At 70.7% G+C, this 48,683-nt stretch carries 48 protein-coding genes, 3 tRNA genes and 2 pseudogenes (1 of these 53 running past the window's edge); 23 read left to right on the plus strand and 30 right to left on the minus strand.

Going from position 1 to position 48,683, the window contains the following annotated elements; genetic code table 11:
- A protein-coding gene (locus tag AC2W7E_RS10205; protein ID WP_485989033.1) for a DUF2332 family protein crosses the window boundary here: on the minus strand, window positions 1-447 show its 5' end (the start). It extends 546 nt beyond the left edge of the window; the window shows 447 of its 993 coding nt (coding positions 1-447); it begins with the start codon at window positions 445-447; its stop codon lies off the left edge, out of view.
- A gap of 72 nt (window positions 448-519) precedes the next feature.
- Here AC2W7E_RS10205 and msrB point away from each other — a divergent pair, with 72 nt between their 5' ends.
- Together msrB and AC2W7E_RS10215 are read left to right on the plus strand one after the other, a co-directional pair.
- Window positions 520-924, plus strand: a complete 405-nt coding sequence (msrB, locus tag AC2W7E_RS10210) for a peptide-methionine (R)-S-oxide reductase MsrB (protein ID WP_025105523.1) — start codon at window positions 520-522, stop codon at window positions 922-924.
- Window positions 921-1,523: pseudogene (locus AC2W7E_RS10215) on the plus strand (nitroreductase family protein); the annotation flags it as partial. The gene msrB and the pseudogene AC2W7E_RS10215, both read left to right, overlap by 4 nt.
- A 77-nt stretch (window positions 1,524-1,600) precedes the next feature.
- Here AC2W7E_RS10215 and AC2W7E_RS10220 read toward each other — a convergent pair.
- A complete protein-coding gene (locus AC2W7E_RS10220; protein ID WP_036293476.1) occupies window positions 1,601-2,515 on the minus strand; it encodes a DMT family transporter in 915 nt (304 codons plus the stop codon).
- 164 nt (window positions 2,516-2,679) lie between these two features.
- Here AC2W7E_RS10220 and AC2W7E_RS10225 point away from each other — a divergent pair, with 164 nt between their 5' ends.
- From AC2W7E_RS10225 to AC2W7E_RS10240, 4 genes are read left to right on the plus strand one after another with little or no spacing between them, the layout of a single operon-like run.
- The gene (locus AC2W7E_RS10225) at window positions 2,680-3,591 is read left to right on the plus strand and encodes an ABC transporter ATP-binding protein (RefSeq protein ID WP_025105520.1); all 912 of its coding nucleotides are present in this window, start codon (window positions 2,680-2,682) and stop codon (window positions 3,589-3,591) included.
- Complete coding sequence (locus AC2W7E_RS10230; RefSeq protein ID WP_025105519.1) at window positions 3,588-4,412, plus strand: ABC transporter permease; 825 nt, start codon at window positions 3,588-3,590, stop codon at window positions 4,410-4,412. Before AC2W7E_RS10225 ends, AC2W7E_RS10230 begins: the two co-directional genes overlap by 4 nt.
- A gap of 8 nt (window positions 4,413-4,420) precedes the next feature.
- Entirely contained in the window at window positions 4,421-5,659 is a 1,239-nt protein-coding gene (locus AC2W7E_RS10235) for a sensor histidine kinase (protein ID WP_485989034.1), read from the plus strand.
- Window positions 5,656-6,324, plus strand: coding sequence for a response regulator (locus AC2W7E_RS10240; protein WP_025105517.1), 669 nt, complete (start codon window positions 5,656-5,658; stop codon window positions 6,322-6,324). The genes AC2W7E_RS10235 and AC2W7E_RS10240 overlap by 4 nt, the downstream gene beginning before the upstream one ends.
- Window positions 6,325-6,331: 7 nt before the next feature.
- Here AC2W7E_RS10240 and AC2W7E_RS10245 read toward each other — a convergent pair whose 3' ends face one another.
- The 3 genes from AC2W7E_RS10245 to AC2W7E_RS10255 form a co-directional block, all read right to left on the minus strand.
- The gene (locus AC2W7E_RS10245) at window positions 6,332-7,285 is read right to left on the minus strand and encodes an aldo/keto reductase (RefSeq protein ID WP_485989049.1); all 954 of its coding nucleotides are present in this window, start codon (window positions 7,283-7,285) and stop codon (window positions 6,332-6,334) included.
- Between the two features lie 193 nt (window positions 7,286-7,478).
- Window positions 7,479-7,551: transfer RNA gene (locus AC2W7E_RS10250), tRNA-Thr, on the minus strand.
- A 42-nt stretch (window positions 7,552-7,593) separates the two neighbouring features.
- Entirely contained in the window at window positions 7,594-8,544 is a 951-nt protein-coding gene (locus AC2W7E_RS10255; RefSeq protein ID WP_025104315.1) for a DsbA family protein, read from the minus strand.
- A 227-nt stretch (window positions 8,545-8,771) separates the two neighbouring features.
- On the opposite strand from AC2W7E_RS10255, the gene AC2W7E_RS10260 reads away from it, so the two are divergent.
- Together AC2W7E_RS10260 and AC2W7E_RS10265 are read left to right on the plus strand one after the other, a co-directional pair.
- Window positions 8,772-9,875: an ABC transporter ATP-binding protein gene (locus AC2W7E_RS10260; protein WP_025104314.1), complete on the plus strand. Its 1,104-nt coding sequence runs from the start codon at window positions 8,772-8,774 to the stop codon at window positions 9,873-9,875.
- A gap of 77 nt (window positions 9,876-9,952) precedes the next feature.
- A complete protein-coding gene (locus tag AC2W7E_RS10265; RefSeq protein ID WP_025104313.1) occupies window positions 9,953-11,254 on the plus strand; it encodes a DUF4032 domain-containing protein in 1,302 nt (433 codons plus the stop codon).
- A 36-nt stretch (window positions 11,255-11,290) separates the two neighbouring features.
- On the opposite strand, the gene AC2W7E_RS10270 is transcribed toward AC2W7E_RS10265, so the two are convergent.
- The 5 genes from AC2W7E_RS10270 to AC2W7E_RS10290 form a co-directional block, all read right to left on the minus strand.
- The gene (locus tag AC2W7E_RS10270) at window positions 11,291-11,932 is read right to left on the minus strand and encodes an NAD(P)-dependent oxidoreductase (RefSeq protein ID WP_060921926.1); all 642 of its coding nucleotides are present in this window, start codon (window positions 11,930-11,932) and stop codon (window positions 11,291-11,293) included.
- A gap of 15 nt (window positions 11,933-11,947) precedes the next feature.
- Window positions 11,948-12,952, minus strand: a complete 1,005-nt coding sequence (rlmB, locus tag AC2W7E_RS10275) for a 23S rRNA (guanosine(2251)-2'-O)-methyltransferase RlmB (RefSeq protein ID WP_025104311.1) — start codon at window positions 12,950-12,952, stop codon at window positions 11,948-11,950.
- Window positions 12,945-14,351 carry a cysteine--tRNA ligase gene (gene cysS, locus AC2W7E_RS10280; protein WP_485989035.1) on the minus strand — a complete coding sequence of 469 codons (1,407 nt, stop codon included), beginning with the start codon at window positions 14,349-14,351 and terminating at the stop codon, window positions 12,945-12,947. Before cysS ends, rlmB begins: the two co-directional genes overlap by 8 nt.
- 9 nt (window positions 14,352-14,360) lie before the next feature.
- Window positions 14,361-15,608 carry a 2-C-methyl-D-erythritol 4-phosphate cytidylyltransferase gene (gene ispD / locus AC2W7E_RS10285; protein WP_485989036.1) on the minus strand — a complete coding sequence of 416 codons (1,248 nt, stop codon included), beginning with the start codon at window positions 15,606-15,608 and terminating at the stop codon, window positions 14,361-14,363.
- A 68-nt stretch (window positions 15,609-15,676) separates the two neighbouring features.
- Window positions 15,677-16,159 (minus strand): CarD family transcriptional regulator, encoded by a 483-nt coding sequence (locus tag AC2W7E_RS10290; RefSeq protein WP_025104308.1) that lies wholly within the window; start codon window positions 16,157-16,159, stop codon window positions 15,677-15,679.
- A 134-nt stretch (window positions 16,160-16,293) separates the two neighbouring features.
- Here AC2W7E_RS10290 and AC2W7E_RS10295 point away from each other — a divergent pair, with 134 nt between their 5' ends.
- On the plus strand, window positions 16,294-16,764 hold the full coding sequence (locus AC2W7E_RS10295) for a DNA modification methylase (RefSeq protein ID WP_378872455.1): 471 nt from the start codon (window positions 16,294-16,296) through the stop codon (window positions 16,762-16,764).
- Between the two features lie 58 nt (window positions 16,765-16,822).
- On the opposite strand, the gene AC2W7E_RS10300 is transcribed toward AC2W7E_RS10295, so the two are convergent.
- Together AC2W7E_RS10300 and AC2W7E_RS10305 are read right to left on the minus strand one after the other, a co-directional pair.
- Entirely contained in the window at window positions 16,823-17,506 is a 684-nt protein-coding gene (locus AC2W7E_RS10300; RefSeq protein WP_025104306.1) for a response regulator transcription factor, read from the minus strand.
- On the minus strand, window positions 17,503-18,726 hold the full coding sequence (locus AC2W7E_RS10305) for a sensor histidine kinase (RefSeq protein WP_485989037.1): 1,224 nt from the start codon (window positions 18,724-18,726) through the stop codon (window positions 17,503-17,505). Before AC2W7E_RS10305 ends, AC2W7E_RS10300 begins: the two co-directional genes overlap by 4 nt.
- A gap of 214 nt (window positions 18,727-18,940) precedes the next feature.
- On the opposite strand from AC2W7E_RS10305, the gene phoU reads away from it, so the two are divergent.
- The gene (gene phoU / locus AC2W7E_RS10310; RefSeq protein ID WP_025104304.1) at window positions 18,941-19,639 is read left to right on the plus strand and encodes a phosphate signaling complex protein PhoU; all 699 of its coding nucleotides are present in this window, start codon (window positions 18,941-18,943) and stop codon (window positions 19,637-19,639) included.
- A 79-nt stretch (window positions 19,640-19,718) separates the two neighbouring features.
- Here phoU and AC2W7E_RS10315 read toward each other — a convergent pair whose 3' ends face one another.
- Window positions 19,719-20,468, minus strand: a complete 750-nt coding sequence (locus AC2W7E_RS10315; protein WP_315105071.1) for a phosphoglyceromutase — start codon at window positions 20,466-20,468, stop codon at window positions 19,719-19,721.
- Between the two features lie 59 nt (window positions 20,469-20,527).
- On the opposite strand from AC2W7E_RS10315, the gene AC2W7E_RS10320 reads away from it, so the two are divergent.
- Window positions 20,528-21,349 (plus strand): class I SAM-dependent methyltransferase, encoded by an 822-nt coding sequence (locus tag AC2W7E_RS10320; protein ID WP_485989038.1) that lies wholly within the window; start codon window positions 20,528-20,530, stop codon window positions 21,347-21,349.
- A gap of 15 nt (window positions 21,350-21,364) precedes the next feature.
- Here AC2W7E_RS10320 and ygfZ read toward each other — a convergent pair whose 3' ends face one another.
- From ygfZ to AC2W7E_RS10335, 3 genes are all read right to left on the minus strand, one after another.
- Window positions 21,365-22,480: a CAF17-like 4Fe-4S cluster assembly/insertion protein YgfZ gene (ygfZ, locus tag AC2W7E_RS10325; RefSeq protein ID WP_485989039.1), complete on the minus strand. Its 1,116-nt coding sequence runs from the start codon at window positions 22,478-22,480 to the stop codon at window positions 21,365-21,367.
- 12 nt (window positions 22,481-22,492) lie between these two features.
- Window positions 22,493-23,095, minus strand: coding sequence for a nitrobindin family protein (locus AC2W7E_RS10330; protein ID WP_485989040.1), 603 nt, complete (start codon window positions 23,093-23,095; stop codon window positions 22,493-22,495).
- Between the two features lie 147 nt (window positions 23,096-23,242).
- Window positions 23,243-23,533: a hypothetical protein gene (locus tag AC2W7E_RS10335; RefSeq protein WP_168428992.1), complete on the minus strand. Its 291-nt coding sequence runs from the start codon at window positions 23,531-23,533 to the stop codon at window positions 23,243-23,245.
- 74 nt (window positions 23,534-23,607) lie between these two features.
- Between AC2W7E_RS10335 and AC2W7E_RS10340 the strand changes: the two genes are divergently transcribed.
- The 8 genes from AC2W7E_RS10340 to AC2W7E_RS10375 all read left to right on the plus strand — a co-directional run bounded on the left by AC2W7E_RS10340 (window position 23,608) and on the right by AC2W7E_RS10375 (window position 32,866).
- Window positions 23,608-24,291 carry a winged helix-turn-helix transcriptional regulator gene (locus AC2W7E_RS10340; protein WP_025104297.1) on the plus strand — a complete coding sequence of 228 codons (684 nt, stop codon included), beginning with the start codon at window positions 23,608-23,610 and terminating at the stop codon, window positions 24,289-24,291.
- A 45-nt stretch (window positions 24,292-24,336) separates the two neighbouring features.
- Window positions 24,337-26,505 (plus strand): RNA degradosome polyphosphate kinase, encoded by a 2,169-nt coding sequence (locus tag AC2W7E_RS10345; protein WP_025104296.1) that lies wholly within the window; start codon window positions 24,337-24,339, stop codon window positions 26,503-26,505.
- Window positions 26,502-27,488 (plus strand): NUDIX hydrolase, encoded by a 987-nt coding sequence (locus AC2W7E_RS10350; protein ID WP_315105080.1) that lies wholly within the window; start codon window positions 26,502-26,504, stop codon window positions 27,486-27,488. Before AC2W7E_RS10345 ends, AC2W7E_RS10350 begins: the two co-directional genes overlap by 4 nt.
- A 225-nt stretch (window positions 27,489-27,713) precedes the next feature.
- Window positions 27,714-28,817 (plus strand): phosphate ABC transporter substrate-binding protein PstS, encoded by a 1,104-nt coding sequence (locus AC2W7E_RS10355; RefSeq protein ID WP_062636284.1) that lies wholly within the window; start codon window positions 27,714-27,716, stop codon window positions 28,815-28,817.
- Between the two features lie 106 nt (window positions 28,818-28,923).
- The gene (gene pstC / locus AC2W7E_RS10360) at window positions 28,924-29,907 is read left to right on the plus strand and encodes a phosphate ABC transporter permease subunit PstC (protein WP_060923075.1); all 984 of its coding nucleotides are present in this window, start codon (window positions 28,924-28,926) and stop codon (window positions 29,905-29,907) included.
- Window position 29,908: 1 nt separating this feature from the next.
- Window positions 29,909-31,006, plus strand: coding sequence for a phosphate ABC transporter permease PstA (gene pstA, locus AC2W7E_RS10365; protein ID WP_485989041.1), 1,098 nt, complete (start codon window positions 29,909-29,911; stop codon window positions 31,004-31,006).
- A 29-nt stretch (window positions 31,007-31,035) separates the two neighbouring features.
- On the plus strand, window positions 31,036-31,815 hold the full coding sequence (gene pstB, locus AC2W7E_RS10370) for a phosphate ABC transporter ATP-binding protein PstB (protein WP_062636281.1): 780 nt from the start codon (window positions 31,036-31,038) through the stop codon (window positions 31,813-31,815).
- Between the two features lie 238 nt (window positions 31,816-32,053).
- Window positions 32,054-32,866, plus strand: coding sequence for an endonuclease domain-containing protein (locus AC2W7E_RS10375; RefSeq protein ID WP_485989042.1), 813 nt, complete (start codon window positions 32,054-32,056; stop codon window positions 32,864-32,866).
- Between the two features lie 114 nt (window positions 32,867-32,980).
- Here the strand turns inward: AC2W7E_RS10375 and AC2W7E_RS10380 are convergent, their stop codons facing one another.
- From AC2W7E_RS10380 to AC2W7E_RS10400, 5 genes are all read right to left on the minus strand, one after another.
- Complete coding sequence (locus AC2W7E_RS10380; RefSeq protein WP_485989043.1) at window positions 32,981-33,865, minus strand: aminotransferase class IV; 885 nt, start codon at window positions 33,863-33,865, stop codon at window positions 32,981-32,983.
- A gap of 171 nt (window positions 33,866-34,036) precedes the next feature.
- Window positions 34,037-34,666, minus strand: a complete 630-nt coding sequence (locus AC2W7E_RS10385; RefSeq protein ID WP_060923078.1) for a hypothetical protein — start codon at window positions 34,664-34,666, stop codon at window positions 34,037-34,039.
- Window positions 34,667-34,695: 29 nt separating this feature from the next.
- Entirely contained in the window at window positions 34,696-35,475 is a 780-nt protein-coding gene (locus AC2W7E_RS10390) for an anti-sigma factor (RefSeq protein ID WP_126893378.1), read from the minus strand.
- A complete protein-coding gene (gene sigK / locus AC2W7E_RS10395; protein WP_249520902.1) occupies window positions 35,472-36,074 on the minus strand; it encodes an ECF RNA polymerase sigma factor SigK in 603 nt (200 codons plus the stop codon). The genes AC2W7E_RS10390 and sigK overlap by 4 nt, the downstream gene beginning before the upstream one ends.
- Before the next feature lie 31 nt (window positions 36,075-36,105).
- Window positions 36,106-37,818 carry a cytochrome c biogenesis protein DipZ gene (locus AC2W7E_RS10400; protein ID WP_126893379.1) on the minus strand — a complete coding sequence of 571 codons (1,713 nt, stop codon included), beginning with the start codon at window positions 37,816-37,818 and terminating at the stop codon, window positions 36,106-36,108.
- A gap of 167 nt (window positions 37,819-37,985) precedes the next feature.
- On the opposite strand from AC2W7E_RS10400, the gene AC2W7E_RS10405 reads away from it, so the two are divergent.
- Window positions 37,986-38,645: a fasciclin domain-containing protein gene (locus AC2W7E_RS10405; protein WP_062636269.1), complete on the plus strand. Its 660-nt coding sequence runs from the start codon at window positions 37,986-37,988 to the stop codon at window positions 38,643-38,645.
- Between the two features lie 135 nt (window positions 38,646-38,780).
- Window positions 38,781-38,853, plus strand: a tRNA-Lys gene (locus AC2W7E_RS10410).
- Window positions 38,854-38,861: 8 nt separating this feature from the next.
- Here the strand turns inward: AC2W7E_RS10410 and AC2W7E_RS10415 are convergent.
- Window positions 38,862-39,326: a hypothetical protein gene (locus AC2W7E_RS10415; RefSeq protein WP_485989044.1), complete on the minus strand. Its 465-nt coding sequence runs from the start codon at window positions 39,324-39,326 to the stop codon at window positions 38,862-38,864.
- A gap of 158 nt (window positions 39,327-39,484) precedes the next feature.
- Here AC2W7E_RS10415 and AC2W7E_RS10420 point away from each other — a divergent pair, with 158 nt between their 5' ends.
- The gene (locus AC2W7E_RS10420) at window positions 39,485-40,030 is read left to right on the plus strand and encodes a type 1 glutamine amidotransferase domain-containing protein (RefSeq protein WP_025104283.1); all 546 of its coding nucleotides are present in this window, start codon (window positions 39,485-39,487) and stop codon (window positions 40,028-40,030) included.
- 3 nt (window positions 40,031-40,033) lie between these two features.
- Here AC2W7E_RS10420 and AC2W7E_RS10425 read toward each other — a convergent pair whose 3' ends face one another.
- A complete protein-coding gene (locus AC2W7E_RS10425) occupies window positions 40,034-40,552 on the minus strand; it encodes a CGNR zinc finger domain-containing protein (protein WP_062636267.1) in 519 nt (172 codons plus the stop codon).
- A 25-nt stretch (window positions 40,553-40,577) separates the two neighbouring features.
- Here AC2W7E_RS10425 and AC2W7E_RS10430 point away from each other — a divergent pair, with 25 nt between their 5' ends.
- Window positions 40,578-40,796, plus strand: coding sequence for a hypothetical protein (locus AC2W7E_RS10430; protein WP_485989045.1), 219 nt, complete (start codon window positions 40,578-40,580; stop codon window positions 40,794-40,796).
- On the opposite strand, the gene AC2W7E_RS10435 is transcribed toward AC2W7E_RS10430, so the two are convergent.
- The 7 genes and pseudogenes from AC2W7E_RS10435 to topA all read right to left on the minus strand — a co-directional run bounded on the left by AC2W7E_RS10435 (window position 40,777) and on the right by topA (window position 48,405).
- Entirely contained in the window at window positions 40,777-41,310 is a 534-nt protein-coding gene (locus tag AC2W7E_RS10435) for a DUF1697 domain-containing protein (protein WP_366215336.1), read from the minus strand. The genes AC2W7E_RS10430 and AC2W7E_RS10435 overlap by 20 nt on opposite strands.
- Window positions 41,307-41,888 (minus strand): isochorismatase family protein, encoded by a 582-nt coding sequence (locus AC2W7E_RS10440; RefSeq protein WP_315109836.1) that lies wholly within the window; start codon window positions 41,886-41,888, stop codon window positions 41,307-41,309. The genes AC2W7E_RS10435 and AC2W7E_RS10440 overlap by 4 nt, the downstream gene beginning before the upstream one ends.
- Before the next feature lie 78 nt (window positions 41,889-41,966).
- Window positions 41,967-42,039 (minus strand) — tRNA-Thr (locus tag AC2W7E_RS10445).
- Window positions 42,040-42,108: 69 nt separating this feature from the next.
- Window positions 42,109-43,661, minus strand: a pseudogene (locus tag AC2W7E_RS10450) (alpha/beta hydrolase).
- On the minus strand, window positions 43,658-44,815 hold the full coding sequence (locus AC2W7E_RS10455; RefSeq protein ID WP_025104277.1) for a DNA polymerase III subunit delta': 1,158 nt from the start codon (window positions 44,813-44,815) through the stop codon (window positions 43,658-43,660). The pseudogene AC2W7E_RS10450 and the gene AC2W7E_RS10455 overlap by 4 nt, the downstream one beginning before the upstream one ends.
- Window positions 44,816-44,902: 87 nt before the next feature.
- Window positions 44,903-45,532: a dTMP kinase gene (tmk, locus tag AC2W7E_RS10460; protein ID WP_485989046.1), complete on the minus strand. Its 630-nt coding sequence runs from the start codon at window positions 45,530-45,532 to the stop codon at window positions 44,903-44,905.
- Window positions 45,529-48,405, minus strand: coding sequence for a type I DNA topoisomerase (gene topA, locus AC2W7E_RS10465; protein ID WP_485989047.1), 2,877 nt, complete (start codon window positions 48,403-48,405; stop codon window positions 45,529-45,531). Before topA ends, tmk begins: the two co-directional genes overlap by 4 nt.
- Window positions 48,406-48,683 lie beyond the last annotated feature (278 nt).

Below are 48,683 nucleotides of genomic sequence, written 5' to 3' on the forward strand. Positions count from 1 at the left end.
GAGCGGATCGAGGGCGCGGCGTACGCGTCCGTCTCCGTCGGTGAAGCGGAACGAGTAGCGATCGGGGTAGAGGCACAGGCCCGCCGCGGCGCCGATCTCCAGCAGTGCGATCGGCCCGTCGATCTCGGAGAGCACGGGCAGCAGAGCGGCGGTCCGCAGAGGTTCGTTGGTCTGCAGGGCGCGCCGGGTGCACTCGGCGACGAGCCGGTCGGCCTGCGCGAGGACGAACTCACGCCACTCCCGGTACGGTCCGTGACCGGCGCCGAGCAGGCGGGACACGGCGAAGACGACGGGCGGCTGGCGTCGGGTCGGCGGGATCCGTCGCAGAAGCTCCCTGATCTCCGGGTCGGCGGCGACCCCGGCCGCCCACTCCGCGTACAGCGCGCTGCGCCCAGGAGCCTCCGTCGCCGCGAATCGGGCATAGCGCTCCTGCACGGCGTCGGTCATGCGTCCATTCTGACGCGAAGCGCCACCGACGCCCTCGCACGAGGGAGAATGGAGAGGACTCAGGAGGACACGATGCCCTACAGCGTGAACAAGACCGAAGACGAGTGGCGCGACGAGCTCGGCGAAGAGCAGTACGCCGTGCTGCGCCAGGCGGCGACCGAGCGCGCCTGGACGGGTGAGCTGCTCGATGAGGAGCGCGCCGGCCTCTACACCTGCGGCGCCTGCGGTGCGGAGCTCTTCAAGAGCGGCACCAAGTTCGACTCGGGCTGCGGCTGGCCGAGCTTCTACGAGTCGGTCCGGCCGGATGCGGTCGAGCTGCTCGAGGACGACAGTCTCGGCATGGTGCGCACGGAGGTCCGCTGCGCGACCTGCGGTTCGCACCTCGGCCACGTCTTCCCGGACGGCTTCGGCACCCCCACCGGTGACCGCTACTGCATGAACTCGATCGCGCTGAACTTCACGCCCGACGAGTCGTGAGCGCCCTCGACGCCGTCCGCGCACGGCAGTCCTGGTCGAAGGTCGGCGACACCGCCCCGGGGCGCGAGGAGCTGGTGACGCTCGTCGGCGCCGCCGGCCGCGTCGCCGACCATTCCTCGCTGCGCCCCTGGCGTCTGATCGAGCTGCGCGGCGCGGACCGCGAGGCGCTCGGTGCCGCGATCGCCGAGGCTCAGGGAGACGCGGAGCCGTCGACGAAGCCGCTGCGGGCTCCGCTCCTCATCGCGGTGGTCGCGAGCTACCGTCCGAGCGAGAAAGTGCCGCGCTGGGAGCAGGAGGCGGTGGCCTCCGGCGTCGCGCATGTGCTGAGCCTGCTGCTCGATGAGGCGGGGTGGGGCGTCATCTGGCGCACCGGACACTACACGCGCTCAGAGCCCGTGGCGCGCATGCACGGACTGGGCCCCGACGAGGAGCTCCTCGGCTGGCTCTACATCGGCGCGAAGCCCGAGGGCAAGAGCCCCGGCAGGCGCAAGACGGTCGACGCCCGCGCGCTTCTCACCCGGCCGCCGAAGCTCTCTCCGGAGGAGCGGGCGGCAGCCGAGGCGGCGGCGCAGGAGGCCGAGAGGAAGAAGGCCGAGAAGGCCGAGAAGAAGGCCCGTAAGAAGGCGAAGAAGAAGGCGAAGAAGAAGGCCGCGAAGGCCGCGAAGAAGAGCCGCTCCTAGAGCCGGCGTCGACGCCAGGGCACCGCGACCAGCACCGAGCCCACCGCCACGATGACCATCGCGATCACCTGCCACAGCGCCGGTCCCGCCTGCGCCGGCCAGAGCAGGTCGATCACGACGGACGTCACGAGCTGCCCGAGCACCGATCCCAGCCCCATGAGCAGCACGCCCGTGTGCGCGACGATGAAGGCGCCGAGCAGGATGTAGCCCGCACCGAGGAAGCCGCCGAGGTAGAGCCAGGGCTCGGTCGGCAGCGCGGCCGGCCACCCCCGCACGGCGACGCTGGTGCCGGCGGCGACCGCCAGGACCAGGGTTCCCGCGATGAAGCTCATCAGGGTGGCGGCGATCGGCGACTGCACGCGCTGGGCCAGCCGACCGTTCGTCGCGGCCTGCCAGGCGATGCCGACACCGGCGGCGAAGGGCAGCACCAGCATCCACAGCGGGGCGGTCGCCAGCACATCACCCGAGAGGGAGATCCCCACCGCGGCGAGCGCGAGCACGCCGCCCATCACCCGGCCGGGGGTCACGGCCACGACGCCCGCCGGCCCGAAGCCGATGCGGTCGAGGACGAGGCCGTGCAGGGTCTGCCCTGCCACGACACCCACCGTGAAGAGGGAGACGCCGAGGATGCCCGCCGTCAGCCCCTGGGTGGAGACGGTGAGAGCGCCGCAGGCTCCGCCGAGGAGCATCCAGAACGGGATGCTCCGGTCGCGGATGCCGCGGCCGAGGCGCGCGGCACCACCGCGCGCCGAAGGCAGGAAGGAGATGACGACGGCGAGGGCCACGAGCCCCACCGCGAAGGACAGGAAGCCGGCGACGATGCCGTTGTCGACGCGCACGCCCAGGACCCCGTTGATGCGCGCCTGGATCGCGGTCATGACCCCGATCGCGACGGCTCCCCCGAGCGCCAGAGGGGCGGGGAGGCGGCGGGCGGGAGTCACCTCTCGACACTATCGGAGCCTCCGCGGGCACCTGTCCTCCACGGCGCCGTCCTCCCGGAGGACGATCGCACCGCACCGGGGAATCGTCCTCCGGGAGGACGCGCCGCGCCCCGACGGTCCGTAGCGTGGGGACCATGATCACCGCAGAAGGCCTCACCAAGAGATTCGGGGACAAGACCGCCGTCGACGGCGTGTCCTTCACCGTGCAGCCGGGGACCGTCACCGGCTTCCTCGGACCGAACGGCGCAGGGAAGTCGACGACCATGCGCATGATCGTCGGGCTGGACCGTCCGTCGGCCGGCCGGGCGACCGTCGCCGGCCAGGAGTATCGCAAGCTCCGGGCGCCCCTCACCGAGGTCGGCGTGCTCCTCGATGCCAAGGCCGTGCACACCGGACGGACCGCACGCGACCACCTCCGGGCCATGGCCGCCACGCACGGCATCCCGACGTCGCGCGTCGACGAGGTCATCGAGCTCGCCGGCATCGGCGCGGTCGCCCGCAAGCGCGCCGGGAAGTTCTCCCTCGGCATGGGGCAGCGCCTCGGGATCGCCTCCGCACTGCTCGGCGACCCGCACACCCTCATCCTCGACGAGCCGGTCAACGGCCTCGACCCGGAGGGCGTCCGCTGGGTGCGCCAGTTCGTCCGGCATGCCGCCTCCGAGGGCCGGACGGTCCTGCTGTCCAGTCACCTCATGAGCGAGATGGCGCAGACCGCGGACCACGTCATCGTGATGGGACGGGGCAAGGTCCTCGCCGACGCTCCGCTGGCCGAGCTGGTGCGCTCCTGGACGACGAACCGCGTGCGCGTGCGGACACCCCGCCCGACCGACCTCGTGGCCGCGGTGGGCGGTCCGGACGTGGAGATCGTCAGCGCCGCTCCCGATCTGCTCGACATCGCGGGGCTCCCGGCAGCCCGCATCGGCGACCTCGCCGCGGAGCGCGGGATCCCGCTGCACGAACTCACCCCGACCACCGGATCCCTCGAAGAGGCCTACCTCGCCCTCACCGGCGACGCCGTCGAGTACCGCACGAAGGAGCTCTCATGACCGCCGCCCCCGCCGTGACGACCCCGGCCGTCGCGCCCCCTGCCGTCGACTCGGGTCGGCGCCTCACCTTCGCACGCGCCGTGCGCGGCGAGGCGATTAAGCTCATCACCCTCCGGTCGACGTGGTGGTCCATCGCGATCGCCGCCGTGCTGACGATCGGCATCGCCGTCCTCATCGCCCAGGCGATCGATGCCCCCGGGTTCGACCCGATCCAGGCCGTCGTCATGCCGATCCAGTTCACGATGCTGCTCGCCGGCATCATCGGGGCGATCTCGGTCACCGGCGAGTACTCCACGGGCATGATCCGCTCGACGCTGACCGCCGACCCGATCCGCGGGTCCGTGCTGCTGGCGAAGGCCCTCGTGCTCGCGGGCTTCCTGTTCCTGTCGTCGCTGGTCATCTTCGGCGCCGCGGCGGCCGCCGTGTCCGCCGTGGTCGCAGGACGGGAGCAGCGCATCGACTGGTCGGACCCCGCGGCCTCCGTCCTGCCGATCGTGGTCGCCTCCCTCGCCATGGCCGTCTTCGCGCTGATCGGCGTGGCCTTCGGCTTCATCCTGCGCTCGGGTGCCGGAGCGATCGCGGCGACGGTCGGTCTGCTGTTCGTCCTGCCGATCGTCGCGAGCTTCTTCGCGATGGCGGGAGAGGCCTGGGCCTGGGTGATCGACGCCTCCGCTTACCTCCCCGTCGCCGCCGCGCAGAGCGCGATCCTGCCCGGTGACACGGCGACGCTGGATGCGCCGGTCGCCTTCCTCACCCTCGGCTGCTGGGTGGTCGGCGGTCTGCTGGCCGCGTGGGCCGTCCTTCGCACGCGCGACGCGTAGGAGACCGGGTGCCGGCGAAGCGACGCGGAACGGACACGGTCCGGGAGGACGAGGGGCTGCGGCTCCCTCGTCCTCCCGGCCTGTTCCGGCGTTTCTGGGCGCGCCATCCCGTCCTCGCCGACGTCCTGCTCACCCTGCTCTGTATCGTCCTCACGATCACACCCGCCGCGCGCGTCGACGATGCCGACCGCGGCCACGTCGGGCTCGTGCTCGCCGCCCTGCTGCCGCTCTGCGTGGTCGCCGCCTCCGCCACCCTGCTCTGGCGCCGACGGAAGCCGTGGCTCCCGGCGATCGCGGCGATCCTGCTCGAGGTCTTCCTCCTGTTCACCGCGCTGCCGGGGAGCAGCCCGCTGCTGCTGTTCGCCGGCTACTCCCTCGCCGTCTACCGTTCCACCCGTGCCGCGTGGACAGCTTTCGGCATCGGCGTCGCCGCCAGCGCCTCGGGAGCCGGGCTCCTCCTCTGGTCCGGCATCTTCACACTCCAAGAGGCGGTCAACGCCCTGCTCGGCACGGTCGTGCTCGGCCTGATCGGCACCCTGATCGGCGCGAACGTCGGCAACCGGAAGCGCTACCTGGACGCCGTCATCGACCGCTCCCGGCAGCTCCTCGTGGAGCGCGACCAGCAGGCGCAGCTCGCCGCTGCGGCGGAGCGGGCGCGGATCGCACGCGAGATGCACGACATCGTGTCGCACTCCCTGACCGTGGTCGTGGCGCTGTCCGAGGGAGCGGCCGCCACCCCGGACCGCGAACAGGCGCGCGCGGCGGCCACCTCTGCGGCGGACACCGCCCGCAGCGCGCTCACCCAGATGCGGGCGATGCTCGGGGTGCTTCGGGACGACGACGCCCCGCTCCTCCTCGCGCCGGTCTCGCCCGCATCCCCGCAGGAGACCGTCGCGGCCGCGCAGCGGACCGGGTATCCGGTGACCCTCGCCACCACCGGCCACGCGGACGTCTCGTCCGACGTCGCCCACGCGCTCGGCCGGATCGTGCAGGAGGGGCTGACGAACGCGATGCGGCACGCGCCGACCGCGACCGCCGCATCCGTGCGACTCGAGTACACGCCCGCGTCCGTGGTCGTCGAGATCGTCAACGACGGCGTCGCGGGCTCTCCGGGCGAGGGAGGCTTCGGTCTCCGGGGTCTCCAGGAACGCGCCGCCCACGTCCACGGCACACTGGAGTCGCGGCCGGACGGTGCGGGCAGATGGATCCTTCGCGCCGTGCTGCCGACAGAGGAGGAGAACAGATGACATCACCCATCCGCGTGCTCCTGGTCGACGACCAGGAGCTGATCCGCCTGGGGTTCCGCATGGTCCTCGAGGCGGAACCCGACATCGTCGTCATCGGGGAGGCCGCCGACGGGAAGGCGGCGATCGCGCAGAGCGCCGCACTCGCCCCCGACCTCGTGCTCATGGACATCCGGATGCCGGAGCTCGACGGGATCGCGGCGACGACCGCCATCGTCGGCGCGCATCCCGACACGAAGGTGCTCGTCCTCACGACCTTCGATCTGGACGAGTACGCCTTCGGCGCGATCCGGGCCGGTGCCAGCGGGTTCCTCCTGAAAGACGCCCAGCGCCAGGAGATGCTCTCCGCCGTCCGTGCCGTCCATCGTGGAGACGCCGCGCTGGCTCCGCGGGTGACCCGCGTGCTGTTGGAGCATGTCGGCTCGCAGCTCGGAGCCAACGCTCTCGACGAGGTCGACGACGCCGGGTACCGCTCCCTGACCGAACGCGAGCGCGAGGTGTTCGTCGCGATCGGCCAGGGTCTCACGAACGCCGAGATCGCGGCGTCGCTCTACGTCGGCGAGTCCACGGTGAAGACGCACGTCGGGCGGATCCTGGCGAAGCTCGGGGCGCGGGACCGGATCCATGCCGTGATCCTCGCGCACCGGCTCGGCCTCGTCGGTCGGTGAGAGCGGGTCAGCCCTGCGGCGGCGTCCAGGCCGACACGCGGTTCAGGCGCTCGACCTCGTCGGTCGACAGCTCCAGCCGCGCTCCGGCGAGCAGATCCGGCACCTGATCCACCGTCCGGGCACTCGCGATGGGCGCGACCACGGTCGGCTGCGCACGCAGCCAGGCCAGGGCTGTCGCGGCGACCGAGGCGCCGTGCGCTCCGCCGATCTCGTCGAGCGCGTCGATGATCCGAAGTCCCGCCTCGGTGGCGTACTTCGCGGCGCCGGCGGCCCGCGGAGACCCCTCTCCCCCGGCGTCCGTCGAGCGGTACTTGCCGGTGAGGAAGCCGCTCGCCAGCGCGTAGTACGGCACGAGGCTCAGCCCGAACTCCTCGGCGACGGGGATGATGGTGTCCTCGACGTCATTGCGGTGCACGAGGTTGTAGTGCGGCTGGACGGCGACCGGTCGCGCGACGCCGAGGCGGTCCGCGATGTCGATCCACTGCCGGATGCGGTTGGCGGTGTAGTTGGACACCGCCACGTGCCGCACGAGCCCGTCCGTGACGAGGGCGCCGAACGCCTCGACCGTCTCCTCCAGCGGCACGGACTCGTCATCGAAGTGGGCGTAGTAGAGGTCGATCTCGTCGACGCCGAGGCGAGCGAGCGACGCCTCCGCCGCGCGGCGCACGTTCCCCGCCGAGAGACCGCGGAAGGCGGGGTGCTGGCTAACCTTGGTCGCGACGACGACGCCCTGGGGCTTCCGCGCTGCGAGCCACGCTCCGATGATCGTCTCGCTCTCGCCGCCCTCGTTGCCGGGCACCCACGCACTGTAGGAGTCCGCCGTATCGATGAAATCGCGACCCCCGTCGACGAAGGCGTCGAGGACGGCGAAGGAGGCGTCGCGGTCGGCCGTCCAGCCGAACACGTTGCCGCCGAGGGCGAGAGGGAAGACGTCGAGGTCACTGGAGCCGATGCGGGTCATGTCCGAGACAACCGCGACGAGCAGCGCGAACATTCCCGCGATGAGGCGAAAAGATGCGCAGGTGGCCGGGGCGGGGTGCCGACCACCTGCACCCCAGTAACATAACACCCTCCGAAGTGATACGCGATATGCGGGCGCGCGACAACGCGGCACGCAGAGGCGCCGCGATCACGCGGAGGGGTCCGTCAGAGAGAGCCGACTACGGGACTCGAACCCGTAACCCCCGTATTACAAGTACGGTGCGCTACCAATTGCGCCAAGTCGGCGGATGCCATCACAGCTTAGCGATGGCCGGGACGCTCGACGGACTACTTCGCCGGCGCCGAGGTGGCGGTCGGGGTGGGCGTCGGAGACGTCGACTCGTAGTAGGCCTCGCTGGCGACGGACATGACGAACGTCGACAGCTCCTGCGGGTCGTCCAGCGCGCCGACGTACGCCTCGCCGTTCACGACGATCATCGGGGCGGCGGTGAGCACGAGGTCGTCGGAGCCGGGGAGCGGCCCCTCGAGCGCGCGGGTCGTCGCCTCCTTCGCCCAGCTGACGTAGTCGCCGTCCTGGATGCAGGAGCGCACGGTCTTGGCGTTGTCCACGCCGACGGCACCCGCGAGGTTGGCGAGCTCCTCGTCGGACATCCCGTCGCTGCCCACGTCGGGCTGGTCGTCGAGGAGGTCGTGGTTGAACGCGTAGAACTGGTCCGGCGAGTGCGTCGCCACGCAGGCGGCGGCCGCGGCGGAACGCAGCGAGTACTTCGTGCCGTTGGAGCTGGCGGTGAGCAGAGCGACCGGGTGGTAGCTGACGGTCGCGGCGCCGTCCTCGATCCACTGGGCGAGCAGACGGGCGTTGGCGCGCTCGAACTTGCCCGCGTCGGGCGAGAGGTAGTCGACGTAGACGTGCACCTCGACGGCGCCGGCCGCGGACGGCTCGGGCGACGGCGTCTCGCTGGCGCCGGCCTCACTGGGCTCGGGGTCCGGTGTGGGGGACGCGGTGCCGGCGATCGCGGCGGAGGCGATGTCCGTCACCACGACGCCGTCCGCCTCCATGCCGCTGGGGCTGAGCTGCGGCTTGGACGTCTGCGAGGTCACGGCGAGCGTCACGGCGGTCCCGATCGCACCGACCGCGATGATCGCCACCGCACCGATGATGATCCGTCGCATGAGACGCGCCCGCGACTGCTGGGCGTGCACCTTCTGTGCCTTCTCCCGCACGGCCTCGCGCGAAGTGCGAGGGGCGGGGACGTTCGGCGTTTCGTCGCTCGACATCGTTCCTCTTGAGTCTCAGGGGGTCCGGGTTGGCCCCGACCACCGTCGGGCGGTGATCGCCGCTGCGCACGGCCGGGTTCGATGCTAACCAGTGAGGCTGAGAAATACCCAGGTGCGGCCGTTCGTGCCATACTGATCCCGACCCGATGGAGGGTCACGGCGGGTCGCTCCGCCGCTTCATTCACTACGGATCGTCCGGCACGTACCTGCCGGTGAAGGAGAAACCGATGGCATCTGTGACTTTCGACGAGGCCACCCGCCTGTACCCCGGCGGCACCCGTCCGGCTGTCGACAAGCTCAACCTCGAGGTGGGAGACGGCGAGTTCCTCGTCCTGGTCGGTCCCTCCGGTTGCGGTAAGTCCACCTCCCTCCGCATGCTCGCCGGCCTCGAAGAGGTCAACTCCGGCCGCATCCTCATCGGTGACCGCGACGTCACCGACGTGCCGCCGAAGGACCGCGACATCGCGATGGTGTTCCAGAACTACGCGCTGTACCCGCACATGACCGTCGCGGAGAACATGGGCTTCGCGCTCAAGATCGCCGGCGTCGGCAAGGAGGAGCGCGCCGCGCGCGTCCTCGAGGCCGCGAAGCTCCTCGACCTGGAGCAGTACCTCACCCGCAAGCCGAAGGCCCTCTCCGGTGGTCAGCGTCAGCGTGTCGCCATGGGTCGCGCCATCGTGCGTCAGCCCCAGGTGTTCCTCATGGACGAGCCCCTGTCGAACCTCGACGCCAAGCTCCGCGTCCAGACCCGCACGCAGATCGCGTCACTGCAGCGTCGTCTCGGCGTCACCACGGTCTACGTCACGCACGACCAGACCGAGGCGCTCACGATGGGTGACCGCATCGCCGTGCTCAAGGACGGTCTGCTCCAGCAGGTCGGCTCCCCGCGCGACCTGTACGAGAAGCCGAACAACGTGTTCGTGGCCGGCTTCATCGGCTCCCCCGCGATGAACCTGTTCAGCGCCGACCTCGCCGACGGCGGCGTGCAGTTCGGCACCGAGGTCGTGCCGCTGGACCGCGACACGGTCGGCCGCGCGTCGGGCTCGCAGGTCACGGTCGGCGTCCGCCCCGAGGACATCACGGTGGGCCCGGCCGACGGTCGCGGCCTCTCGGTCGTCGTCGACCTCGTCGAGGAGCTCGGCGCCGACGGCTACCTCTACGGCCACACGGAGATCAACGGCAAGCGCACCGACCTCGTCGCCCGCGTCGACGGCCGCAACCACCCGAACGCCGGGGAGACCGTCACCCTTGCCGCGAACCCGGGTCACGTGCACGCGTTCGACCTCGAGTCGGGCGACCGCCTGAACGACAAGCCGGTCGTCTCGGCCTGATCGGACACTCCACCGCGGCGCGGGCTGACTTCGGTCGCCCGCGCCGCGTCGTTTCCCCGGCACCCTCAGGAGCCCCCATGCAGGAATCCCTCCGGATCACCGCCAAGACGGTCGACCCCGGTCTGCTCGCTCTGCCCTGGTCGACGCCTCTGGAGAAGTGGCCGTCCGAGCACATCGTCTCGCTGCCCAAGGGCCTCTCCCGCCACCTCGTGCGCTTCGCGGATCTCTCCGGGCGCGTGGTGGCGGTGAAGGAGACGACGACCGAGATGGCGCGCCGGGAGTACGAGATGCTCGGCAACCTGTCGCGACTCGACGTGCCGTGCGTGGAGCGCGTCGCGGTGATCGCGGGGCGCACCGACTCGTCGGGGGCGCCGCTCCCCGCGGCACTGGTCACCTCGCATCTGCGCTTCTCGATGCCGTACCGGGCCCTCTTCACCCGGGTGCTCCGCCCGGACACGGCCACGCGCCTCGTCGACGCGCTCGCCCTGCTGCTCGTGCGTCTGCACAACGTGGGCTTCTACTGGGGAGACGTCTCGCTCTCGAACACGCTGTTCCGCCGGGATGCCGGGGCGTTCGCGGCGTACCTCGTCGATGCGGAGACCGGCGAGCTGCACGAAGAGGGCCTCACCGACGGTCAGCGCGCCTACGACCTGGACCTCGCGCGCACGAACATCGCGGGGGAGATCATGGACCTCGCCGCGGGCGGCCGCCTGGAGCATGGGGTCGACGCCGTCGCCATCGCGGACGGCATCGTGTCGTCCTACCGCTCCCTCTGGGCCGAGCTCACCGCGCAGGAGTCCTTCTCCGCCGCCGAGACGTGGCGCATCACGGAACGTGTCGAGCGGCTCAACGCCCTCGGCTTCGACATCGACGAGATGTCGATGTCGACGACCGCCGACGGCACGGTCGTGGAGATCCAGCCCAAGGTCGTCGATGCCGGGCACCACCAGCGCCGACTCATCCGCCTCACCGGTCTCGACGTCGAGGAGAACCAGGCCCGGAGGCTCCTCAACGACCTCGACGAGTTCCGTGCCCGCTCCACCAAGCAGTGGGCGGACGAGGAGATGTACGCGCACGAGTGGCTCACGCGCGTCTTCGAGCCCGTCGTCCGCGCGATCCCGTACGACCTGCGCGCCAAGCTGGAGCCGGCCGAGGTGTTCCACCAGGTGCTGGAGCACCGCTGGTACCTGTCCCAGGCGCAGGGACGCTCGGTCGCCCTCGCGGAGGTGCTGACGAGCTACATCAACGATGTGCTCCGCCACCGGCGCGACGAGGCCACCATCATGGGGCCGCCGACCGAGACGATGGGCCTCCCCGTCGTCACCGGCACGCTGGCGCTCGGCGACGACGACGAGGTGGACTGGCGCGACCTCGTCTGAGACCGTGCCCGCCGGCCGGCGCCGCGCCGGACGGCGTCAGTAGCCGACCGTGAACCGCTCGCGGTGGTGGTTGCCCTGCTCGATCTCGTCGACGATCGCGACGGCGAAGTCCGCCCCGGAGATGTACGACTTCCCGTCCTCGTCGCGGACGAGGACGTCACCGCCGTCCCGGTAGTGTCCGGTGCGCTCCCCCTCGGCCCACGGCCCGAAGACCTCGGCAGGGTGCACGAAGAACCAGTCCAGGCTCTCCGCGGTGCGCTCCAGGAGCGCGAGCGAGTCGATGCCGACCTGCGCCTCGTGCTTGTACTCCTCAGGGAACCCCTGATCGAACAGTCGGGGGCCACCGGGCGCGACGAGGCTGCCGCCCGCGCCGCCCACGACCCCGAGCCGGGTCTCGGTGCCGTCGAGCAGCGCGACCACGTTCGTCAGCGCCTCGAGGACACGGTCCTCCATGTCACCGCGCGGCGAGAGCGCGGAGACCACGGCATCCGCACCCGCGAACGCCTCGGTCAGCGTCGCGGGGTCGAGCGCGGACCCCTGCACGTACGCCGCACCCGCGACCGGATCCGCGGGGGTCGAGCGCGAGATGGCGACGACCGCGTGATCGCGGCTCACCGCCTCCGCGACGATGTGGCGCCCGGCGTAGCCGGTTCCTCCCAGGACGATGATGCGGGCCATGCGTGTTCCTCTCGGTCAGTCCGCGGCGCGGACGGTCGCGACCTGGTACAGCGCGACCGAGGCCGCGATGCCGGCGTTCAGCGACTCGGTCGCCGCGGAGATGGGGATGGAGACGATCTGGTCGCAGGTCTCGGTCACGAGGCGGGACAGGCCCTTGCCCTCCGAGCCCACGACGATGACGACGGGACGGTCCGCCAGCTCCAGCGCGGGCAGCGAGACGTCGCCGTCACCGTCGAGCCCGAGCACGAACACGCCCTGCTTCTTGAACTCCTTGAGCTGCGTGGTGAGGTTCGACGCCAGCGCGACCGGGATGCGCGCCGCCGCGCCCGCACTCGTCTTCCACGCCGCGGAGTTCACACCGGCGGAACGACGCTGCGGCAGGATGATGCCGTGGCCGCCGAACGCCGCCGTCGAACGGATGATCGCACCGAGGTTGCGGGGGTCCGTGATGCCGTCGAGGGCGACGAACAGCGGCGTCTCGCCGCGGTCGATGACCTGCTCCAGGAGGTCCTGCGGGTGGGCGTATTCGTACGGCGGCACCTTGAGGGCGACGCCCTGGTGCACGCCGTCGAAACCGGCCATGCGGTCGAGCTCCTGGCGGGTGACCTCGAGCACCGGGATGTCGCGGTGGGTCGCTATCGACAGCATCTCCTTGACGCGGTCGTCCATCTCGACGCGCTGCGCGATGTACATCGCCGTCGCCGGGATCTTCGCGCGCAGCGCCTCGAGCACCGAGTTGCGGCCGGTGACCGTCTCGGTGTCGGTGGTGTTGTCCTTCGACCGGGCGCTACGGTTCGGGTTGCCGCCGGACGCGGGGCGCCCACCGGGCTTGCCCTTTCCGCCCGCAGCCGCGTAGCGCTCGGCCGCGGCCTTGCGCTTACCGGCGGGGTGCCACGCGCGGTCCTCCGCCTTCGGCGTGGGGCCGCGTCCCTCGAGCGCCTTGCGCCCGAGACCGCCGGTGCCCTTGGTCGGGCCCTTCTTGTTTCCCTTGCTCGCGCCGGGGCGCCCTGGCTTAGCCATCGATACTCCAATGAGTTCCGGCCGGAGTGTCCTCCAGCGTGATTCCTGCGGCGGCGATCGCGTCACGGATGCGATCCGCCGCCGCCCAGTCCTTCTCCGCGCGCGCGGTGGCGCGCTGCGCGATCATCTCCTGCACCAGCGCGTCCAGCGCTGCTGCCTGCGCGCCCCCGGCGGCGCCGGATCCCGTGCGCGGGTCCAGACCGAGGATCCCGGTCATGGCGAGCACCGCCCGCGCCGCGTCCAGGGCCGTGCCGGTGTCGCCCGCGTCCAGCGCCGAGTTCCCTGCCCGCACGCTCTCGTGCACGACGGCCAGCGCCTGCGGCACGCCGAGGTCGTCGTCCATCGCCTCGACGAAGGCGTCGGGCAGGCTCCGTGCGTCCTCAGCACCGATCTCCTCGCCGGCCGCGCGGACTGCGCGATCGAGGAAGGAGCGGATACGGCCGAGCGCCGCGTCCGCCTCCGCCCAGGACGATTCCGAGAGATCGAGGCTCGACCGGTAGTGCGCGGCGGCGAGGGCGTAGCGCACGACCAGCGGGTCCCGCTCCGCGAGCACGTCCCGCGCGAGGGTGAAGTTGCCGAGGGATTTCGACATCTTCTGGCCGTCGACGGTCACGAGCCCGTTGTGCACCCAGTAGCGGGCGAAGCCGTCACCCGCGGCCGTCGACTGCGCGAGCTCGTTCTCGTGATGAGGGAACCGCAGGTCGAGGCCGCCGCCGTGGATGTCGAACTCCGCACCGAGGTACCGCTTCGCCATGGCCGAGCACTCGATGTGCCAGCCCGGACGCCCCGGCCCCCACGGCGACGCCCAGGTCGCATCGGCGGGCTCGTCGGGCTTGGCCCCCTTCCACAGGGCGAAGTCCTGGGGGTTGCGCTTGCCCCGCGGGTCGGCGTCCTGCGCCGCCTCCATCGCGTCCACCGACTGATGAGTGAGATCGCCGTAGGACGGCCAGGAGCGCACATCGAAGTACACGTCGCCCGACCCGTCGGGAGCGGGGTACGCGTGGCCCCGGTCGATGAGCAGCGCGATGAGCTCCTGCATCTGCGGGACGGAGGCCGTCGCCCGCGGCTCGTACGTGGGCGGCAGGATGCCGATGCCGGCGTAGGCCGCGGCGAACTCCTGCTCCATCCGGTAGGCGAGCGCCCACCACGGCTCGGCGTCCGTGGCGTTGGCGAGCACCTTGTCGTCGATGTCGGTGACGTTGCGCACGAAGGTCACGCGGCCGTGGCGGTGCGTCAGCCAGCGGCGCAGGAGATCGAAGCTCAGGGCCGCGCGGACGTGGCCGATGTGCGGGCCGGACTGCACGGTGGGTCCGCACACGTACATCGTGATGTTCTCGGGATCGAGAGGCACGAAGTCGCGCAGCAGCTGTGCGCGGGTGTCGTAGAGGCGGAGAGTCACCGCTCAAGCCTACTCGGCGGGCGCTGAGAGACTCCGCTCCGGTCGCGGGATGACGACCGCGACGGCCGTGACCGCGATCCCCTCGCCCCGTCCCGGGAAGCCGAGGCCGTCGGTCGTCGTGGCCGTCACGGCCACCGGAGCGCCCCCGAGCGCCGCCGACAGAGCAGCCTCGGCCTCCCCGCGTCGTCCGCTGAAGCGCGGGCGGTTGCCCTGGAACTGCACCGACACGTTGCCGATCATGAATCCCGCCGCCGCCAGGAGCTCCGCGGTGCGGGAGAGGAAGACATCGGCGTGCGCCCCCGCGTACTCCGGATGAGCGGTGCCGAAGTGCTCGCCGATGTCGCCGAGCCCGGCGGCGCCGAGCAGCGCGTCGACGATCGCGTGGCCGACCGCGTCCCCGTCCGAATGCCCGGAGAGCGCGGGCTCCCCCGGCCATTCCAGCCCGGCCAGCCACAGCGGCCCGTCGCCACCGAAGGCGTGCACGTCCGTGCCGATGCCCACGCGGGGTGCGCCCCCGACGGGTGTCGACGGCCGCGCCGCCGAGGAGGGCGATCCCGACGACGTCGCGACGAGGAGGCGGGCGCGCTCCAGATCGGCGGGAGTGGTGATCTTGAACGAACGCTCGGAGCCCGGCACCAGGCGAACGGTGTTCCCGGCCGCGGCGAAGAGCGCGGCGTCGTCGGTGTACTCGGCGCCCCGGGCGGTCGCCTCCGCGTACGCCGCTTCCAGCAGCGCGCGCGGGAAGCCCTGCGGAGTCTGCGCTGCGGCGAGCTCCGCACGATCCACGGCACCGACGACGAGACCGTCCGCGACGCGCTTGAGCGTGTCCACGACAGGCAGGCTCGGCACCGCACCGGCATCGGCGACCACGGCCGCCGCCACCGCGTCGATGACGGCGGGCGGAGTGAGGGCGCGCGCCGCGTCGTGCACGAGCACCGTCGTGACGTCCCCCCACAGAGCGGCGAGCCCCGCGGCGACCGACTCCTGCCGCGTCGCCCCTCCGGTGACCACGCGGCCCAGGTCGGCACGATCGCCGGCGGCCTCCCGCAGCTCCGTCTCCGCGTCGCCTTCGTAGCCTGCGGGCGCGACGACCACGACCTGCAGGGGCGCCGCCGCGAAGACGCCGTCGAGGGCGTGCCGCAGGATGGTGCGGCCGTCGATGCCGACGAACGCCTTGGGCGCTCCGGCTTCGAGACGGGTGCCGGAGCCGGCGGCGACGACGATGATCGCGGTATGCGGGACGGGGAGGATGCTCACAGCTTCACGTTACCGGCGGAGACGACGGAAGGCGGGTGCCGCAGCACCCGCCTTCCGTGAAGGACGTCTCAGGACGCGAGGACCTCGTCGAGCAGTGCGCCCGCCTTGTCCTCGTCGATCTTCTCGGCCAGCGCCAGCTCCGAGATGAGGATCTGCCGGGCCTTGGCCAGCATCCGCTTCTCACCCGCGGACAGGCCGCGGTCCTGGTCGCGGCGCCAGAGGTCGCGCACGACCTCGCTCACCTTGATGACATCGCCGGACGCGAGCTTCTCCAGGTTCGCCTTGTACCGGCGCGACCAGTTGGTGGGCTCCTCGGTGAACGGCGCGCGCAGCACCTCGAACACGTGGTCGAGGCCCTCCTTGCCGATCACGTCGCGGACGCCGACGAGGTCGACGTTCTCGGCCGGGACCTCGATGATGAGATCGCCCTGCGTGACGTTGAGCTTCAGGTATTTCTTCGTCTCGCCCTTGATGACGCGTTCCTTGACCTCGATGATGGTCGCAGCGCCATGGTGCGGATAGACGACGGTCTCGCCAACCTCAAAAAGCATAAAAACATGTCCTTTCGGCAACCTCAAGGATACCACAGGGGATATGCGCTAAGGTTCGCGCTTCCTGTTCCCAGCGGCTCCTCGACTTACCCATAGAATGGGGAGGGATATCCCGTCGGACCTCAGGAGGACCCGTGAAATCGCGCCTTGTCGCGTCTGCCGCCATCAGCGCCGTCGTTCTGCTCGGCGCGACCGGGTGCACGTTCATCACGCCGCAGGCGACGAAGACCGAGTACGCCGCCTCCGACGGCGTGAACGTGTCGGACGAGGACGGCCCCATCGCCGTCCGGAACGCCCTCATCATCGCGAACGAAGACGGCACGGCCGGGAACTTCGTGGGCGCGGTCGTCAACCCGACGCAGGACCGCGCCACCCTGACGGTCTCCCTCGAGGGCGGCGAGCCGTTCATGATCACCGTGCCCGCCGGCGGATCGGTCAGCCTCGGGGCCGACCAGGAGCCGGTGGAGATCGTCGGCCTCGACACCATGCCCGGCGCCACCGTCGCGATGCACTTCCAGTCCGGCGACTCCGCCGGCGTGACCACGCAGGTGCCCGTCCTCGACGGCACCCTGCCGTACTACTCGGACCTCGCTCCGCAGGACTGAGTCCGCAGACAGACGCGCGAGGCCGGCACCCACGGGTGCCGGCCTCTCTTGTGTGCGGTCACCCCTCGAAGCGATACCCCAGGCCGCGGACGGTCACGAGCATCACCGGTTCGCTCGGGTTCTCCTCGATCCGCGAGCGGATGCGCTTGATGTGCACGTCGAGCGTCTTGGTGTCACCGAAGTAGTCGCTCCCCCACACCCGGTCGATGAGCTGGCCGCGCGTGAGCACCCGGCCGGAGTTGCGCATCAGCACCTCCAGCAGCTCGAACTCCTTCAGGGGCATGTTGATCTGCTCGCCGGCCACCGCCACCGTGTGCCGATCGATGTCGAGCGAGACGCGCCCGCCCTCGAGCACCCGCTCGTCGAGCTCGGCCTCCGCCTGCACCACCCGCCGCAGCACCGCCCGCATCCGGGCGAGCAGCTCCCGCGACGAGTACGGCTTGGTGATGTAATCGTCCGCGCCGAGCTCGAGCCCCACGACGATGTCGACCTCGGAGTCCTTCGCCGTCAGCATGATGATGGGCACGGCCGACGTGGACCGGATCTGACGGCACACCTCGGTCCCCGGCATGCCGGGCAGCATGAGGTCGAGCAGCACGATGTCGGCACCGCGCTCCCGGAAGGCCGTCAGCGCACCAGGGCCGTCCTCGGCGATCTCCACCTCGTAGCCCTCGCGGCGCAGCAGGTAGGCGAGCGGGTCGGCGAGGTCGGGCTCGTCTTCGACGAGAAGGATGCGGGTCATGCGGTCTCTCCGTTTCGGACGCGCGTCGCCCCGGTCGCGGGGGCGGCCTTGCGCGCGCGCTTCTTCTTGCTCTTCTTGCCCTGTCCGGCGTTCGCGGGAGCATCGATCCGGGGCAGGCGGATGGTGAACGTGGACCCGCGGCCGGGGCGCGACCACAGCCGCACCTCTCCCCCGTGCCGCTGGGTGGCGTGCTTGACGATGGACAGTCCGAGACCGGTGCCGCCGGTGCGCCGGGAGCGGGCCTCGTCCGCGCGATAGAAGCGCTCGAAGATGCGCTCGCGGTCGGCCTCCGCGATCCCGATGCCCTGGTCGGAGACGGCGATCTCCACGACGTCGTCGTCGGCCTTCACCCCGACGCCGACCCGGGAGCCGCGGGGCGAGTAGACGATGGCGTTGGCGATGAGGTTGCCGACGGCCTCGATGAGGATCTGAGCATCGCCGCGGACCCAGACGCCGCGGTCTCCACCGCGGGCGAGCTCCACACCGGCGGAGTCGGCCTGCACGACGTGGGCTTCGATCGAGGAGGCGATGACTTCGTCGATCGAGACCGGGGCGACCTCGGTCAGCCCGTCCTCCGCCTGCAGCCGGGACAGACTCATGATGCGTCCGGTGAGCTGACCGAGACGGCCGGCCTCCGCCGAGATCCGGGACGCGAACGCCCGCACCTGGGCGGGGTCGTCGGCGGCGGACTCGATGGCCTCGGCGAGCAGGCTCACGGCCCCGACGGGCGTCTTGAGCTCGTGGCTCGTGTTGGCCACGAAGTCACGGCGCATCTGGTCGAGGCGCTCCTGCTCGGTCACGTCGCGGATGATGAGGAGCACGAGGCGCGTGCCGATGGCGCTCGCCCTGGCCGACACGAGGCGGGGGTCGAGGCTGAGACCGCCGCGGGTGATGCGCAGCGACTCGGTCGCCGTCTCCCCCGTCGAGCGGACGCCCCGCACGAGCTGCCGGAGCTCCGGGTTCTCGAGCGTCGATCCGACCTCGATCCCGAACCGTGCGGCGGCTTTCGACGTGGCGAGCACGAGGCCGGAGACGTCGACCACGCACGCGGCGTCGTCCATGCTGCGCAGCACGTCGGTGATCCCGGGCGGGATCGCCATCGACGTCTCCTCCTCCGCCCGCGCCCGCGCCCGATACGCCCAGACGACGAGGAGCGAGAGGCCCACCCCGATCGCCAACCCGATGGCGAGGGAGGACAGCGCGAGCTGCGGCAGGGTCATGACTCCAGCGTAGAGCGCGTTCACCGTCGATCCGGCGGGTTTCCGCGCCATCCCGGGGAGCGGAGACGTACTATTCACTCGCCGGGCACCGTTCGTTAACCTTCGGAGCAGACAATCGCTTCAGGCCTGCGCGCGCGCAGTGCTCTCCCCGCGGACGCCCCGCCGCCCCGCGCTGGACCGTCAGCCGGGATCCGAACGAAAGGTTGCGCCCACCATGCGCGAAGTCTTCCACCAGTCCCTCGAGGACCTGCAGTCCCGCCTCGTCGAGATCGCCGAGCTCGTCACGGTCTCCATCGACAAGGCGACCCGCGCGTTCGCCACGAGCGACGTCGCGCTGGCCGAGGAGGTCATCGCCGACGACGCGAAGATCGACGAGCTCGCCGTCGCGCTGGACGAGCAGGCCATCGAGATCCTCGCCCGACAGCAGCCGGTCGCGCGCGACCTCCGGATCGTCGTCACGGCGCTCCGCGTCAGCGCGTCCCTGGAGCGGATGGGCGACATGTCCGAGCACATCGCCCAGCTCGCCCGCCTGCGCTTCCCGGAGCGCGCGATCCCGAAGGGCCTGAAGGGCACGTTCGTGAAGATGGGCGAGCTGGACGTGGAGATCTCCCGCACGCTCACGGAGCTGCTCCGCACCCAGGATCTGAAGTTCGCCGACGCGATCCGCAACGCCGATGACGACGTCGACGAGCTGCACGCCAGCGTCTTCGAGAAGGTGCTGAGCGACAACTGGAAGGGCGAGGCCGTCGCCACGGTCGATGCGACGCTCGCCAGCCGGTACCACGAGCGCTTCGCGGACCACGCGGTCGCCGTCGCCAAGAAGGTCGTCTACCTCGCGACGGGCGACTGGCACGTCGAGGAGGAGGACATCGCCCTCGCGGTGGAGCAGCAGGAGCAGCTCGGCCACGCCTGACGAGACCCCGCCTCATCGCCGAGACCCCCTGCTGCAGTCGTCTGCGGCAGGGGGTCTCGACGTGAAACCGGGGGCTCGGTTACTTCTTGCCCTGGGCGGCCACGGCCGCGGCACCGGCGGCGGCGGCCTCCGGGTCGAGGTACCGGCCGGGACCGGTCGGCGCGTTGTTCTCGTCGAGCTCGTACACCAGCGGAATGCCGGTCGGGATGTTCAGGCCGGCGATGTCGTCGTCGCTGATGCCCTCGAGGTGCTTGACGAGGCCGCGCAGCGAGTTGCCGTGCGCGGTCACGAGGACGGTCTTGCCGGCTTCCAGATCGGGGACGATCTCCGCGTCCCAGTACGGCAGGAGGCGGTCGATGACGAGCTTGAGCGACTCCGTGCGCGGCACCTCGCCGTCGATGCCCTCGTAGCGGGCGTCGCCCACCTGGCTGAACTCGCTCGCGTCGTCCAGCGGGGGTGGCGGCACATCGAACGAGCGGCGCCACAGCTGGAACTGCTCCGGACCGAACTCCTCGAGCGTCTGCGCCTTGTCCTTGCCCTGCAGCGCCCCGTAGTGGCGCTCGTTGAGCCGCCAGGAGCGCTTCACCGGGATCCACAGCCGGTCGGCGGCATCCAACGCGATGTCGGCGGTCTGGATCGCCCGGCTCAGCAGGGACGTGTGCAGGACGTCGGGCAGGATGCCGGACTCGGCGAGCAGCTCACCGCCGCGACGGGCCTCGTTCTTGCCCTGCGCGGTCAGGCGGACGTCCACCCAGCCGGTGAAGAGGTTCAGTTCGTTCCACTCGCTCTGGCCGTGGCGGAGCAGGATCAGGGTGCGCTTCGCAGTCATGTCGCCAGTTTATCCGGGGCGCGGAGCGGGCACAGCGGCGGAGGAGGGAGGATGGACGCATGGCGTCATCTCCCCTCGGTCGGCCGACCCGCGGCACGACAGGGACGAACCGGCTGCGTCGGAACGACCGGTGGATCGCCGCCTCCCCCGCCTTCCGACGCGCGCCCGACCCCCTCGTCGTCGACCTCGGTTTCGGGGCGAGCGGGGTGACCGCGTTCGAGCTGGCCGCCCGACTGCGACGCGTGCGGCCGGACGCGGAGGTGCGCGGTCTGGAGCTCGACCCGGACCGGGTGGCCACCGCGGAGCAGCAGCTCGCCGAGGTCCGGGCCGGCCGCACCCCCTTCCCCGCCGACCTCCGCGTCTCCTTCGCCCGCGGCGGGTTCGAGGTGCCGCTCCCCGGCGGTCGGCGCCCGGTCATCATCCGGACGATGAACGTCCTGCGGCAGTATGACGAGGTCGAGGTCGCCGCCGCCTGGCGGACGATGGCGCACCGCCTCGCGCCGGACGGGCTCCTGGTGGAGGGCACCTGCGACGAGATCGGGCGCGTGGCGAGCTGGATCGATGTCGATCCCGACGGCACGCCGCTCCGCTTCACCGTCTCCCTCCGCCTGCGCGGGCTCGAGGTCCCGAGCATCGTGGCGGAGCGGCTGCCTAAGGCCCTCATCCACCGCAACGTCCCCGGCGAGCGCATCCATGCGCTGCTCGTCGACCTGGACCGGGAGTGGGAGCGCGCTGCTCCCCTGTCGACCTTCGGGGCCACGCAGCGCTTCCTCGCCGCGGTGACCGCGCTGCGCGCGCAGGGCTGGCCTGTGCAGGGCGGGCGGAGCCGGTGGCGACTGGGCGAGCTCACCCTGCCGTGGGGCGTGGTGACTCCGACCTGACCAGGGTCCGGTGTCTCAGAGCCCGGCGTCGCGGGGATCGGGCGCCGTGGGTCGGCGGGACAGCCGCGTCAGGCGCGGGATGTCCGCGGTGGCGCCGGCGTCGGCCGGGACGATGATCTGCTGGGACGCGGCGATGTCGATCCCCTCGGCCCGGACGACGAGATCGCCGATCGGGGCGCGACGGGACAGGAGAGCGAGGGCGATCGGCCCGTCCTCATGATGCCGCGCGGAGGAGGTGATGTGCCCGACCTCGTCATCGCCCGCGAACACGGGGGCTCCGGGTTCCGGAAGCACGGCGTCGCTGCCGTCGAGCTGGAGCAGGGCGAGCCGCCGCGGCGGATGACCGAGGTTGTGCACCTTCGCGACGGTCTCCTGCCCGCGGTAGCAGCCCTTGTTCAGGTGCACGGCGCTGCGGAGCCAGTCCGACTCGTGCGGCAGCGATCGCTCGTCCACCTCGGCCGCCCACCGGGGGCGCCAGGCGGCGATGCGCAGCGCTTCGGCGGCGAGGAGTCCGGCGGCATCCTCCCGATCGAGCTCCGCGGCGAGCGCCCGCGCCGCCGTCCCGGGCACGATGCCGACCCGCCAGGCGAGGTCGGCCCCGGGGTGCGCGGCCACGTCGGCGTACTGATGGCCGCCGACGGCGACCTGCTGCCACGGGTCGACCCAGATCCGCGCGTCGTCGAGGCCGCGCACGCGCTCGGCCGCGGGACCACCGTCGACGAAGCCGAGCAGCGCGAGGTCGGGGCGCAGCTCGACCGTGGCCTGGGTGCGGAATTTCATCCGCGTCAGCCAGGTCGCGAGCCCCTCGACGTCACCCGCGTCCGCCAGGAGCCAAGTCGAGATGCCGTCGTCGAGGACGCCTGCGGCATGCTCGACGCGCCCCTGCGGATCGAGGACGAGGAGCTCGGTGCTCTCCCCCGCCTGCAGGCGACCCACCGCCTGCGACGTGATGGAGTCGAGCCACGGAAGCCGTTCGGGGCCGGAGACCTCGATGACCGCCCGGTCGTCGAGCGCCGCGATCGCCGTTCCGGCCGCGAGACGGCGCTGCTCGCGGAACGGGTCGCCGAAGTGGGCGACCCCGCGCTCTCCCGCGGTCGCGCCGGGGACGCCGTCGAAGACGCTGCTGCTCACGGTGTGCTCCGTTCAGACGCGGGCGAGCCGCGCCGAGGCGTGCGCCCGCAGAGGTGTGCCGAGGGCGGCGATGTCCCACGCCCAGAGCAGATGCCCGTCGACGAGTCCGTACATCCGCGAGGCGGAGCCGTAGTCCTTGGCGCCCGCACCGCGCACGATCGCGTCCGACGTGAGGTCGACCCGGGGTCCGTTGATCTCGCCGAGGTAGTACTCGAGCATGCCGTCCGAGCGCGCCAGCGACACCTCGAGCGGGAACGCGCCGTTGGCGGACCGCAGGTCCTCCACGTCATCGACCGTGCGGGTGACGGGCGTCGCCGTCGGTGGCAGCAGCGCCGGTCCCGCGTCGGTCGCCGCGGCCGGACGCGCCAGACGCCAGAAACCGGACTCGGCGGTCAGCGGGACGGCGGGCGCACCCTCGTCACCGACGAAGGTCGCCGTGGCCGCGTAGTTCAGGAACGGTCCGCCATCGTGGCTGAAGCTGACGCGATGCGTGAACTCGCCCTGCAGACGCTCCTCGCCGACCGGGTAGTCGATCACCCCGGACCCCTCCCACACGCCGATCAGCCACGCCAGCGGGGCGAGGTCGGCGGGAAGGTCGGTGGGGAGTTCGATCATGTCGTCAGCGCTGGCCGCGGAAGAGGTTGCGCAGCACCACGGCCGACACGAAAACGATCGCGAGGCTCGCCAGGCCGAGCAGGCCGATGAAGAAGATTTCGAGCGCCATGATGTCCATGACCTCCACCTTACCCCCGGCGATCCGGGTCAGGAGGGGATGAGGGCGGCCAGGCCGAAGCCGACCGAGATGATCCCCATCAGCAGCAACGAACCGGTCACGCTGCTCGCGACGCGGAAGATGAAGCCCTGCGTGCGCCCGTACCAGAGCTGCACGGCGAAGGACAGCAGCACCACCGCCCCGAAGCCGACCAGCATCCAGGGGATGCGCCACTCCTCCGGAGCGAAGATCCCGATGACGATGCTGCCGACGAACGCGGTCGCCCAGACCGCGATGACGCCGGTGAAGGCGTTGCGGGGCGCGAGTGCCGGTTCTGACATGTCTCCATTCTTGCGCATCGGTGGCCGCTATCATGGCGGCACGGCGTCGATCCCCCCGCCGGTGAGGAGTGCGCGTGGCCCTGGTGCTGGTTCTGACCAATGCTCCGCTCTCGGAGCAGGTGCTGCCCGCCCTCGAGCTGCTGAGCCATCGCACGCGGCAGATCCCGGCGGAGCCGGCGCAGCTGATCAATGCCCCGGAGTACGACATCGTGATCGTCGACGGCCGCCACGACCTCGTCGGGGCGAAGTCGCTGTGCCGACTGCTGCGGGCCACCGGACAGGACGCACCGCTCCTGCTCGTGGTGACCGAGGGCGGCATGAGCGCGCTGTCGGGCGAGTGGGGCATCGACGACGTCCTGCTGGCGACGGCCGGTCCCGCGGAGATCGACGCACGCGTGCGTCTGGCGCTCGCGCGACGGGACGAGGTCGCCGAACCGGCGCGCGTGCAGGCCTCCGGCGTCACGATCGACGAGCAGTCCTACTCGGCCAAGCTCCACGGGCGGCCGCTGGACCTCACCTACAAGGAGTTCCAGCTCCTGCACTTCCTCGCCACCCACCCGTCCCGGGTGTTCACCCGCGAGCAGCTGCTCAGCGAGGTGTGGGGGTACGACTACTTCGGCGGCACCAGGACCGTCGACGTGCACGTGCGACGGCTCCGCGCCAAGCTCGGCGATCAGGAGCAGATCATCGGCACCGTGCGCAACGTCGGGTACCGCTTCAACGTCTACGAGGACGACAGCCTGGTCGGCTCGCGCTGACCGCCGTTCACACGCCCGACACCTGCCGGTGCTTAGATGTACCCCATGATCGATCCCGCACTCGCCGACGCCGGACTCGGTGACGCCGAAGACGACGACTTCGACGACGCCGTCGAGGCGCCGGACTCGCAGCTCCCCGACCACCGCTATCTGGACCGCGAGCTGAGCTGGCTCGCGTTCAACCAGCGCGTGCTCGAACTCGCGGAGGACCCGTCGCTGCCCGAGCTGGAGCGGGCGAACTTCCTGGCCATCTTCGCCAGCAACCTCGACGAGTTCTTCATGGTGCGCGTGGCCGGTCTCAAGCGGCGCATCATGACCGGTCTCGCCGTGCCGACCAACATCGGACGCTCCCCCGTCGACGCCCTCGCCGACATCTCGCGCGAGGCGCACGCCCTCCAGCTCCGCCACGCGGACGCCTGGACGAAGCTCGTCCGCCCCGCCCTCGCCGACTCCGGCATCGAGATCACGGAGTGGTCGGATCTCACCGACGACGAGCGCAGCGCGCTGTCCGACTACTTCGGCGCACAGGTCTTCCCGGTGCTGATGCCGCTGGCGGTCGACCCGGCGCACCCGTTCCCCTACATCTCCGGGCTCTCCCTGAACCTCGCCATCCGCATCCGCAACGCGCGGACCGGCCGCCAGGAGTTCGCACGCCTCAAGGTGCCGCCCATGCTGCCGCGCTTCGTCGAGGTGCCGTCCACCGGCGAGATCAAGCGCTTCCTCCGGCTCGAGGAGCTCATCGCCAACCACCTCGGCGACCTGTTCCCCGGCATGGAGGTGCTCGACCACCACGCGTTCCGCCTCACCCGCAACGAGGACGTGGAGATCGAGGAGGACGAGAGCGAGAACCTCATCCAGGCGCTGGAGGCCGAGCTGCTGCGCCGCCGGTTCGGGCCGCCGATCCGGCTCGAGATCACCGACGACATGGACGAGGTCACGATGGACCTCCTCGTGCGCGAGCTCGACATCACCGATCAGGAGGTCTACCGCCTCCCCGGGCCGCTCGATCTGCGCGGCCTCTTCGATCTGTCGCGCATTGATCGCCCCGATCTGCGGTACCCGCCGCACCTCCCCACCACCGCGGTGGCCTTCCAGCCGACGGGCTCCAACACCCGTGCGGACATCTTCAAGGCGATCCGGAAGTCCGACGTGCTCGTGCACCACCCGTACGAGTCCTTCACCACGAGCGTCCAGGCGTTCCTCGAGCAGGCCGCCCGCGACCCGCACGTGCTCGCCATCAAGCAGACGCTGTACCGGACGTCCGGCGACAGTCCCGTCGTGCAGGCCCTCATCGACGCCGCCGAGGCCGGCAAGCAGGTGCTCGCGCTCGTCGAGGTGAAGGCCCGATTCGACGAGGCCAACAACATCGTGTGGGCGCGCAAGCTCGAGAAGGCCGGCGTGCACGTGGTGTACGGCCTCGTCGGGCTCAAGACCCACTGCAAGCTCGCCCTCGTGATCCGCGAGGAGGAGGGCAGACTCCAGCACTACTCGCACGTCGGCACCGGCAACTACAACCCGAAGACGAGCCGCATCTACGAGGACTTCGGTCTGTTCACCGCCGATGCCCAGGTCGGCAAGGACCTCACCCGGCTGTTCAACGAGCTCAGCGGCTACGCGATCGAGAAGAAGTTCAAGCGTCTGCTCGTCGCCCCGCTCCACCTCCGCAAGGGCCTCGTGCGGCTGATCGACGCCGAGCGCCGGATCGCCGAGTCGGGCAAGCCCGCGCACATCCGCATCAAGGTCAACTCGATGGTCGACGAGGAGATCATCGACGCCCTCTACCGCGCCAGCGCCGCGGGGGTGAAGGTCGACGTGTGGGTGCGCGGAATCTGCAGCCTGCGGCCCGACCTCGACGGGATCAGCGACAACATCACCGTCCGCAGCATCCTCGGCCGCTACCTCGAGCACTCGCGCATCTTCACGTTCGAGAACGACGGCGACCCGCAGGTGTACATCGGCAGCGCCGACATGATGCACCGCAACCTCGACCGGCGCGTCGAGGCCCTGGTGCGGGTCACCGACCCGGCGCATCTCAAGGAGCTCACCGCCTTCTTCGACCTGGCGATGGACGACCGGACCTCGTCGTGGCACCTCGGCCGCGACGGCGTGTGGGAGCGCCACGCCGTGGATGCCGACGGCAAGCCGCTCACCGACCTGCAGGATAAGACCATGGGGATGATCCAGCGACGTCGTCGGGCGCGGGCGGTTCGATGACGGCGCGGCAGGTCCAGCTCCCGCCGTCCGCGGCCGACGCGAAGTGGGCGGACAAGGCCGTGTACGCGGCCGGCGCCGTCGTGTGGCGTCTGGTCGACGGCAAGCTGCGGATCCTGCTCATCCACCGCACGAAGTACCGCGACGTCACCCTGCCGAAGGGCAAGGTCGACCCGGGCGAGATGCTCGCGGAGACCGCTGTCCGCGAGGTGCACGAGGAGACCGGCATCCGCGTGGCCCTCGGCGTGCCGGTCGGGATCAGCCGCTACCACCTCGCGTCCCGCAAGCAGAAGGTCGTGCACTACTGGGCTGCCGAGGCGACGGATGCCGCGATCCGCGCCTCGACCTTCGTGCCCAACCGCGAGATCGCCGCCCTCGAGTGGGTCAGCGTGAAGAAGGCCCGTGCCGCGCTGAGCTACCCCGTCGACCTCGAGATCCTCGATGCGTTCGCGGCCCTCGTCGACGACGGCGTGCTGCGGACCTTCCCGGTGATCGCCCTCCGGCACGCGAAGGCCCTGCCCCGCTCGGAGTGGGACAAGGCGGACGCCGCGCGGCCGCTCTCCGACCGCGGGAAGCGGCAGGCCAAGGCCATCGTCGGACCGCTCCGCGCGTTCGGGGTGCGCAAGATCGTCACCAGCGACGCGGTGCGCTGCGTGCAGACCGTCACGCCGCTCGCGAAGGCCCTGGACCGCAAGCCGGTGCTCACCGAGAAGATCAGCCAGGACGCCTGGGAGGACGGCGTCGCCGATCTCCGCTCCGTCGTCGGCCGCCGCATCCGCGCCGGCAAGCCCGCCGTGCTCTGCAGCCACGGCCCGGTGCTGCCAGCGCTCCTCTCGGAGATCGCCCTCGCGACCGGCACCGTGCACGGCTCGTACGTCGGCAGTGCCGCCGATCTGGAGACCGGCGCGTTCTCCGTGGTGCACGTCTCGGCGACCAACCCCGGCTCCGGCATCATCTCGATCGAGACCCACGCCCCCAAGGTCTGACCCTCCCTCGTTCGAATCGCGCACTTCGCTGCATCTCGGCCGGGGATGGCGCAAAGTGGGCGATTCGAAATGGAGGGGGCCGCGCGGTGACGGGGATCGGCTCCAGAGAGTCGCCGGTCGTTCACCTGCCGTTCACCTGCGCGGGAGAGTCTCGTTAACCGTCGCCCCTAGCGTCACTGTGTGCCCTGCACCGGGCCCCACCCCTCCAAGATCGAAGGATCCACAGTGAAGATCTCCCGAATCGCACGAATCGGCGCCATCGGCGCCGTCGCCGCTCTCGCCCTCGCCGGCTGTGCCGCGAACGAAGGCGGAGCCGGCGGCTCCAGCGAAGAGCCCTCGGAGTCCACGCTCTCCGGCACGATCGACGCGACCGGCGCGTCCTCGCAGACCGCAGCCCAGGAGGCCTGGGTCGCCGCCTTCCAGACCGCCAACCCCGACGTGACGGTCAACTACGAGCCCACCGGCTCGGGCACCGGCCGCGAGAACTTCCTCGAGGGCGGCAGCAACTTCATCGGCTCGGACCGCGCGTTCAACGACGAGGAGATCGCCGCCGGCGGCTTCGGCGCCTGCACCACCGACGACATCGTCGAGGTCCCCCTCTACATCTCCCCCGTCGCCGTCGCGTTCAACCTCGAGGGCATCGACACGCTGAACCTCGACGCCGCCACGATCGCGGGCATCTTCGCCGGCACGATCACCAACTGGAACGACGAGGCCATCGCCGCCCTGAACGACGGCGTCGAGCTCCCCGACCTGGCGATCTCGCCGGTGCACCGCTCCGACCCCTCGGGCACACAGGAGACCTTCGCCAAGTACCTCAGCGCGACGGCCCCCGACGTCTGGACCTACGAGGTCTCCGACGAGTGGCCGATCCAGGGTGGCGAGGCCGCTCAGGGCACCTCGGGTGTGAAGCAGGCCCTCACCGCCGGCAACGGCGCGATCGGCTTCCTCGACGCCTCGCAGGCGGACGGCCTCGGCCAGGTCGCCGTGGGCGTCGGCGAGGACTTCGTCTCCTACTCGGCCGAGGCCGCCGCGAAGCTCGTCGAGGGCTCGCCGCTCGCCGAGGGCCGCGGCGAGGGCGACCTCGTCTTCGACGTCGACCCGGCCGCCGCCGCGGACGGCGCCTACCCGATCGCCCTGGTCAGCTACCTCATCGGCTGCGAGCAGTACGAGGACAGCAACGTCGCGGAGCTCGTGAAGGAGTACTTCACGTACATCGCGAGCGCCGAGGGCCAGGACGCCGCCGCCGAGAACGCCGGCAGCGCCCCGATCTCGGACGGCCTGCGCGAGCAGGTCCAGGCCGCGATCGACCTCATCCAGGTCGGCTGATCCTGCCGATCCACTGACGACGGTGCCCCCGCGTCCCCGAGCGGGCGCGGGGGCTCCGCCAGGTCAGCACCCGATCCATCTCCACCCGGCCCGAAACAGGGAGATCATGAGCACGACCGCGCAGGAGCCGACAACGGCACCGGCACCGACACCGGCGCCGCCCACACCGATCAAGGCCAAGCAGCGCCTCGGCGACCGGGTCTTCTCCGGCACCGCGCTGGCCGCCGGCATCATCATCCTGATCGTGCTGGCGCTCGTCGCCGCCTTCCTCATCATCCAGAGCCTTCCGGCGTTCCAGCTCGACACCACCGACAACCACATCCTCCGGGGCGAGTCGTTCTGGGTGTACGTCTGGCCGCTCGTCTTCGGCACCCTCTGGGCCTCGTTCATCGCCCTGCTGATCGCCGCCCCCATCGCCATCGGCATCGCGCTCTTCATCTCGCACTACGCCCACCGCCGGCTCGCGTCGTTCCTCGGCTACATCATCGACCTGCTCGCCGCGGTGCCCTCCGTGGTGTTCGGCCTCTGGGGCGGCCTCGTGCTCGCCCCCATGCTCCAGCCGATCTACGTGTGGCTCAACGAGAACGCCTCGTGGGTGCCGTTCTTCGGCGGTCAGGTCTCCGCGACGGGCAAGACCATCCTCACCGCCGCCCTCGTCCTCGCTGTGATGTGCATCCCGATCATGACCGCCATCTGCCGCGAGGTCTTCCTGCAGACCCCGAAGCTCCACGAGGAGGCGGCCCTCGCCCTCGGCTCCACGCGCTGGGAGATGGTCCGCATGGCCGTCCTCCCCTTCGCCCGCGGCGGCATGGTGTCGGCGGCGATGCTGGCCCTCGGCCGCGCGCTCGGCGAGACGATGGCCGTGACGATGGTGCTCTCCCCCTCGGCGGTCGTCAGCTTCCTCGTGCTCACCGCCACGAACCCCACGCCGATCCCCGCGAACATCGCCCTCGCCTTCCCGGAGGCGCACGGCACCGGTGTGAACACGCTGATCGCGACCGGCCTCATCCTCTTCGTCGTGACCTTCGCGGTCAACGCGCTGGCGCGCTGGATCGTCGCCCGCCGCGCCGAGTTCTCGGGAGCGAACTGACATGACCGTCCTCACCAGCGCTCCGCCCGCCGCGAGCACCACCGCTCTCACCTCCGGCCGCCTGCCGAAGTGGGCTCCGTGGGCCCTCCTCGGCGTCTCGTTCGTCGTGTCCGTCGCCGTCTTCGGTGTCGCCGCCGCCGGCTCGGACACCCCGCTCGCCGACTTCAACATCGCGGGCACCGTCGTCGTCGGCATCCTGCTCTACATGGTGATCATCACGGTGATCTCCTCCATCGCCGAGAGCCGTCGCAAGGCCGTCGACCGCCTGATGACGGCCCTCGTCGCCACGGCCTTCCTCATCGCCCTGCTGCCGCTGATCTCCCTGCTGTGGACCGTGGTGGCGAACGGCCTCGAGCGCTTCGACGCCGAGTTCTTCACCTACTCGATGCGCAACGTCGTCGGCGACGGCGGCGGTATCGTGCACGCCATCTGGGGCACGGTCCTCATCACGCTGACGGCCACGATCATCTCCGTGCCGGTCGGTCTGATGACCTCGATCTACCTCGTCGAGTACGGCCGCGGCAAGATCGCCAAGGCCATCACGTTCTTCGTCGACGTGATGACGGGCATCCCCTCGATCGTCGCCGGTCTGTTCATCTACGCGGTGTTCGCCCTCCTGATCCGTCCCGGGATCTCGATGGGCTTCATGGGCGCGCTCGCCCTCGCCGTGCTGATGACGCCTGTCGTGGTGCGCGGCAGCGAGGAGCTGCTCCGGATCGTCCCGAACGAGCTGCGCGAGGCCTCCTACGCCCTGGGCGTGCCGAAGTGGCTCACGATCCTCAAGGTCGTCCTGCCCACCTCGATCGCCGGCATCATGACCTCGGTCATGCTCGCCATCTCCCGCGTGATCGGCGAGACCGCCCCGCTGCTGCTCACCGCCGGCTTCACGCAGAGCCTCAACACGAACATCTTCGACGGCCAGATGATGACCCTCCCGGTGTTCGCCTACAACCAGTACATGAACCAGGGCACGAGCCCGGACGCCGCCGTCGCGCGCGCCTGGGCCGCCGCCCTCACCCTCATCCTCATCGTCATGGTGCTGAACCTGCTCGCCCGCCTGATCGCGAAGCTGTTCGCCCCGAAGGTCAACGGCCGCTGAGCGCCCGACCACTCAGAATAGGAATCCACGTGTCCAAGAGCATCGAAGTCAACGACCTCAACGTCTACTACGGCAACTTCCTCGCGGTCGAAGGCGTCTCCCTCGACATCCAGCCGCGCAGCGTCACGGCCTTCATCGGCCCGTCGGGCTGCGGCAAGTCCACCTTCCTCCGCACCCTGAACCGTATGCACGAGGTCATCCCCGGTGCCCGCGTCGAGGGTGAGGTGCTGCTCGACGGCAAGGACCTCTACGGTGCCGGCGTCGACCCGGTGCTCGTGCGTCGCCAGGTCGGCATGGTGTTCCAGCGGCCGAACCCGTTCCCCACGATGTCGATCAAGGAGAACGTGCTCGCCGGCGTGAAGCTCAACAACAAGCGCATGTCGAAGAGCGAGCAGGACGACCTCGTCGAGAAGTCCCTCACCGGCGCGAACCTGTGGAACGAGGTCAAGGACCGCCTCGACCGTCCTGGTTCCGGGCTCTCGGGCGGCCAGCAGCAGCGTCTCTGCATCGCCCGCGCGATCGCCGTCTCCCCGGAGGTGCTGTTGATGGACGAGCCGTGCTCCGCCCTCGACCCCATCTCGACCTACGCGATCGAGGAGCTGATCGGCGAGCTCAAGAACGAGTTCACGATCGTCATCGTGACGCACAACATGCAGCAGGCGAGCCGGGTCTCCGACAAGACCGCGTTCTTCAACATCGCCGGCACCGGCAAGCCCGGGAAGCTCATCGAGTACGACGACACGACGAACATCTTCACCACCCCGTCCGTGCAGGCCACGGAGGACTACGTCTCCGGCCGCTTCGGCTGACCCGTCCCCCGTCCCCCGTCCCCACCCCCATCCCCCCTACCCCCGGGCACAACTTCGGAGATGTTCGGCGACACGCCGTCGCCTGGCCTCCCGCCCCGGCGTGTCTCTTTCGATCTCCGAAGCTGCGCACGGGTCGTGACTCCTGCACGGATCGCGAGTGGGGAGGGTCGTCCACAGACGGCGGGCTACCGAGTCGGGTCGCGGCCAGTGAGGGCGAGGCGGCGCGAATGATGGCGGGATGTGCACGGGGCCAGGGACGCAGGTGTGGCCGTATGCCGCGCTCCGCGCCCGGTACGGACGACGGCAGATCGAGCGTCAGGTGCGCGGCGGCGCCCTCATCCGGGTCCGGCGCGGGGTCTACGCGACGGCCTCCGCGTGCGGGGAGGTCGTGACCGCCGCCGCTCACGGCGGGGTCCTCGGCTGCGAGTCCGCGGCGCGGCACCTCGGGATCTGGGTGCTCGACGAGCCGGCTCTGCACGTCTGGATGCACCACGACCGCCATCAGTATCCCCACGAGGACTGCGACTGCGTGACGCATTGGGATGCGGCGACATCGGGCAGTGCCTTCGAGCAGCCGGGGGTGCCCCTCGTACTCCGGCAGATCTACGGCTGCCGCGGGGCGGAGGCGTTCTTCGTCGCTCTGGAGTCGGCCCGGCGGCTCGGACTCATAGATGCGGTCGGGCTGCGCCGTCTCGGTGACCGGCTCGGGCCCGAGGGGCGCGACCTCATCGCCTTCTCGCGGGCCGATGCCGACAGCGGCCTGGAATCCTTGGTGCGGCTGAGGATCCGACGCTACGGGTGGCGCGTGCGGACGCAGGTCGGCGTGGTCGGGACGGGCCGGGTGGACCTCCTCATCGATGACTGGCTCATCGTCGAGACGGACGGACGCGCCAACCACGAGGAGAGCTCTCTCCGCCACCGCGATCTGGTCCGCGATGCGACCGCCGCCGGCTGGGGCCACGCCACGCTCCGCTTCGACTACGCGATGGTCCTGCACGATTGGCCCCTCGTCGAGCGCGCCATCGTCGAGACCATGCGCCGCCGCCCCTGATCCCGCCTGTGCCGGGCACAGCTTCGGAGATCGTCGACGACACGCCGGTGTCGGGGCGCGGCCCACGGCGTGTCGTCCGGCATCTCCGAAGTCGTGCCCGGGGACCCGGAGGACTCAGTCGCGCGGGGAGAGGAGGTAGGCGTTGAGGTCGTCCGTGAGGGAGGTGTCGACGGGGACCGGCGTGCCGTCGATCGCGGTGATGGCGGTCGCGAGACGCACGCTCGACACGAGCCATGCGGCGTCGGCCCGCGTCAGATCGGCGGCGGGGATGCGGTCGTACCCCACCTCGAAGCCCCGCGCGAGAAGGTGGTCGTAGACGCTGAGCTGCGTGGTGCCATGCAGGATCCCGCCATTCGGGGCCGGGGTCGTGAAGCGGTCGCCGAAGCGCAGGATGAGGGAGGCCGTCGGAGCCTCCAGCACGAAGCCGTCGCTCGACAGGAAGATCGCGTCGTCGGCTCCGCGGCGCTTGGCCTCGCGCAGGGCCGCCATGTTCACGGCGTAGGACAGCGTCTTCGCTCCGAGCAGCAGCCAGGGCGCCCGTTCTGCCGCGCCGAGGTCGTATCCGCGGTCGAGGGTGACGACTTTGACGCCGTTCCGCCGTACCGCCGCGAAGTCCGCCGCCGGAGCCGCCGTGACCCAGGCGGTCGGCGTCGGCCCGTGCTCGACGCCGCGACTGAGGATCAGTTTGATGACCGACTCCCCCGCGTCGAGCTGTGCGGCGGCCTGCTGGATCGCCTGCCGCCACTGCTCCTGGTTCGGCACCGGGAGGTCGCAGAGTCGCGCCGAGTGCGCAAGGCGTTCCAGATGCGGGACGACCTCCTGCGCATGTCTGTCGATCACGCCGATGGACTCGAACACGCCGTCGCCCCGTTGCGTGCTCAGCTCGCCGACACTGAGGGCGGGGGCCGCGGCGTCCACCTGCGTGAACGTGTCGGCGTAGTCGGCACGCTGCTCGTCGGCGGCGACGGGATCGATCATGAGGGCGAAGCGACGGGTCATGTCACCGAGCCTAGGCCGCCGGGAATACCCACCGCGTCCTCGCGTTACACTGGAGTGGCCGGGCCGCATAACCCCGGGCTCCAATTTTCGCCGCTGCGAGCGGCCTTCCGCCGAGAGGCGTTCTTGCGGCCCGGTCTTTCTCTGTCCGGACGCCGTCCCGCCCGCTCGGACTCAGGCCAGGGCGCCGGTGCGCCACAGGGCCGCCGACGCCGCGAGGTCCTGGGCATAGCTGCTCAGCCGCAGCGCCCGCGTGGTGAGCTCGCTCGCCCGGGCGGGCTCCGTGGGCTCGTAGTCGTCGGCGGTGTGCGTCGCCCCCGAGGCCTGGACGCGGCAGAACGCCGCCGCCCGCTCCAGCGCCACGGCGAAGTCGCCGCGGAAGGCGCCGCGCAGGATCGTGTCGATGAGCGCGACGAGCTCGTCCGGGCTCGCCGGCACGGGCGCCCCGGCGACCACGGCGTCGGCCGACGGCAGCTCGACCCGTCCCCGGTCGTAGAGAAGGGCCGCGGTGCGCGGATCGCCGTGGATCGCGAGCTGGAGCACGTACAGCCGCCACAGCGACCCGGGGAGGGTGCGCGACGGCGCCTTCGACCACAGCTCCGCGATCTCGTCGATGCCGTGCTCGCTCGTGAAGGCGATCAGCCGCTCGACGCTCGCCCCGCTCTCGTCCTCGCGGACGCGGGTCAGCAGCGCGGAGGCGGTGGCGTGTGCGACACGCGTCTCCTCGGCGGGATCATGGGCGCCGACGATGTTGTCGAACGCGCTCGTCGGACGACGCACGGGGCGGTGGTGCTGCTCGGGCATCCCTCCAGGGTACGCCCCGCCTCCGACGCTCAGGCCGTCGGGATGACGATCACCGGGTCGGTCGTGGGCAGCCCGGACGGCGATCCGCCCTCCTGCTCGACCGTGACCGCGATGGCGTCGCCCGCCTGCATCTCGCCCTCGAGGAGCGCGGTGGCCTCTCCGTCGTCGACGTCGAACACACCCGCGGCGATGGGATCCTCCCCGCGCACGAACCACAGCTCATAGGTCTTGCCGTCCGCTACCTCGGGCAGTCCGTCCGTGACGAGCACGGCCTTGCCGACCGAGCCCGACCAGTGCGCCGTCGCCGTCGCGCCGTCGTCGAGCTCGACCGTCGCCGTCTGCGCGTCGCCCGCGGATTCGATCTCCTGCAGCGCGACGACACTCGCCGGGCGGTTCAGCTGGTCGTTCAGAGCGACCGCACCGATCCCGACGCCCACGAGGAGCGCGAGGCATGCGGCGAGCGCGAAAGCGAGCCGGGTCCAGCGGCGAGCCGGAGCGGGAGCGGCGGCACCGGAGGCAGGGCTCTCGTCCGCGGGTCCGTCGGGCTCGCCCGAGTCGGACGAGGATTCCGCGGCGCCGCCCTGCGGAGTCTGGGCGATCTGCGCGAGCAGAGCCGCACGGATGCCGGCGGGCGGAGCGACCGGGGCCACGCCGTCGGCGAGGAGAGCGGCCGTCTGGGCGTCGGTGTCGTCCTGCGCCGCCCACTCCGGGTGCTCGGCGAGGGCACGGCGGTACCGGCGCTCGTCGTCCGCCGAGAGCGCGTGGAGCGCGGCACCTGCCGCGAGTTCCGCGAAGTCCTTCTCGTTCATGCCGTCACCCCCATCGCCGTGCGGAGCCGGGTCAGCCCGTCTCTCATCCGTGTCTTGATCGTGCCCAGCGGTGCTCCCACGAGCGCCGCGATCTCGTTCTGACTGTAACCGCCGTAGTAGGCGAGGACGAGCGCCTCCCGCTGCGCCTCCGGAAGCCCCGCCAGCGCCGCGACGACCCGCTCTCCCTCGATCCCCAGCTCCACCCGTTCCGCCACGCTGTCGTGCGCGACGCCGAGGTCCTTGAAGCCCGCGCGTACGTCCCGGTCCGCACTCGACTGCGAAGCCCGCACCCGATCCACGGCCCGGCGATGCGCGATGGTCATCACCCAGGTTCGTCCCTGTCCCTTGTTCGGAGCGAACCGGGAAGCGGATTGCCAGATCTCGAGGAACACCTCCTGCAGCACTTCCTCGCTCTGCGCGCGGTTCACGAGGACGCGCAGGATGAGGCCGAACACACGGGAGGAGAGGGAGTCGTACAGCGTGGCGAAGGCAGCCTGATCACCGGAGGCGACGCGGACGAGGAGGTCGGCGACAGCATCCTGCGGCGCCGTCCCGTCCTCGGGGACGTCCATCCCATCGATGACCATCTCCATAAGCATGCCGTATCTCCTCCCTCTTCCCGTGCAGACGTCACCCGAATGTGAACGAATACACCTCGACGCCGGTGGGGACCTCGAGCGTGAACGTGCCCTTCTCGATGTCGTCCTGCTCGAGCAGGCCGTAGGAGCGTGGCGTCCCGTCGATCCGGATCGTCTGCGCGTTCCCGTCGGCGTCGGTGACCACCACCTCGCCCGACCCCGCGACGACCATGCGCACCTCGGCCGCGCGATACTGCAGCCGGATCCGCGCGTCCTCAGCGGTCGGCGTGACGTACTGCGTGTCCACGGTCCAGTCGCCGTCCAGCGCGAAGCTGTCGTCGGGCTGGTCATCGGGGAAGCGGAAGCTGCCGTCGCCGCGGCGGTACTCGTCGCCGCCGCCGTAGTTGACGTCCTTCGAGGAGCCGAGGAAGGTCTCCCGGGTCGTGGCTCCCACCTCAGGGGTCTCGTCCTTCACGTCCGTGGCGGCGGGCAGCTCGACGTCGGGGTCGGCGTCCTGCAGCAGCTCCCGGATCATCGCCTCGGTGGCGGCGTAGTTGCCCTCGCCGAAGGAGATGTGGCGGACGGTCCCCTCCGCGTCGATGAGGTAGTGCGCGGGCCAGTACCGGTTGCGGTAGTTGGTCCAGGTGGAGAGGGTGTTGTCGAGAGCGACCGGGTACTCGATGCCGAAGTCGCGCGCGCCCGCCGCGACGTTCCCCGGATCCTTCTCGAACGCATACTCGGGCGAGTGGATGCCGATCACCTGCAGCCCCGCGTCCCGGTAGGCCTCGTCCCAGGCCACGACGTGCGGGATGGAGCGCTGGCAGTTGATGCAGGAGTACGCCCAGAAGTCGATGAGGACCACCTGTCCGCGCAGGTCTTTCAGGTCGATCGCCTCCCCGTCCGGGGTGTTGAGCCACTGCTGGATCCCCTTGATGGAGGGCGCCGTCCCGCAGGACTCCAGCTCGGTCGCGCCGTTCGTGCACTTGTCGAGGTCCTTGTTCTCCTCGTTCACCAGGCCGCCGAGGTCGAGGGCGTCCTGCACCTGCTCGGAGTCGGCGATCTGCTCCTGCAGCGGCGCGGTGTAGTCCGGGAGCAGACGCTGCAGCGCCTGCGGCACGTTGAAGACGAGTCCCACGGCGAGGGCGATCATCGCCACGCCGGCGGCGATCCGCAGCGCGCGCTCCTTCGTCCGGAAGGCGCGGATGCGCTCGATGACGCTGCGTCCCGCGAGCGCGAAGACCAGCAGGGGCACCGCGACGCCGATGGCGAAGGAGACGGTGAGGAGCACGGTGCCCACGCCGATCTGCCCCGTGGAGCCGGCGACGATGATGGCCGCGAGGACCGGGCCCGCGCACGGGACGAACACGGCCCCGAGAGCGAGGCCGACGCCGAAGCCGTTGCCGCGGTTCTTCACCTCGCGCTGTCCGAAGCGCTGGAACGGCCGCTCCAGGATGTGCTGGAACCGCGGCACGATGAGTCCCACCCCGATGACGACCAGCACGGCGATGCCGACCCAGCGGATGATGTCCTGCGGCAGGTTCAGCAAGCCCAGCAGGAGCGACCCGGCGAGCGTCACGAGCGTGAAGCTCAGCACGAGGCCGGCAATGACGAAGTAGGGGCGGCTGCGCTTCGCCGGCACCGCCTCCCCCTCGTAGGACGCCGACTGGGCACCGCCGGTGAGGAAGATCACCGGGAGCACGGGCAGGATGCACGGCGAGATGCCGGTGATGAGCCCGCCGAGCAGGCCGATGATGATCAGGTCCATGAGGTCCTCGTCTCTGTCGGGTGCTGTTCGCGCCGACCCCCCGCAGCGGATTGGATCGGATCCGATTTCGGAGAATCTCGAAATTCCTCCCATCCGATCCGCAGAGGCTTCCGAACAGCCCTCGACGCCACGGAGAGGCCGTGGCCGGAGTTTCGAAGGAGCTCGACATGTTCAGCACCAAGAAGAAGGTCACCGCAGCAGTCACCCTGGGTCTGGCGAGCGCATTCCTGCTCTCGGCATGTTCCATGGGCAGCGGAACGAGCACGGAGGAGTCGTCGGAGCCGACGACTCCGGAGACGTCGGAGTCGACGCCGATGGAGATGGACCCCGCGGCGAACCTCGTCGGCCCGGGCTGCGCGGCGTACGCGGAAGAGGTCCCGGACGGCGCCGGTTCCATCCAGGGCATGTCCCAGGACCCGGTGGCGGTCGCCGCCTCGAACAACCCCATGCTGACGACGCTCGTGTCGGCGGTGAGCGGTGAGCTGAACCCCGACGTGAACCTCGTCGACACGCTCAACGGCGACGAGTTCACCGTGTTCGCGCCGGTCGACGACGCCTTCGCGAAGATCGACCCCGCGACCATCGAGACGCTGAAGACCGACAGCGACCTGCTGACCTCGATCCTCACGTACCACGTGGTCCCCGGCCAGATCGAGCCGTCCGACATCGAGGGCATGCACACCACCGTCCAGGGCGCCGACCTCGAGGTGACCGGCAGCGGTGACGAGTGGATGGTCAACGACGCCAACGTCATCTGCGGCGGCGTGCAGACCGCGAACGCGACCGTGTACCTCATCGACTCGGTCCTGATGCCCCCGGCTGAGTAAGCCAGGGACGGTGCCGGCGACCCGACCGGCACACGGCCTCCCCTGTTGTCAGGAGGGACACGGGGCAGGTGAAGGGGCCGTCGGCGGCTGTGGCGCCGACGGCCCCTCGTCGTGCGCCCCCTAGACTGGGAGCACGGGCCTCTAGCTCAGTTGGCAGAGCATCGGACTTTTAATCCGCGGGTCGTGGGTTCGAGCCCCACGGGGCCCACCGCATCCTCAGTCGTCGCCGCCGACGTTCCCGGCGAGCAGGTCGTCGCGGATCCCCGCGACGCCGTCCGGCAGCGACTCGCCGTGCATCACGAAGTCCGGCGCCTCCGGGCTTCCCCCGATGCCGCAGACGGCGACGTTGTCCTGACCGTCGATCGTCTCCGGGACGGCCACGAACCACACCGCCGACTCCTCCAGCCACTCCGTGGTCGCCATGTCGGCGAAGAACGTCGCATCCGGCGAGATCGAGCGGATCTTCTCGGTGCAGAGCGACACGAGCTGCCCCTTCGCGAAGGTGCCGGCGGCCGGGGGCGAAGACGTTTCCGTGGGCGTCGGGGCCGTGGTCGGGGCGGGCGAGGACGACGGCGTCGCCGAGGCGCTGGACGTCGCGGTCGGCGTCGGTTCCGGAGCGGGTGTGCAGCCCGCGAGCACGACCAGCACCGGCAGGAGGAGGAGAGCAGGACGGAGGCGCATGTCTGGATCGTATCGAGTCGACCGCGCCGCCCCGCGCCGACGCGGCTGTGCTGTATCACCCTCGCCGACGGCTGGCCACCCCCTGGCGAGGTCTGATGCGGTGGGAGAGGGTCGAGGAGTCCCCGGAACAGGGCGACTTCCCACCGAAAGGACGGACCATGACTCTCACCGGAAACCGCGTGGCATTCCTGGCGACGGACGGCTTCGAGGACAGCGAGCTCACGAGCCCCTGGGAGGCGGTGACGACGGAAGGCGCGAGCGCCACGCTCATCGCCCCGGACGGAGCGGCGATCACCGGCAAGAACGGTCACGAACAGGCCGTCGACCTGAAGGCCGCGGACGCCAGCGCCGACCAGTTCGATGCACTCGTGCTGCCCGGCGGCGTGGTGAACGCCGACCACCTCCGCATGGATCAGGCCTCCATCGACCTGGCCCGCGCGTTCTTCGAGCAGCACAAGCCCGTGGGCGTGATCTGCCACGGCGCCTGGATCCTCATCGAGGCCGGTGTCGTCGACGGGCGGACCATCACGAGCTACCCGAGCCTGAAGACCGACCTCCGCAACGCCGGCGCGAGCTGGGTGGACGAGGAGGTCGTGGTCGACGAGGGTCTCGTGTCGAGCCGCACCCCCGATGACCTCCCGGCATTCAACGCCAAGCTCGTCGAGGAGATCGGCGAGGGCAAGCACGCAGGGCAGACCGCCTGACCCTCAGCTGACCCGCGCCCGATGGCGCCGCACGGCCGCCCGGTTCGCGCACCTCACGGAGCAGAACCGCTGGCGGCCGTTGCGCGTCACGTCCGCGACGACGTTGGTGCACGGCGGCGCGTCACAGCGCCCGAGTCGGTTCATCCCCCTGGTCACGAGGTGCAGCGCCGTGCCGAGGTTGATGATCGCGCGCAGCACGAAGGGCAGCGAGCGCACGTCGTCCCGGTAGTGCAGGTGCCAGCCCTCGTCATCGTGATTGGTGAGCCGCGGATAGGCACCTGCGGTGGCGAGCTGATCGTTGAGCAGGGCGGCCCGCGCATCGGGGTCCGGCTCATCCACGATGGCCAGCCAGTCGTCGATCACGGCGCGCACCTGCGCGTGGTCGTCGGGGGCCGGCGGAAACGTCTGCGTCATCCCGAGCGCGAGCGACCGCTCCTCGATGCCCGCGCGATCGGCCGGCCAGTCGTTCGCGAGGGAGGCCGCGAGGAGCACCGCGTACTCACCGTAAGGGTTGAGATGCATAAGACCATTACATCACGCTGGTCCCATGACCTCCTCCGACACCCTCCCGATCCCCCGGCTCGCCTCCGCCGCCGACACCCACGAGCACGCCTGGCTCGTGGAGTCGCGTCACCCCACCAGCGAGGGCGTCGTCGTCTACGTCCGGTGCGCGGGCTGCGACTCCCGCCGGGTCGACCTGGCCACGCATGCCCCGATGCCGCCGACCGCGCTGAGCCGGGCCGTGGTCACGCCGTCAGCGCGATGAGCTTCCGCACGGTGCGGAGGTTGCGCGCCGTACCGGGAACCCCGAGCGCCCGGTCCAGCACGGCCTTCGTGAGCTTCGTCGTGTGCACCCCGCCGGGGGCGTAGTCGATCCACAGATCGTGTCCGACCAGGGCGAGACGCTCCCCCGGCACCAGGCGCTCGTGCAGGGCCTCGAGGGCGCCCGCGGCGGGAGCGCCCTCGAGGAACATCGCGTGCACGAGCTTCAGCTCCCCCTCCGGGAAGGGCTGGGCCGCTTCGGACTCGGCGAGCTCGGTGTGCGTGCGGTGGATCACCGGAGTGTCGACGCCGAACTCCGCCGCGATGAGCGCACGGACCGACGCGCAGGCAGCCGCGGGTTCCCGCGGCGTCGCGCAGAGGATGTTGCCGCTCGCGATGTAGGTGGAGACGTCCTCCAGGTCGGTCGCGGCGGCGAGCACCTCCCGCAACCGCGCCATCGGCACGCGGCTGCGTCCGCTGACGTTGACCGCGCGGAGGAGGAGGACGCTGCGGCTCACGCCTCCGAGCTCTCGAGGAGCTCGGCACCGGCGTGCGCGAGCTCGGCGAGGGCCGCGGCACTGGGTTCGGGCGCGACTCCGGCGACCAGGTCGGTGAGGACGCGGACGTGGACGCCGTGGGCGATCGCATCGAGTGCGGAAGCACGGACGCAGTGGTCCGTGGCGATGCCGACGACGTCGGCCGTCACGACGCCGGCCGCGCTCAGCACCGCGGCGACCGTCGCCCCGTCGTCGGTCACCCCCTCGAACATCGAGTAGGCCGGACGGCCCTGCCCCTTGCGCACGTGATGGGTGACGCCGTCGGTCACGAGCAGCGGGTCGTAGTCGGCTCCGGCCGTGCCGGCGACGCAGTGCACGGGCCAGGAGTCGGTGTAGTCCGGGGTCGTGGAGAAGTGGCCGCCGTTGTCGCCGTCGGGATCGTGCCAGTCCCGGGAGGCCACGACGACCTCGTAGTCGTCGGCGTGGGACGCGAGGTAGGCGGAGACGGCGGCGGCCACCGCGTCACCGCCCGCAACCGCGAGGGCACCGCCCTCGGTGAAGTCGTTCTGCACGTCGACGATGAGAAGCGCTCTGCTCATGCTCCGAGCGTACGCCCCGCGGCCGGGCCCGGAGACGAGGAAACCCCCGGGACCACGAGGGTTCCGGGGGCTTTCCTGAGCCGCTTGTCAGAATCGAACTGACGACCTTTTCATTACGAGTGAAATGCTCTGCCGACTGAGCTAAAGCGGCGTGCGACGCGTGAGCGGCGCGATCACCGATATTACCCTGTCTCGCGCTCGCTCGCGAATCGAGGCTCTCTCACTCGCAGCGCAGGCCGTCTTCCGGCACCACGTCTTCGAGGAGGAACGCCTCCACCGCCTCGTCGACGCAGACGTTGCCCTTGTTGTAACCGGTGTGGCCCTCCCCCACGCGGGTGATGAGGACGCCCTCGGAGAGCTGGTCGGCGAGCGACTCCGACCACTCGTACGGGGTCGCGGGATCGTTGGTCGTGCCGACGACGACGATGGGACCCGCGCCTTCCGCCGTGATCTTCTCGCGGGTGCCGGTGGGCGGATACGGCCACACCTCGCACGGGTCGGGTCCCGACCAGTACGGAGCGATGGTCGGCGCCCCCTCCGCGATCTTCTTCTCCGTGGCCGCCTCGGCCGCAGGGTCGTCCTCGACCGGGTAGTCCATGCAGTTGTACGCGCGGAAGGCCTCGGTCGAGTTGTCGATGTAGGTGCCGTTCTCCCGGCCGTTGTAGAAGTCGGCGAGGCGGAAGGCCGTCGACGGGTCGCCCTGCAGCGCCTCGTCCAGGGCCTGGGTGAGGATCTCCCAGCTGTCCTCCGAGTACAGCGCCGCGATGATCGCCGTCATCAGGGCGTCGGCGCCCATGAGCCGGCCGTCGCCGTTCTTCAACGGCGTGCGGTCCGCGCTCGCGAGCAGGGCGCCGAGATCGGCCATCGCCTCGTCGACCGTCCCGCTGAAGGGGCACGAGCCGGAGTCGAGGCAGTTCTGCATGTAGGCCCGCAGGGCCGACTCGAAGCCCAGCGCCTGCGTGGCGCCGACCTCGAGGCCGGGGACGGAGGGATCGATCGCCCCGTCGAGCACGAGCCGCCCGGCCTTCTCCGGGTAGAGCTTGGCGTAGGTCGCCCCGAGGAACGTGCCGTAAGAGTACCCGAGGTAGTTGAGCTCCTTGTCGCCCAGGACGGCGCGGAGGAGGTCCATGTCGCGGGCGGCGTTCACGGTCGTGATGTACGGGAGGATGCCCCCGCTGTTGGCGTCGCACGCCTCTCCGAAGCCGCGGGCGGAATCGAGCAGCTCGGTCTCCCACTCCGGGGTGCCCCGCGGCGCCGAAGGGATGCCGTAGAGGTACTCGTCCATCTCCTTCGCGTCGTAGCAGGTGACGGCGGTGGAGGCGCCGACCCGCGCGGGTCGAAGCCGATGACGTCGTAGTTCTCGATGAGCGCCGGACCCACCGCGTAGTCGAGGCTTCCCTGGATGAGGTCGACGCCGCTGGAACCGGGGCCACCGGGGTTCGTGAGCAGCGAGCCGATCGCCTCGCCCTCGGCCCGATGCCGCACGACGGCGAGCTCGATCTCTCCCGCTCCCGGGTCTTCCCAGTGGAGCGGCGCGGTGACGGTCGTGCAGTCGAAGCCCGGACCGCACTCGGTCCAGTCCAGCCCCTGGGAGTAGAAGGGAAGCAGATCTTCCGCGACACCCTCGGTGTCCGGGGCCTTCTCCACGGCCGGCTTCGAGGACTGCTCCGGGATCATGGCGTAGAGGCACCCGGAGAGCACGACCGAGGCGGCGGCCAGACCGGCGATGAGCGCCGCGGAGCGACGGAGGCGGGGCAGGGATCGAGTCTTCACGGTTTCCTCCCGCTCGTGACGGTCACGAGCAAACTCTCGAGTGCGAGCAGCGGGGCGACGTTGCGCTCCAGCGCCTCACGGGTCTCGGCCAGGTGGTCGAGCACGACGAGCGTACGCTCGACGCTCCAGGCGGCGGCGAGGGCGGCCAGCTCGGCGTGCAGCTCGCGATTGATGAGATCGTCACCGCGGCCGTACTGCAGCATCACGACATCGCGGAAGAGCGACTGCAGATCCGTGAGGACGCGGTCGATGCCGTCCCGCAGACTCCGCGTCGCCCGCTTCTTCTGTTCGTCCTCCAGCGCGGACACCTGGGCCCGCAGCGCCGGAGGCACGGCCTGCCCCTCGGCGACCCCGACGGTGCGCAGGAGCGCGGCGCGTTCCGCCGCATCCCGCTCGGCCGTAAGTGCCTTGGCGTCTTCCGTCGCCGCCTGGATGATGCGCCCCGCGACCTCGACCGCGTCGTTGACCCCACGCACGCCCATCACGGCGCGGAGCGTCTCGTCGCGGCGTCGCCGGGCGGCGTCGTCGGTGGCGAGTCGCTGGGCCATGCCGATGTGGCGCTGCGCGTGTCGGGCGGCCTGCTCGGCGACGGCCTCGTCCACCCCCGTGCGAAGGCTGATGAGGCGGGACACGTCCGCCACGTCGGGTTCGCGGAGTCGGAGCGACCGCACGCGTGACCGGATGGTCGGGAGGAGGTCGGCCTCACTCGGCGCGCAGAGGATCCATACGGTCTGCTCCGGCGGCTCCTCCAGCGCCTTGAGCAGCACGTTGGACGTGCGCTCGACCATCCGGTCGGCGTCTTCGACGACGATGACCCGGTAGCGACCGGCGGACGGGGCGAAGTAGGAGCGCTCGACGAGGGCCCGTGCTTCGGCGATGGTGATGATCACCTTGTCGGTGCGCAGCGCCGTCACATCGGGGTGGGTGCCGGCGAGGACCTGGCGCATCGTGGCCTCGTCGTCGGGCCCCTCGGCGATGAGCGCTGCGGCGAAGGCATAGGCGAGCGTCGAGCGTCCTGATCCCGGAGGGCCCGTGATCAACCAGGCGTGCGAGAGCGCGGCCGGATCGGCCGAGGCGGCGCGCAACGTCTCGACGGCGGCCTCCTGCCCCCAGACATCGGCCCAGGGAAACGGCGGGGCGAGGGTCGAGGGCATGCACTCAGCCTAATCGGGACCGCCGACGCTCCCACCACCCGCTGACGGGCCGTGCGTCCCGTCGGACGAAGCCCTCTCTGTGGAGGATCAGTCGAAGAGCGCCGAGACGCGGGCGCGGATGCGATCGGCGATGCGCTCGGGCGACGCCGCGGCGTCGATCACGAGGAACCGGGCGGGCTCCGCACGGGCCAGTTCGAGGTAGGCGTCGCGCACCCGGGCGTGGAAGGCCTCCTTCTCGGCCTCCAGCCGGTCGAACGGCTTGTCGGCCGAGTCGAGGCGCGTGCGCGCCGTGCCCGGATCGAGATCGAGGAGCACGGTGAGATCCGGAAGAGCACCCTCCGCAGCCCACAGTGAGAGGTCGCGGATCTCCGTGGCGTCGAGGACGCGTCCGGCGCCCTGGTACGCCACCGAGGAGTCGAGATAGCGGTCCTGCAGCACGATCTCGCCGCGAGCGAGCGCGGGGCGCACCACCGTCGCGACGTGGTGCGCGCGGTCGGCGGCGTAGAGCAGCGCCTCCGCGCGCGGCGCGATGTCACCGCGGTGGTGGAGCACGATGTCTCGGATGAGCTGCCCGACCTCGGAGCCGCCCGGCTCCCGGGTGCGCACGACCATCCGACCGCTCTGCTCGAGCCAGGTGGCGAGGAGGTTCGACTGGGTCGTCTTCCCGGAGCCGTCCCCGCCCTCCAGCGTGATCCAGAGGCCGGGGCCTGCGGTCACGACTCCGCCTTCTCTGCCGCCTTCGCCGCCGCGTTCGCGGCCCGGGTCGCCGCCGCCTTCTTGGCCGCCGCCGAGCGAGCTGCCGACGTGGTCGACGTCTTCGCCGCCGTGGACTTCTTCGCCGTGGAGGCCTTCGCCGACGTCTTCTTCGCCGGCGCCTTCTTGGCCGGAGCCTTCTTCGCGGGAGCCTTCTTCGCCGCTCCCCGCTTGGGTGCCGGACCCTTGGCGCGCTTGTCCGCGAGCATCTGCACGGCGATCTCGAACGTGATGTCGTCCGGGGTCTGTCCGCGCGGGATGGTGACGTTCGTCTCACCGTCGGTGACGTACGGTCCGAAGCGGCCGTCGCGCACACGGATGGGCTTGCCGCTCACCGGGTCGGCGTCGAACTCCGCCAGCGCGCTCGACGCCCGGCGGGCGCCGTACTTGGGCTGCTGGTAGATCTCCAGCGCCTGTTCCAGCGTGACGTCGAAGATCTGCGACTCGCTCTCCAGCGACCGGGAGTCGGCACCCTTCTTCAGGTACGGACCGAAGCGCCCGTTCTGCGCGGTGATCTCGTCGCCCGACTCCGGGTCGACGCCGACCACGCGCGGCAGGCTCAGCAGCTGCAGCGCGGTGTCGAGGTCGATCGTCTCGACCGACATCGAGCGGAACAGCGAGGCGGTGCGGGGCTTGGGCGCGGCTTCCTTCTTCGCGCCGCGCTTCCCCTTCGCGCTGGGTGCCTGAGCCTGTCGAAGGTCGACGACCTCGCCGGTGGCCTCATCGACGACGGCATCGTCGGAGACCGGATCGTTCTCCTGCACGTAGGGGCCGAAGCGTCCGTCCTTGACGACGACGACCTTGCCGTTCTCCGGGTTCACCCCGAGGACACGGTCGCCGGCGACCGGCGCGTCGATGAGCTCCTGGGCCTTCTCCGCCGTGAGCTCGTCGGGCGCGAGATCTTCGGGGACGTTGACGATGCGCGGCTTGGCCTCCGGATCCTTCGGGTCCGTCACCTCGAGGTAGGGGCCGTACTTGCCGAAGCGCAGCGTCGCGGCGTCGGTGATCCGCGTCGAGTTCAGCGCGCGGGCGTCGATCTCGCCGAGGTTGTCGACGACCTGGCGCAGACCCACGTGCGAGTCGGAGCCGAAGTAGAACGACTTCAGCCACTCGACACGGTTCTGCTCGCCGCGGGCGATGGTGTCGAGGTCGTCCTCGAGCGCCGCGGTGAAGTCGTAGTCGACGAGCTCGGCGAAGTGCTCCTCGAGCAGACGTACCACGCTGAACGCCAACCACGTCGGCACGAGGGCCTGGCCTCGCTTGACCGCGTACCCGCGATCGAGGATGGTCTCCGGGATCGTGGCGAAGGTCGAGGGGCGACCGATGCCCTTCTCCTCGAGCACCTTCACCAGCGAGGCTTCGGTGTAGCGCGGCTTCGGCGTGGTGCGGTGACCCTTCGCCTCCGCGGCGGACACGGCCAGCTCGTCGCCGACGGAGACGGCGGGCAGGGACTGGTTCTCCGCGGCGTCGGCGTCGCTGCGCTTCTCGTCGCGACCCTCCTCGTACGCCTCGAGGAAGCCCTTGAACGTGTAGACCGTGCCGGAGGCGGTGAACTCCGCCGTCTGGCCGTCCGCCTCGACCGCGATGGTGACGGTCGTCGTCTCGTACTTGGCGTCCGACATCTGGCTCGCGACGGTGCGCTTCCAGATCAGGTCGTACAGCCGCTGCTCCTCGCGGTCGAGCTCGCCGGACAGCGAGGACGGCGTGCGGAAGTTCTCCCCCGACGGGCGGATCGCCTCGTGCGCCTCCTGGGCGTTCTTGCTCTTCGACTTGTAGACGCGCGGCTTGAGCGGCACCGCGTTGTCGCCGTAGAGAGCCACGGCCTGACTCCGGGCCGCCTGCACCGCCTGGGTGCTCAGCGCCGTGGAGTCGGTACGCATATAGGTGATGTACCCCTTCTCGTAGAGGCGCTGGGCGACGCTCATCGCCTGCTTCGCGCTCATCGAGAGCTTGCGGCCCGCCTCCTGCTGCATGGTGGAGGTCGTGAAGGGCGCGTAGGGGCTGCGGGTTCCCGGCTTGGCCTCGACCTTGGTGACGGTTCCCGCCCCGGCGGCGTCGACGGCGCGCGCAAGGGCCGCCGCCTTCGCCTCGTCGAGGACCACGACCGCCTTCTTGAGCTTCCCGGTGTCGTCGAAGTCGGAGCCGCGGGCGAGCTGGCCGCCGTCCACGCGCACCAGGCGGATGCGGAACGACGTGCCGGTCGCGGCCGCATCGGCATCGACGTCCCAGTACTCCGCGGAGACGAAGGCCATGCGCTCGCGCTCACGGTCGACGATCAGGCGGGTCGCGGCGGACTGCACGCGGCCGGCCGAGATCCCGGTCTTGACCTTGTACCAGAGCACGGGCGAGACGTCCCACCCGTAGAGGCGGTCGAGGATGCGGCGGGTCTCCTGCGCATCGACGAGGGCGTGGTCGAGTTCACGGGTGTTGCCGACAGCGGCCTGGATCGCGTCCTTGGTGATCTCGTGGAAGACCATGCGCTTGACCGGCACCTTGGGCTTGAGCGTCTCCAGCAGGTGCCAGGCGATGGCCTCGCCCTCGCGGTCCTCATCAGTGGCGAGCAGGACCTCATCCGCGTGCTTGAGCGCGCGCTTGAGCTCGGCGACCGTCTTGGTCTTGCGGTCCGACACCACGTAGTAAGGGTCGAAGCCGTTGTCGATGTCGATGGAGTACTTGCCGTACGCCTTCTTGTCCTCGGCCGGGATGTCCTTCTTGTCGGCGAGATCGCGGATGTGGCCGACGGAGCTGAGCACCTCGTAACCGTCGCCGAGGTATCCCTGAATAGACCGCATCTTCGTCGGGGACTCGACGATGACGAGCTTCTTGCCTTCAGCCAAGGGGCGTCCTTTCTTCGAAGCACACCATACACACCGCTATCAGGGGTCGTTCACAGCGGGCGAGGGGTAGAGCCGCCGTCATGGTTCCTCGGGTGGCCCGGCACGAGCGCGGGAGACGGCAGCGAGTCCAGCGTACGCCGCCTCCACCGACACGGTCGCCACATACCCTTCCAGCGAACAGCTCGTCAGGCGCCCGCTCGCCGCGGCGACCCTGGCGGCCAACGCACAGGCTCGTCCGCCGTCGGCACCGCGCCGCTCGCGGCATCGGCGGCGGCGAG

The organism is Microbacterium sp. CFSPD4_SD4 (genome assembly GCF_057364585.1).

Bases quoted from the DNA above. Each gene is read 5' to 3' on its own strand.
- AC2W7E_RS10255 (WP_025104315.1), bottom strand. From the start codon at position 8,544: ATGTCGAGCGACGAAACGCCGAACGTCCCCGCCCCTCGCACTTCGCGC.
- phoU (WP_025104304.1), top strand. From the start codon at position 18,941: ATGCGCGAAGTCTTCCACCAGTCCCTCGAGGACCTGCAGTCCCGCCTC.
- AC2W7E_RS10350 (WP_315105080.1), top strand. From the start codon at position 26,502: ATGACGGCGCGGCAGGTCCAGCTCCCGCCGTCCGCGGCCGACGCGAAG.
- AC2W7E_RS10335 (WP_168428992.1), bottom strand. From the start codon at position 23,533: ATGTCAGAACCGGCACTCGCGCCCCGCAACGCCTTCACCGGCGTCATC.
- AC2W7E_RS10400 (WP_126893379.1), bottom strand. From the start codon at position 37,818: ATGGACCTGATCATCATCGGCCTGCTCGGCGGGCTCATCACCGGCATC.
- AC2W7E_RS10265 (WP_025104313.1), top strand. From the start codon at position 9,953: ATGCAGGAATCCCTCCGGATCACCGCCAAGACGGTCGACCCCGGTCTG.
- AC2W7E_RS10320 (WP_485989038.1), top strand. From the start codon at position 20,528: ATGGCGTCATCTCCCCTCGGTCGGCCGACCCGCGGCACGACAGGGACG.
- AC2W7E_RS10405 (WP_062636269.1), top strand. From the start codon at position 37,986: ATGTTCAGCACCAAGAAGAAGGTCACCGCAGCAGTCACCCTGGGTCTG.
- AC2W7E_RS10300 (WP_025104306.1), bottom strand. From the start codon at position 17,506: ATGACCCGCATCCTTCTCGTCGAAGACGAGCCCGACCTCGCCGACCCG.
- AC2W7E_RS10330 (WP_485989040.1), bottom strand. From the start codon at position 23,095: ATGATCGAACTCCCCACCGACCTTCCCGCCGACCTCGCCCCGCTGGCG.
- rlmB (WP_025104311.1), bottom strand. From the start codon at position 12,952: ATGGCTAAGCCAGGGCGCCCCGGCGCGAGCAAGGGAAACAAGAAGGGC.
- AC2W7E_RS10430 (WP_485989045.1), top strand. From the start codon at position 40,578: ATGACCTCCTCCGACACCCTCCCGATCCCCCGGCTCGCCTCCGCCGCC.
- AC2W7E_RS10420 (WP_025104283.1), top strand. From the start codon at position 39,485: ATGACTCTCACCGGAAACCGCGTGGCATTCCTGGCGACGGACGGCTTC.
- AC2W7E_RS10260 (WP_025104314.1), top strand. From the start codon at position 8,772: ATGGCATCTGTGACTTTCGACGAGGCCACCCGCCTGTACCCCGGCGGC.
- AC2W7E_RS10315 (WP_315105071.1), bottom strand. From the start codon at position 20,468: ATGACTGCGAAGCGCACCCTGATCCTGCTCCGCCACGGCCAGAGCGAG.
- AC2W7E_RS10385 (WP_060923078.1), bottom strand. From the start codon at position 34,666: ATGCCCGAGCAGCACCACCGCCCCGTGCGTCGTCCGACGAGCGCGTTC.
- AC2W7E_RS10380 (WP_485989043.1), bottom strand. From the start codon at position 33,865: ATGACCCGTCGCTTCGCCCTCATGATCGATCCCGTCGCCGCCGACGAG.
- AC2W7E_RS10390 (WP_126893378.1), bottom strand. From the start codon at position 35,475: ATGAACGAGAAGGACTTCGCGGAACTCGCGGCAGGTGCCGCGCTCCAC.
- AC2W7E_RS10245 (WP_485989049.1), bottom strand. From the start codon at position 7,285: ATGACCCGCATCGGCTCCAGTGACCTCGACGTCTTCCCTCTCGCCCTC.
- AC2W7E_RS10240 (WP_025105517.1), top strand. From the start codon at position 5,656: ATGACATCACCCATCCGCGTGCTCCTGGTCGACGACCAGGAGCTGATC.
- AC2W7E_RS10455 (WP_025104277.1), bottom strand. From the start codon at position 44,815: ATGCCCTCGACCCTCGCCCCGCCGTTTCCCTGGGCCGATGTCTGGGGG.
- AC2W7E_RS10440 (WP_315109836.1), bottom strand. From the start codon at position 41,888: ATGAGCAGAGCGCTTCTCATCGTCGACGTGCAGAACGACTTCACCGAG.
- AC2W7E_RS10415 (WP_485989044.1), bottom strand. From the start codon at position 39,326: ATGCGCCTCCGTCCTGCTCTCCTCCTCCTGCCGGTGCTGGTCGTGCTC.
- pstA (WP_485989041.1), top strand. From the start codon at position 29,909: ATGACCGTCCTCACCAGCGCTCCGCCCGCCGCGAGCACCACCGCTCTC.
- AC2W7E_RS10305 (WP_485989037.1), bottom strand. From the start codon at position 18,726: ATGACCCTGCCGCAGCTCGCGCTGTCCTCCCTCGCCATCGGGTTGGCG.
- AC2W7E_RS10225 (WP_025105520.1), top strand. From the start codon at position 2,680: ATGATCACCGCAGAAGGCCTCACCAAGAGATTCGGGGACAAGACCGCC.
- AC2W7E_RS10425 (WP_062636267.1), bottom strand. From the start codon at position 40,552: ATGCATCTCAACCCTTACGGTGAGTACGCGGTGCTCCTCGCGGCCTCC.
- AC2W7E_RS10375 (WP_485989042.1), top strand. From the start codon at position 32,054: ATGTGCACGGGGCCAGGGACGCAGGTGTGGCCGTATGCCGCGCTCCGC.
- AC2W7E_RS10290 (WP_025104308.1), bottom strand. From the start codon at position 16,159: ATGCTTTTTGAGGTTGGCGAGACCGTCGTCTATCCGCACCATGGCGCT.
- AC2W7E_RS10230 (WP_025105519.1), top strand. From the start codon at position 3,588: ATGACCGCCGCCCCCGCCGTGACGACCCCGGCCGTCGCGCCCCCTGCC.
- msrB (WP_025105523.1), top strand. From the start codon at position 520: ATGCCCTACAGCGTGAACAAGACCGAAGACGAGTGGCGCGACGAGCTC.
- pstC (WP_060923075.1), top strand. From the start codon at position 28,924: ATGAGCACGACCGCGCAGGAGCCGACAACGGCACCGGCACCGACACCG.
- AC2W7E_RS10270 (WP_060921926.1), bottom strand. From the start codon at position 11,932: ATGGCCCGCATCATCGTCCTGGGAGGAACCGGCTACGCCGGGCGCCAC.
- AC2W7E_RS10345 (WP_025104296.1), top strand. From the start codon at position 24,337: ATGATCGATCCCGCACTCGCCGACGCCGGACTCGGTGACGCCGAAGAC.
- sigK (WP_249520902.1), bottom strand. From the start codon at position 36,074: ATGCTTATGGAGATGGTCATCGATGGGATGGACGTCCCCGAGGACGGG.